This window comes from Corynebacterium sp. BD556 (assembly GCF_038452275.1).
GTDB lineage: Bacteria > Actinomycetota > Actinomycetes > Mycobacteriales > Mycobacteriaceae > Corynebacterium > Corynebacterium mayonis.
In genome coordinates this window covers 114,410-172,080 of the sequence record NZ_CP141643.1, presented here as the reverse complement: position 1 = coordinate 172,080, position 57,671 = coordinate 114,410, and the positions used below count along the sequence as shown (strand labels likewise).

51 protein-coding genes, 2 rRNA genes, 1 other RNA gene, 2 pseudogenes and 1 riboswitch (2 of these 57 running past the window's edge) are annotated in these 57,671 nt (G+C 59.3%); of the genes and pseudogenes, 35 read left to right on the top strand and 21 right to left on the bottom strand.

Going from position 1 to position 57,671, the window contains the following annotated elements:
- The 12 genes from VLL26_RS00810 to prfB form a co-directional block, all read right to left on the bottom strand.
- Window positions 1–3,062, bottom strand: a 23S ribosomal RNA gene (locus tag VLL26_RS00810) (it extends 33 nt beyond the left edge of the window).
- A gap of 364 nt (window positions 3,063–3,426) precedes the next feature.
- A 16S ribosomal RNA gene (locus VLL26_RS00805) occupies window positions 3,427–4,951 on the bottom strand.
- The 16S and 23S rRNA genes sit together here, the layout of an rRNA operon.
- A gap of 577 nt (window positions 4,952–5,528) precedes the next feature.
- Window positions 5,529–6,284, bottom strand: coding sequence for an ABC transporter ATP-binding protein (locus VLL26_RS00800; RefSeq protein ID WP_342319254.1), 756 nt, complete (start codon window positions 6,282–6,284; stop codon window positions 5,529–5,531).
- Complete coding sequence (locus tag VLL26_RS00795) at window positions 6,281–7,303, bottom strand: iron chelate uptake ABC transporter family permease subunit (protein WP_342319253.1); 1,023 nt, start codon at window positions 7,301–7,303, stop codon at window positions 6,281–6,283. Before VLL26_RS00795 ends, VLL26_RS00800 begins: the two co-directional genes overlap by 4 nt.
- Window positions 7,296–8,267 (bottom strand): ABC transporter permease, encoded by a 972-nt coding sequence (locus tag VLL26_RS00790; protein WP_425292274.1) that lies wholly within the window; start codon window positions 8,265–8,267, stop codon window positions 7,296–7,298. Before VLL26_RS00790 ends, VLL26_RS00795 begins: the two co-directional genes overlap by 8 nt.
- An 83-nt stretch (window positions 8,268–8,350) precedes the next feature.
- Window positions 8,351–9,379: a siderophore ABC transporter substrate-binding protein gene (locus tag VLL26_RS00785; RefSeq protein ID WP_342319252.1), complete on the bottom strand. Its 1,029-nt coding sequence runs from the start codon at window positions 9,377–9,379 to the stop codon at window positions 8,351–8,353.
- A 368-nt stretch (window positions 9,380–9,747) separates the two neighbouring features.
- Window positions 9,748–10,130, bottom strand: a transfer-messenger RNA (tmRNA) gene (gene ssrA / locus VLL26_RS00780).
- Between the two features lie 50 nt (window positions 10,131–10,180).
- Window positions 10,181–10,819 carry an SDR family oxidoreductase gene (locus VLL26_RS00775; protein WP_342319251.1) on the bottom strand — a complete coding sequence of 213 codons (639 nt, stop codon included), beginning with the start codon at window positions 10,817–10,819 and terminating at the stop codon, window positions 10,181–10,183.
- Complete coding sequence (smpB, locus tag VLL26_RS00770; RefSeq protein ID WP_342319250.1) at window positions 10,816–11,307, bottom strand: SsrA-binding protein SmpB; 492 nt, start codon at window positions 11,305–11,307, stop codon at window positions 10,816–10,818. Before smpB ends, VLL26_RS00775 begins: the two co-directional genes overlap by 4 nt.
- A 21-nt stretch (window positions 11,308–11,328) precedes the next feature.
- On the bottom strand, window positions 11,329–12,231 hold the full coding sequence (gene ftsX / locus VLL26_RS00765; protein WP_342319249.1) for a permease-like cell division protein FtsX: 903 nt from the start codon (window positions 12,229–12,231) through the stop codon (window positions 11,329–11,331).
- On the bottom strand, window positions 12,231–12,923 hold the full coding sequence (locus tag VLL26_RS00760; RefSeq protein ID WP_342319248.1) for a cell division ATP-binding protein FtsE: 693 nt from the start codon (window positions 12,921–12,923) through the stop codon (window positions 12,231–12,233). The genes ftsX and VLL26_RS00760 overlap by 1 nt, the downstream gene beginning before the upstream one ends.
- A gap of 36 nt (window positions 12,924–12,959) precedes the next feature.
- Window positions 12,960–14,057 (bottom strand): peptide chain release factor 2, encoded by a 1,098-nt coding sequence (prfB, locus tag VLL26_RS00755; protein WP_342319247.1) that lies wholly within the window; start codon window positions 14,055–14,057, stop codon window positions 12,960–12,962.
- Window positions 14,058–14,098: 41 nt separating this feature from the next.
- Between prfB and VLL26_RS00750 the strand changes: the two genes are divergently transcribed.
- Together VLL26_RS00750 and hisN are read left to right on the top strand one after the other, a co-directional pair.
- Complete coding sequence (locus VLL26_RS00750) at window positions 14,099–14,896, top strand: inositol monophosphatase family protein (protein ID WP_342319246.1); 798 nt, start codon at window positions 14,099–14,101, stop codon at window positions 14,894–14,896.
- Window positions 14,889–15,674 (top strand): histidinol-phosphatase, encoded by a 786-nt coding sequence (hisN, locus tag VLL26_RS00745; RefSeq protein WP_342319245.1) that lies wholly within the window; start codon window positions 14,889–14,891, stop codon window positions 15,672–15,674. Before VLL26_RS00750 ends, hisN begins: the two co-directional genes overlap by 8 nt.
- Here hisN and VLL26_RS00740 read toward each other — a convergent pair.
- Window positions 15,655–16,737: a S1 family peptidase gene (locus tag VLL26_RS00740; protein ID WP_342319244.1), complete on the bottom strand. Its 1,083-nt coding sequence runs from the start codon at window positions 16,735–16,737 to the stop codon at window positions 15,655–15,657. The genes hisN and VLL26_RS00740 overlap by 20 nt on opposite strands.
- 187 nt (window positions 16,738–16,924) lie before the next feature.
- Between VLL26_RS00740 and VLL26_RS00735 the strand changes: the two genes are divergently transcribed.
- The 8 genes from VLL26_RS00735 to VLL26_RS00700 all read left to right on the top strand — a co-directional run bounded on the left by VLL26_RS00735 (window position 16,925) and on the right by VLL26_RS00700 (window position 24,405).
- Window positions 16,925–18,166 carry a DUF418 domain-containing protein gene (locus VLL26_RS00735; RefSeq protein WP_342319243.1) on the top strand — a complete coding sequence of 414 codons (1,242 nt, stop codon included), beginning with the start codon at window positions 16,925–16,927 and terminating at the stop codon, window positions 18,164–18,166.
- A gap of 5 nt (window positions 18,167–18,171) precedes the next feature.
- A riboswitch (TPP riboswitch) is annotated at window positions 18,172–18,285 on the top strand.
- Window positions 18,285–20,069 (top strand): phosphomethylpyrimidine synthase ThiC, encoded by a 1,785-nt coding sequence (gene thiC, locus VLL26_RS00730; protein WP_342319242.1) that lies wholly within the window; start codon window positions 18,285–18,287, stop codon window positions 20,067–20,069. Its footprint overlaps the riboswitch before it by 1 nt.
- Window positions 20,066–20,710 (top strand): thiamine phosphate synthase, encoded by a 645-nt coding sequence (locus VLL26_RS00725; RefSeq protein WP_342319241.1) that lies wholly within the window; start codon window positions 20,066–20,068, stop codon window positions 20,708–20,710. Before thiC ends, VLL26_RS00725 begins: the two co-directional genes overlap by 4 nt.
- 9 nt (window positions 20,711–20,719) lie before the next feature.
- Complete coding sequence (locus VLL26_RS00720) at window positions 20,720–21,868, top strand: MFS transporter (RefSeq protein WP_342319240.1); 1,149 nt, start codon at window positions 20,720–20,722, stop codon at window positions 21,866–21,868.
- Between the two features lie 3 nt (window positions 21,869–21,871).
- Window positions 21,872–22,318 carry a GNAT family N-acetyltransferase gene (locus VLL26_RS00715; RefSeq protein WP_342319239.1) on the top strand — a complete coding sequence of 149 codons (447 nt, stop codon included), beginning with the start codon at window positions 21,872–21,874 and terminating at the stop codon, window positions 22,316–22,318.
- Between the two features lie 12 nt (window positions 22,319–22,330).
- Entirely contained in the window at window positions 22,331–23,416 is a 1,086-nt protein-coding gene (gene thiO, locus VLL26_RS00710; RefSeq protein ID WP_342319238.1) for a glycine oxidase ThiO, read from the top strand.
- Entirely contained in the window at window positions 23,413–23,616 is a 204-nt protein-coding gene (gene thiS / locus VLL26_RS00705; protein WP_342319237.1) for a sulfur carrier protein ThiS, read from the top strand. Before thiO ends, thiS begins: the two co-directional genes overlap by 4 nt.
- 6 nt (window positions 23,617–23,622) lie before the next feature.
- On the top strand, window positions 23,623–24,405 hold the full coding sequence (locus VLL26_RS00700) for a thiazole synthase (RefSeq protein WP_342319236.1): 783 nt from the start codon (window positions 23,623–23,625) through the stop codon (window positions 24,403–24,405).
- On the opposite strand, the gene VLL26_RS00695 is transcribed toward VLL26_RS00700, so the two are convergent.
- Window positions 24,380–26,128, bottom strand: a complete 1,749-nt coding sequence (locus VLL26_RS00695; RefSeq protein ID WP_342319235.1) for a BCCT family transporter — start codon at window positions 26,126–26,128, stop codon at window positions 24,380–24,382. The two genes, VLL26_RS00700 and VLL26_RS00695, sit on opposite strands and share 26 nt — an antisense overlap.
- A gap of 200 nt (window positions 26,129–26,328) precedes the next feature.
- Between VLL26_RS00695 and VLL26_RS00690 the strand changes: the two genes are divergently transcribed.
- The 9 genes from VLL26_RS00690 to VLL26_RS00650 all read left to right on the top strand — a co-directional run bounded on the left by VLL26_RS00690 (window position 26,329) and on the right by VLL26_RS00650 (window position 36,796).
- A complete protein-coding gene (locus tag VLL26_RS00690) occupies window positions 26,329–27,459 on the top strand; it encodes a ThiF family adenylyltransferase (protein WP_342319234.1) in 1,131 nt (376 codons plus the stop codon).
- The gene (locus VLL26_RS00685) at window positions 27,456–28,133 is read left to right on the top strand and encodes a type 1 glutamine amidotransferase domain-containing protein (RefSeq protein WP_342319233.1); all 678 of its coding nucleotides are present in this window, start codon (window positions 27,456–27,458) and stop codon (window positions 28,131–28,133) included. Before VLL26_RS00690 ends, VLL26_RS00685 begins: the two co-directional genes overlap by 4 nt.
- 220 nt (window positions 28,134–28,353) lie before the next feature.
- Complete coding sequence (locus VLL26_RS00680; RefSeq protein WP_342319232.1) at window positions 28,354–29,223, top strand: cation diffusion facilitator family transporter; 870 nt, start codon at window positions 28,354–28,356, stop codon at window positions 29,221–29,223.
- 611 nt (window positions 29,224–29,834) lie between these two features.
- The gene (locus VLL26_RS00675; RefSeq protein WP_342319231.1) at window positions 29,835–31,232 is read left to right on the top strand and encodes a hypothetical protein; all 1,398 of its coding nucleotides are present in this window, start codon (window positions 29,835–29,837) and stop codon (window positions 31,230–31,232) included.
- Window positions 31,229–32,737 carry an SLC13 family permease gene (locus VLL26_RS00670; protein WP_342319230.1) on the top strand — a complete coding sequence of 503 codons (1,509 nt, stop codon included), beginning with the start codon at window positions 31,229–31,231 and terminating at the stop codon, window positions 32,735–32,737. Before VLL26_RS00675 ends, VLL26_RS00670 begins: the two co-directional genes overlap by 4 nt.
- A 27-nt stretch (window positions 32,738–32,764) precedes the next feature.
- Window positions 32,765–33,982: a glycerate kinase gene (locus tag VLL26_RS00665; protein WP_342319229.1), complete on the top strand. Its 1,218-nt coding sequence runs from the start codon at window positions 32,765–32,767 to the stop codon at window positions 33,980–33,982.
- 194 nt (window positions 33,983–34,176) lie between these two features.
- Window positions 34,177–34,644, top strand: a complete 468-nt coding sequence (locus VLL26_RS00660; RefSeq protein ID WP_342319228.1) for a hypothetical protein — start codon at window positions 34,177–34,179, stop codon at window positions 34,642–34,644.
- Complete coding sequence (locus VLL26_RS00655) at window positions 34,634–36,106, top strand: sensor histidine kinase (protein WP_342319227.1); 1,473 nt, start codon at window positions 34,634–34,636, stop codon at window positions 36,104–36,106. The genes VLL26_RS00660 and VLL26_RS00655 overlap by 11 nt, the downstream gene beginning before the upstream one ends.
- Window positions 36,107–36,118: 12 nt before the next feature.
- Window positions 36,119–36,796: a response regulator transcription factor gene (locus tag VLL26_RS00650; RefSeq protein ID WP_342319226.1), complete on the top strand. Its 678-nt coding sequence runs from the start codon at window positions 36,119–36,121 to the stop codon at window positions 36,794–36,796.
- A 232-nt stretch (window positions 36,797–37,028) separates the two neighbouring features.
- On the opposite strand, the pseudogene VLL26_RS00645 reads toward VLL26_RS00650, so the two are convergent.
- Window positions 37,029–37,361, bottom strand: a pseudogene (locus VLL26_RS00645) (DDE-type integrase/transposase/recombinase); the annotation flags it as partial.
- A 192-nt stretch (window positions 37,362–37,553) separates the two neighbouring features.
- Window positions 37,554–38,783, bottom strand: a complete 1,230-nt coding sequence (locus VLL26_RS00640; protein ID WP_342319225.1) for an IS110 family transposase — start codon at window positions 38,781–38,783, stop codon at window positions 37,554–37,556.
- Window positions 38,784–39,672: 889 nt separating this feature from the next.
- Between VLL26_RS00640 and VLL26_RS00635 the strand changes: the two genes are divergently transcribed.
- The 11 genes and pseudogenes from VLL26_RS00635 (at window position 39,673) to istB (ending at window position 49,369) form a co-directional block, all read left to right on the top strand.
- Window positions 39,673–40,236, top strand: a complete 564-nt coding sequence (locus VLL26_RS00635) for a hypothetical protein (RefSeq protein ID WP_342319224.1) — start codon at window positions 39,673–39,675, stop codon at window positions 40,234–40,236.
- Window positions 40,237–40,604: 368 nt separating this feature from the next.
- Window positions 40,605–41,795, top strand: coding sequence for an IS1249 family transposase (locus VLL26_RS00630; protein WP_425292265.1), 1,191 nt, complete (start codon window positions 40,605–40,607; stop codon window positions 41,793–41,795).
- Window positions 41,796–42,172: 377 nt separating this feature from the next.
- The gene (locus tag VLL26_RS11115) at window positions 42,173–42,985 is read left to right on the top strand and encodes a tyrosine-type recombinase/integrase (protein ID WP_425292273.1); all 813 of its coding nucleotides are present in this window, start codon (window positions 42,173–42,175) and stop codon (window positions 42,983–42,985) included.
- Window positions 42,948–44,188, top strand: a protein-coding gene (locus VLL26_RS00625; protein WP_342318167.1) for an IS3 family transposase whose coding sequence is annotated in 2 segments (ribosomal slippage) — window positions 42,948–43,275 and window positions 43,275–44,188 — 1,242 coding nt in all. Because the reading frame shifts where the segments join, the coding sequence is not laid out codon by codon here. The genes VLL26_RS11115 and VLL26_RS00625 overlap by 38 nt, the downstream gene beginning before the upstream one ends.
- A gap of 14 nt (window positions 44,189–44,202) precedes the next feature.
- Window positions 44,203–44,364, top strand: a pseudogene (locus VLL26_RS00620) (tyrosine-type recombinase/integrase); the annotation flags it as partial.
- Window positions 44,365–44,374: 10 nt separating this feature from the next.
- Window positions 44,375–44,959, top strand: a complete 585-nt coding sequence (locus VLL26_RS00615) for a ParA family protein (protein WP_342319223.1) — start codon at window positions 44,375–44,377, stop codon at window positions 44,957–44,959.
- Window positions 44,959–45,186: a hypothetical protein gene (locus tag VLL26_RS00610; RefSeq protein ID WP_342319222.1), complete on the top strand. Its 228-nt coding sequence runs from the start codon at window positions 44,959–44,961 to the stop codon at window positions 45,184–45,186. Before VLL26_RS00615 ends, VLL26_RS00610 begins: the two co-directional genes overlap by 1 nt.
- 51 nt (window positions 45,187–45,237) lie before the next feature.
- Complete coding sequence (locus tag VLL26_RS00605) at window positions 45,238–45,489, top strand: hypothetical protein (RefSeq protein ID WP_342319221.1); 252 nt, start codon at window positions 45,238–45,240, stop codon at window positions 45,487–45,489.
- Window positions 45,490–45,528: 39 nt separating this feature from the next.
- Window positions 45,529–46,769 (top strand): IS3 family transposase gene (locus VLL26_RS00600; RefSeq protein ID WP_342318167.1). Its coding sequence is split into 2 segments (ribosomal slippage): window positions 45,529–45,856 and window positions 45,856–46,769, totalling 1,242 coding nucleotides; the frame shifts between segments, so codons are not numbered across the junction.
- A 556-nt stretch (window positions 46,770–47,325) separates the two neighbouring features.
- Complete coding sequence (gene istA, locus VLL26_RS00595) at window positions 47,326–48,528, top strand: IS21 family transposase (RefSeq protein WP_342319220.1); 1,203 nt, start codon at window positions 47,326–47,328, stop codon at window positions 48,526–48,528.
- Window positions 48,529–48,571: 43 nt separating this feature from the next.
- Complete coding sequence (gene istB / locus VLL26_RS00590; protein ID WP_342318488.1) at window positions 48,572–49,369, top strand: IS21-like element helper ATPase IstB; 798 nt, start codon at window positions 48,572–48,574, stop codon at window positions 49,367–49,369.
- Between the two features lie 150 nt (window positions 49,370–49,519).
- Here the strand turns inward: istB and VLL26_RS00585 are convergent, their stop codons facing one another.
- From VLL26_RS00585 to VLL26_RS00575, 3 genes are all read right to left on the bottom strand, one after another.
- Window positions 49,520–49,669 (bottom strand): hypothetical protein, encoded by a 150-nt coding sequence (locus VLL26_RS00585; RefSeq protein WP_342319219.1) that lies wholly within the window; start codon window positions 49,667–49,669, stop codon window positions 49,520–49,522.
- 160 nt (window positions 49,670–49,829) lie between these two features.
- Window positions 49,830–50,408, bottom strand: coding sequence for a hypothetical protein (locus tag VLL26_RS00580; protein ID WP_342319218.1), 579 nt, complete (start codon window positions 50,406–50,408; stop codon window positions 49,830–49,832).
- A 170-nt stretch (window positions 50,409–50,578) separates the two neighbouring features.
- Window positions 50,579–51,397 carry a YfbU family protein gene (locus VLL26_RS00575; protein ID WP_342319217.1) on the bottom strand — a complete coding sequence of 273 codons (819 nt, stop codon included), beginning with the start codon at window positions 51,395–51,397 and terminating at the stop codon, window positions 50,579–50,581.
- 161 nt (window positions 51,398–51,558) lie between these two features.
- On the opposite strand from VLL26_RS00575, the gene VLL26_RS00570 reads away from it, so the two are divergent.
- Genes VLL26_RS00570 through VLL26_RS00555 form a run of 4 tightly spaced genes read left to right on the top strand, consistent with a single transcriptional unit; the run spans window position 51,559 to window position 53,558 of the window.
- Complete coding sequence (locus VLL26_RS00570) at window positions 51,559–52,128, top strand: recombinase family protein (RefSeq protein ID WP_342319216.1); 570 nt, start codon at window positions 51,559–51,561, stop codon at window positions 52,126–52,128.
- Window positions 52,125–52,586 (top strand): hypothetical protein, encoded by a 462-nt coding sequence (locus VLL26_RS00565; RefSeq protein ID WP_342319215.1) that lies wholly within the window; start codon window positions 52,125–52,127, stop codon window positions 52,584–52,586. Before VLL26_RS00570 ends, VLL26_RS00565 begins: the two co-directional genes overlap by 4 nt.
- A 31-nt stretch (window positions 52,587–52,617) precedes the next feature.
- Window positions 52,618–52,914, top strand: a complete 297-nt coding sequence (locus tag VLL26_RS00560; RefSeq protein ID WP_342319214.1) for a hypothetical protein — start codon at window positions 52,618–52,620, stop codon at window positions 52,912–52,914.
- Window positions 52,911–53,558, top strand: coding sequence for a DnaB-like helicase N-terminal domain-containing protein (locus tag VLL26_RS00555; protein WP_342319213.1), 648 nt, complete (start codon window positions 52,911–52,913; stop codon window positions 53,556–53,558). Before VLL26_RS00560 ends, VLL26_RS00555 begins: the two co-directional genes overlap by 4 nt.
- 183 nt (window positions 53,559–53,741) lie before the next feature.
- On the opposite strand, the gene VLL26_RS00550 is transcribed toward VLL26_RS00555, so the two are convergent.
- Window positions 53,742–54,278: a hypothetical protein gene (locus VLL26_RS00550; protein ID WP_342319212.1), complete on the bottom strand. Its 537-nt coding sequence runs from the start codon at window positions 54,276–54,278 to the stop codon at window positions 53,742–53,744.
- A gap of 35 nt (window positions 54,279–54,313) precedes the next feature.
- Window positions 54,314–54,664 carry a hypothetical protein gene (locus VLL26_RS00545; protein WP_342319211.1) on the bottom strand — a complete coding sequence of 117 codons (351 nt, stop codon included), beginning with the start codon at window positions 54,662–54,664 and terminating at the stop codon, window positions 54,314–54,316.
- Between the two features lie 128 nt (window positions 54,665–54,792).
- Between VLL26_RS00545 and mobF the strand changes: the two genes are divergently transcribed.
- Window positions 54,793–57,671, top strand: partial view of a MobF family relaxase gene (gene mobF, locus VLL26_RS00540; RefSeq protein WP_342319210.1) — the 5' portion only. The gene runs 1,093 nt beyond the window's last position; 2,879 of the gene's 3,972 nt are visible here — the first part of the coding sequence; its start codon is at window positions 54,793–54,795; its stop codon lies beyond the right edge, outside the window.

The following is a 57,671-nucleotide window of genomic DNA, read 5'->3' as shown; positions in this document are numbered from 1 at the left end:
CCTCATGCACATTGCTGTGTGTCCAGATCTGGCCTATCAACCCACTGATCTCGTGGGAACCTCAAAAGAAACCTCATCTTGAAACGGGCTTCCCGCTTAGATGCTTTCAGCGGTTATCCCTTCCGTACGTAGCCAACCAGCCGTGCTCCTGGCGGAACAACTGGCACACCAGAGGTACGTCCGTCCCGGTCCTCTCGTACTAGGGACAGCCTTTCTCAAGTTTCTGCGCGCGCGGCGGATAGAGACCGAACTGTCTCACGACGTTCTGAACCCAGCTCGCGTGCCGCTTTAATGGGCGAACAGCCCAACCCTTGGGACCTACTCCAGCCCCAGGATGCGACGAGCCGACATCGAGGTGCCAAACCATCCCGTCGATATGGACTCTTGGGGAAGATCAGCCTGTTATCCCCGGGGTACCTTTTATCCGTTGAGCGACACCACATCCACAAGTAGGTGCCGGATCACTAGTCCCGACTTTCGTCCCTGCTCGACTTGTAGGTCTCGCAGTCAAGCTCCCTTGTGCACTTACACTCGCCACCTGATTGCCAACCAGGCTGAGGGAACCTTTGGGCGCCTCCGTTACTCTTTAGGAGGCAACCGCCCCAGTTAAACTACCCACCAGGCACTGTCCCCAACCCAGATCATGGGCCAAGGTTAAGGTATCCACTACGGTCAGAGTGGTATTTCAACAACGACTCCACAACCACTAGCGTGGCCGCTTCACAGTCTCCCACCTATCCTACACAAACCGCACCGAACACCAATACCAAGCTATAGTGAAGGTCCCGGGGTCTTTTCGTCCTGCCGCGCGAAACGAGCATCTTTACTCGTACTGCAATTTCACCGGGCCTGTGGTTGAGACAGCAGGGGAGTCGTTACGCCATTCGTGCAGGTCGGAACTTACCCGACAAGGAATTTCGCTACCTTAGGATGGTTATAGTTACCACCGCCGTTTACTGGGGCTTAAATTCTCCGCTTCGAACACAAAAGTGATCTAACAGGTCCTCTTAACCTTCCAGCACCGGGCAGGCGTCAGTCCGTATACATCAACGTAAAAGTCTTCGCACGGACCTGTGTTTTTGATAAACAGTCGCTCCCCTCTATTCTCTGCGCCCCACACCAGCTCACACACGTAAAGCATGATCACCAGCACAGGTCCCCCTTCTCCCGAAGTTACGGGGGCAATTTGCCGAGTTCCTTAACCACAGTTCACCCGACCGCCTTAGTATTCTCTACCTGACTACCTGTGTCGGTTTCGGGTACGGGCCATTGCCACACATCGCTAGAGGCTTTTCTCGACAGTCCAGGATCACCACCATCACCCCACCAAAGGGGCTACGCATCACGCCTCACACACAATGAACCCCGCATTTAACAAAGGTTCGTGCCACACGCTTGCACCGCAATCCAATAAACGGCGTGGCTACCTCACTGCGTCACCCCATCACTGACCTACTAAGCATCAGGCCCCACGCATCACCATCACCACACACTCAAAGAGCATGACAGCAACAGATCAGGGTGGTTAGTATCAACCATTCAGTCTTGGTCGCGTGACAACGGGTACGGGAATATCAACCCGTTAACCATCGACTACGCCTGTCGGCCTCGCCTTAGGACCCGACTCACCCTGGGAAGACGAACTTGACCCAGGAACCCTTAGTCATCCGGCGGATAAGATTCTCACTTATCACTCGTTACTCATGCCTGCATTCTCACTCGCGTGCAGTCCACAGCCCCTTACGATACTGCTTCACCCCACACACGACGCTCCCCTACCCAAACACACAAAAAGCATGCTTGCCGCGGCTTCGGCGGTGTACTTGAGCCCCACTACATTGTCGGCGCGAAACCACTCGACCAGTGAGCTATTACGCACTCTTTCAAGGATGGCTGCTTCTAAGCCAACCTCCTGGCTGTCTTCGCGATCCCACATCCTTTTCCACTTAGTACACCCTTAGGGGCCTTAACCGGCGATCTGGGCTGTTTCCCTCTCGACTATGAAGCTTATCCCCCACAGTCTCACTGCCATGCATCACTTACACCGGCATTCGGAGTTTGGCTGATGTTGCTAAGATGATAGTCCCGCTCAACCAACCAGTAGCTCTACCTCCGGCAAGCTAACATAACGCTGCACCTAAATGCATTTCGGGGAGAACCAGCTATCACGGAGTTTGATTGGCCTTTCACCCCTACCCACAGCTCATCCCCTCAGTTTTCAACCTAAGTGGGTTCGCGCCTCCACAACCTCTTACAGCTGCTTCACACTGGCCATGGGTAGATCACCCCGCTTCGGGTCCAGGACATGCCACTACAACACCCCATGAGGATTCGCTTTCGCTACGACTACCCCTTCACAAACGGGTTAACCTCGCGACATGCCGCTGACTCGCAGGCTCATTCTTCAAAAGGCACGCCATCACACACAAGAAGTGCTCTGACGGATTGTAAGCGCACGGTTTCAGGAACTATTTCACTCCCCTCCCGGGGTACTTTTCACCATTCCCTCACGGTACTACATCCACTATCGGTCACACTGAGTATTTAGGCTTACCGGGTGGTCCCGGCAGATTCACAGCAGATTCCACGAGCCCGCTGCTACTCGGGGCAACATGTCAACACAACAGCACAACGCCTTCACGTACAGGGGCTCTCACCCACTACGGCGCACCATCCCAGGCAACTTCCGCTAACGCACACTGCCATGCGCAGGCCTGACAGAACCCACACAACACATCCCCACAACCCCACATGCGCAACCCCTGTCAGGTATCACACACACATGGTTTAGCCTCATCCACTTTCGCTCGCCACTACTCACGGAATCACAATTGTTTTCTTCTCCTACGGGTACTGAGATGTTTCACTTCCCCGCGTCAACCCCCACACAGACTATGAATTCATCTGCGGGTCACACCACATAACCGGTGCGGGGTTTCCCCATTCGGACATCCTCGGATCAACGCTCAATTGGCAACTCCCCGAGGCTTAACGCAGCCTTTCACGTCCTTCATCGGCCCAGCATACCAAGGCATCCACCGTACGCCCTTACACACACAAAACACACACCCACACAAAGCAGGCATGCACACAAACAAAGAATAAAGATGCTCGCGTCCACTATACAGTTCTCACACACCACACCCACACCCACACACACAACCACAACGACCATGCACACAGACGAAGCCACAAGGAACAACACGCATGCCATCCCAGACACCCAACAGCGCACCAACCCAAACACAAAAGCCTGCATCCACAATCACGCCCACCTAGCTGCAACCACACCCACACACACCAACATGCAGGGAATGCGCATCCACCCGGACACACGCAACCATTTACACACAACGATGGCAGCACCACACACGGACACTCAACCACCAACACCCCACAACTGCGAGGCACAAAAAAACTCCTTAGAAAGGAGGTGATCCAGCCGCACCTTCCGGTACGGCTACCTTGTTACGACTTCGTCCCAATCGCCGATCCCACCTTCGACAGCTCCCTAACAAGTTTAGGCCACTGGCTTCGGGTGTTACCAACTTTCATGACGTGACGGGCGGTGTGTACAAGGCCCGGGAACGTATTCACCGCAGCGTTGCTGATCTGCGATTACTAGCGACTCCGACTTCATGGGGTCGAGTTGCAGACCCCAATCCGAACTACGACCGGCTTTCAGCGATTAGCTCATCCTCACGAACTCGCGCACGCGCTGTACCGACCATTGTAGCATGTGTGAAGCCCTGGACATAAGGGGCATGATGATTTGACGTCGTCCCCACCTTCCTCCGAGTTAACCCCGGCAGTCTCTCATGAGTCCCCACCACAACATGCTGGCAACATAAGACAAGGGTTGCGCTCGTTGCGGGACTTAACCCAACATCTCACGACACGAGCTGACGACAACCATGCACCACCTGTACACCAGCCACAAAGGGAAAGACCATCTCTGGCCCGAACCGGTGTATGTCAAGCCCAGGTAAGGTTCTTCGCGTTGCATCGAATTAATCCACATGCTCCGCCGCTTGTGCGGGCCCCCGTCAATTCCTTTGAGTTTTAGCCTTGCGGCCGTACTCCCCAGGCGGGGCGCTTAATGCGTTAGCTACGGCACGAACCCCGTGGAAGGGACTCACACCTAGCGCCCACCGTTTACGGCATGGACTACCAGGGTATCTAATCCTGTTCGCTACCCATGCTTTCGCTCCTCAGCGTCAGTTACTGCCCAGAGACCTGCCTTCGCCATCGGTGTTCCTCCTGATATCTGCGCATTTCACCGCTACACCAGGAATTCCAGTCTCCCCTACAGCACTCAAGTTATGCCCGTATCGCCTGCAGTCCCACAGTTAAGCCATGGACTTACACAAACGACGCGACAAACCACCTACGAGCTCTTTACGCCCAGTAATTCCGGACAACGCTCGCACCCTACGTATTACCGCGGCTGCTGGCACGTAGTTAGCCGGTGCTTCTTATCCAGGTACCGTCACTTACAAAAGCTTCGTCCCTGACGAAAGGAGTTTACAACCCGAAGGCCTTCATCCCCCACGCGGCGTCGCTGCATCAGGCTTGCGCCCATTGTGCAATATTCCCCACTGCTGCCTCCCGTAGGAGTCTGGGCCGTATCTCAGTCCCAATGTGGCCGTACACCCTCTCAGGCCGGCTACCCGTCGACGCCTTGGTAGGCCATTACCCCACCAACAAGCTGATAGGCCGCGAGCTCATCCCATACCGCAAAAGCTTTCCACCAACACACCTACATGCCGGTCCTATCCAGTATTAGACCCAGTTTCCCAGGCTTATCCCGAAGTACAGGGCAGATCACCCACGTGTTACTCACCCGTTCGCCACTCGAGTACCAGCGCAAGCACTGGCCTTTCCGTTCGACTTGCATGTGTTAAGCACGCCGCCAGCGTTCATCCTGAGCCAGGATCAAACTCTCCACAAAAAAGTTTCAACACAAAAGCGAAACAGGCCGTGAAAAGCCCAAAACCCAACAAAAAACAAACCAACCACCACACACAACATGCGATGAACTGGCAATCCAAAAATTACTGCAACCAACCCCCACACCCGACGGGGCACAACAGGAGATTGGCAAAAAATAGTTCACAGCGAAACATTCATCCACCATGCACCACGCAAAAACGTCACGTGAAGCAGCATCCAATCATTGGTTCAGACACCACCCACCGGCACGCACCCCCACCACCCACAAAGAGCAGCCAGGCACACACGGCACACAACCAAACAAACACAACCATGAACACAAACAAAAAATGCTTGAATTGGCACACTATCGAGTTCTCAAACAACACACGCACACCCCCACAAAACCCCAGCTACACACCAGAGCCGCAGAAGCAGCGAATAACGAAGTTACACAAACAGTAAACAAAAGTCAAAATCCAGCCAAACCAGACCAAACTCCCGCACCACTATGAACTTCACACCACCACAACAACGCCGCAGCGGCGAAACAACACATTAACCACCCCCACACAACAAAGCAAACACGCAGTTCACTAATGGTATGCGGCGAGTAGGCCATGAGGGCCCTCGATGACCTGCACTTCTGTGTTGAAGATGTCGCTGAGAAGCTTGTTTTGCATGATTTCGGCTGGGGTGCCGAAGGCCTCGATTTGACCGTCTTTGACGGCGCAGATGTAGTCCGCGTAGCGCGCGGCGTAGTTGATGTCGTGCAGCACGATGATTATTGTGCGGCCGAGGTCGTGGGCGGCGTCGTAAAGATGGCGCATCATGTCCACGGAGTGCGCGATGTCGAGGTTGTTGAGGGGTTCATCGAGCAGCACGTAGTCCGTTTCTTGGCACAGCACCATCGCCACGTAGGCGCGCTGGCGCTGCCCGCCGGAGAGCTGGTCGAGGTAGCGGTTTTCCAGGTCCTCTAAGCCAAGGAAATCGATGTACTTCGAGATAATTTCTTCGTCTTTGGCTGTCAGTCTGCCCTGGCTGTACGGGAAGCGCCCGAAGCCGACGAGCTGCCTGACAGTCAGCCTGGTGATGAAGTGGTTTTCCTGGCGCAGAATCGATATGACTTTCGCCAAGTCCTTCGATTTGCTGGAGGTGACATCCATCTGGGCGACCTCTACTGTGCCCGAGTCGACGGCGAGCAGCCGCCCAATGATCGTCAAAAGCGTGGACTTGCCGGCACCGTTGGGTCCCACGAGGGCGGTGATGCCGCCGGAGGGGATTTGTATATTGACTGGGCCGATGGCGACGTCGTCGCCGTAGTCCTTGCGGACGTCGCTAAGCGTAATCACAGCCGTCCCTTTCTGAGGATGACTACCAGGAAGGTGATGCCTCCCACGAGCTCGATGATGATGGAGACCACACCTTGTGCGTAGAAGATGTGGTTCATGATGAAGTAGGCGCCCGCTAAGACCACAAATCCGATGAGGAAGGCCAGCGGAAGAATGTAGCGGTGGTCGTAAGTGTCGGTGACAAGGTACGCGAGTGTGGCGACGAGGAACCCGAGGAAGGTCATGGGGCCGACCAGAGCCGTCGAAACTGCCATCAGCACCGACACCAGAACCAGCGTGTAGATCGCGTTGCCGCGGTGGCTCACTCCAAGGTTGATGGAGACATCGCGCCCCAATGCCAAGATGTTCAGCTTCTTCGAGTTGAGGTACATGAGCGCCACCGCGGCGACAACCAGTGGGATGGCGATGGGATAAAACTCCGGGCTGGCGTTGTTGACGGAACCGAAGAGGCGCGCTGTGAGCACATCGAATTCGCTGGGGGTGAGCATGCGTTGCATGAACGTCGACAAGCTGCCCAGTCCCCCGCCGATGACGATGCCGACCAGCAGCATCGCGTGCATATTGGAGGCCGAATCTGCGATTAGCCACGAGTACAGCACAAGTGACAGCGCGATCATTAACGCGAGTTGCCCGATGAACATGGTTGTAGTGCGGGCGTTGTTGAGGCCAGCGGCCCCAAGGAAGTACACGGTCGAAGTGTGAATCGCGATGTAGAGCGATTCAAAACCCATGATCGAAGGCGTCAAGATTCGGTTGTTCGTCACGGTCTGGAAGGCCACCGTCGCCACTGCCTGGCACATAGCGACGATCAACATGGCGATCACCGAGTTCAGGCGGCGTTGCGCGATAAGCCAGTAGCCCTTCGTGCCGAATTCTACGGGGTTGCCGTAGGACAAAAGTCCCGCGATGAAGAAGATGGAGGCCGCGACGAGGGCGCTAAAGATGATCCAGTAGCGCTTTTTGCTTGTCGACGTCTGGAAGGCGCCGACATTCCTGGAGATGTGCAATGTTTCAGCCACGGCGCGTTTGCCTCACAATCAACAGGATAAAGACGAAGGCGCCGACGATCCCCAGGATGACTGAAACCGGCATTTCAAAAGGCGCGATGATCGTGCGGCCAAGAAGGTCGCATACGGTAACGGTGCCGATGCCCAACACACATACCCATGGGAGGTTGGAGCGGATATCGTCGCCACGCAGCATGCTCACGAGGTTGGGCACGATAAGACCCAGAAACGGCAGGTGGCCCACCACGACGGTCACCACGCCGGCGGCGACTGCCACAAGCCCGGTACCAACGAGCACGATCCTGTTGTAATTAATCCCCACATTCGTGGCAATATCTTCGCCCAAACCGGCGACGGTGAGTTTATCGGCGTAGTAGAACACGGCGATGACCACCACGAGCACAACCCAGAGGACTTCATACTGGCCGGCGATCACGCTGGTAAAAGACCCGGCAAACCACACGCCCAGCGATTGCAGCAGGTTCGTCTGCAAGGCGAAGAATGTGGACACCGAGCTGACCACGGCCCCAAGCATGATACCTACGATCGGCACGATCAGGCTGGAGCGCAGCTTGACGCGACGCAGGAAGAGAAAAAAGACTGCGGTTCCCACGAAGGCGAAGATCACGGCGACGACCATGCGCAGCAGGATCGTCGCCTCGGGGAAGAAAACGAAGGTGGTTAGCAGGCCAAGACCGGCCCATTCGGTTGTGCCTGTGGTGGTTGGCTCGACAAAACGGTTCTGCGTGAGCATCTGCATGATCAACCCGCTCATCGCCATCGCCGCGCCCGCCAGCACAAGCGCGAGCGTGCGCGGCATGCGGGTTTGGCGAAACATGTGGAAGCCGTCGATATTTCTCCAAATGTCGTACTGGCCGACAAGCAGGGAAAGAACGAGAAGGGCGAGGACTACTCCGGCCGCTGCGATTAACTTCCAGTCGGTGGAGGAGCCATTGTTGACGGCTGTTTCGTTCACGCCAACTGGCTCCTTCCTCATCTCCGAGCAACATCGGTCCGGAGAATTACACTACACCTTTGTTTCTAAATCCAGCTCAGCGGTTACTTCGCTGCCTCGAAGATGTCAGCGAGCTCGTTGAGGATTTCGGTGTAGGTAATGATCGACTCGTTGGTGTAGGTGTCGTTTGGAGCGATGTAGACCCGATCTTGCATCACAGCGGTGACATTTTTCAGCGGAGCCGAATCGGCGATGACAGCCTTTGCTGCCGGGGAGTCACTCTGGCTGCGAATACCCGCGTCGCGGTCGAGGACAACGATCCAGTCCGGATTAGCCTGAGCGATGGACTCAACGGAAATGTCGTCGCCCTGGTGGTCGCCCGAGGCGTTGTCCACCTCCAGCGCCGGGGTGAAGCCAACGATGTCAAAGACCGGGCCCCAGACACGGCCAACGCTGGGGGCAACGTAGCCGATCTCGCCGCCGGAGACGTTGAGCCCCATCACGGTTTGCTCTGGGTTATAGGCATCCTTGGCACGCTTGAGGGCGGCGTTGAAGTCGTCGACAAGCTTTTTCGCTTCGTCCTGTTTGCCAAAGACCTCTCCGAGGTTGGTGGTCAGGCGGACGAGCTCCTCATCGAGGCTCTCGCCGTCACGCGGTTCAAAGTCGAGCACGACCGCGTTCGGAACCAGCTTTTGAATTTCCTCGTCATAGCGTTGGAAGCGCTGGCCGGAAACGACCACATCCGGGTCAGCGGCGACGATCTTTTCCAGGTTAGGCTCGCGGTGGTTTCCGATGTCGTCGATGCTCTCGTCATCTCCGATTTCCGGAATGGTGACCGGAACGAGCGTGCGGGCGGCCGCGACGGGCTTGATGCCCCATTGGGCGAGGATTTCGAAGGAGCGGTTGTCCAAAGCAACAACCCGCTTCGGCGGGCTCGGAACCTCCTTGGTTCCGGTGTTGTCCGTGACGGTCACAGTGCTGGACTCGGACCCAGCCGCAGAACTAGCTGCAGAGGCGGCGGAGGACGACGAGCCCTCCGGCGCGTCCTGTGCCGCATTGGAGCAGGAAGCAAGCCCGAGGGAAGCAACTGCGGCGAGGGCGACAACTGCCGCTTTGGGGGTTAAGCGTGACATAAACGCACTCCTTCTGTGAAAGTAAATAGGGTTGCCTCGCCTAACCTAAGGGGTTTTCTTAAGTTATCCAACCCTTACCCCCACCACTGCACAAAATTACAGCACAGAAGTGTTTCCTAATTCGCGACGGGGGTAGCACCACCGGTTCGACCCGCCACAACCGCGCCCACGCAAGCTACAACGCAGCAGTAGCAGCAGCAGCAGCATTGTTTACAACACCCGGCACTCCCCAGGCGCTGCACTGCAGACCACACCCCGATCAAACACAACACCTAAACCCGAATCTCCAAAGCGCTGCGCGAGAACCGTTTTTACAAAGGAGAAAGCCCCTTTATTTCCCGCCTTGAGGCGGGAAATAAAGGGGCCACCGGTGGAGATGCCGGGAATTGAACCCGGGTCCTCCATTACCGCACCAGGGCTTCTCCGTGCGCAGTCCGCACACAGTCTCTACTCGGCCCTCCGGATCAGGCGAACATGTCCAGATGACGGGCCCAGCCAGTGTAAAAAGTCCCTCCCAAGGCCCCACTGACAGGGCCGGAAGGCAAGTCCCCTAAGTCGATGCCAGGTACCAAGACGGGGACGAGCCCGGCCTGACAGACACGCGGTCGCTAGCTCTTAGGCAGCGAGGGCGTAGTCACGCTGAGAGTTCTTCTCTGCGTTTATTGTTCGCTGCGACGCTCACGGTGGTCTCCAGCCTGCACCGGCACGCTTCCCCTGGCTTGATCAATGGAGTCGAAACCATATCATCCCCATCGCTACGGCGGGAAGTGCATAAGCCGTAGAGGAGATTACTTTAGCCACTTACGGGGCAATGCGCAAGAACTCGACGGTCGCCTCTGCGTCCACAGCCAAGCGGGCAGCCTTTGCCACGTTCACCGGATCCATCTTCGGACGCTCGTCGTGCTCCGGGCCGTCAAGCATGTCGGTGTCGGTGCGCCCAGGATGCAAAGAGGTGATTCGCACCTGCCCTTTCTCCTCAATCTGCAGCGCGTCGGTAAAGCCCTTCAGGGCAAACTTTGTGGCGCAGTAGGCGGTGCCTTCCTCCACGCCATGAAAGCCCGCGCCGGAATTGATGGTGATGATGAGGCCGCGGGAGCGTCGTAGCGCTGGCAGCAAAAGGCGCGTCAGCTCGACGCCGGCAAAGAGGTTGACCTCGAAAGCCTCGCGCCAGGCGGCAGCGGAAAGATCTTCAAACCTGCCCTTGGGAAACAGACCGGCGGCATGCACGAACACATCAAGATCATCAATCGCGGCAGCAGCTTTCCTGATGGCGGCCGGATCACGCAAATCCACCTCGAAAGGCTCGGCAGACGGCAGTTTGTCAACGACCCCACTCGCATCCCTCGACGCACCAACATAAATGTGGTGGTCCTTGCCAAGCTCTCCGGCAATGGCACGGCCGATGCCCCGCGATGCGCCGGTAATGAGTGCCTTTTTCATGCTTTAATCCCCTTAAACTTCCGCCCGAGGTCACGCGCAATTTCTCGGTCCTCGGTGCGCTGCTTGATGGAGCGTCGCTTGTCGTAGTCCTGCTTGCCCTGGGCAAGCCCCAGCTCCACCTTAACCCTGCCCTCTTTGAGGTATAGCGCCAGCGGAACAAGGGTACGGTTGCCGTCTTTGACCTTGCCGGCGAGCGAGTCGATCTCGCGGCGGTGCAGCAAAAGCTTCCGGGTCCGGCGCGGGCTGTGGTTCGTCCACGAGCCACGCGAATACTCCGGGATGTGCAGGTTGCGCAACCAGACCTCACCGTTGTCGATGGTCGCAAAGGACTCGACCAGGCTGGCCCGGCCCTCGCGCAACGACTTTATTTCTGTGCCTACCAGGGCAATGCCAGCCTCGTACGTGTCAAGAATGTGGTAATCGTGGCGCGCCTTAGGGTTCGACGCGATGGTCGAACTGTGGGTCTGTTTCTTCTTTCTTTTGGACATAACCCCTTGCAGTCTACCCGCCTACTTGCGTACATAACTGCGCAGAGCAACCTGGGCGGCCACCCCACCCACCACAATCGCAGCGAGCGTGGCCAGCGGCATGACCGTCCACACCGCGGAATCCGGCACCCGGGCGATCAACTGGGAGGCGTAAAGGGTGTGCAGCATCGGGTCGACGAGGTAGCGCTTGGTCAACCACGCTGAAAGGGTACCCACGACACCACCAATGAAAACTGAGATGACGGCCTCAAGCACAAAAGGTGCCTGGGTAAACCACCGTGACGCACCCACCATGCGCATAATGCTGATCTGCTCGCGGCGGTTAAAGGCCGCGAGCTGGACCATGTTGACAATCAGAAACACCGCTGCAACCGCTTGCGCCGCCGCCACCAGGAAGGCGACGTTGCGGAAGGTGTCCATGGTGCCCGCAGCCTCACGCACGGTGTCGGCCTGGTCCGTCACCACAGCCACCTGCGGCATATCGCGGACCTCGTCGATGGGGGAGGTATCGGACGGATCAGTCAATCGCACGTGCAGGGCGGCCGGCAGAGCATCCGGAGTAGTCTCGCGCACCAGCTCCGGTTCCGTGTCTTGGAACAGTTCGACGAAGCGCTCGTAGCTTTGCTGGCGGTTGCGGAAGGTGACCTGTTCAACACCACTATTGGCTTGGAGCGTGTCGCGCACCTTCGCGCACTCGGGGCTGGAGCAGTCGGTGTCCGCAGCCGAGATTTCCTCGCTCAGTTCGATCATGACCTCAACGCGGTCCAGGTACAGGCCCTTCGTTTCGGCGGTGGCCTGGGAAATGAGGATTCCGGCACCGACGAGCACGAGGGACAACGCCGTGGTGATGACCAGGGCAATAGTCATGGTGATGTTGCGGCCCAGGCCCTTGAAACCTTCGCGGAAGATAAACGACCAATTCATCAGCGGGCCTCCGATCCATAAACCCCATGTTTCTCATCGCGAACTAGCCTGCCCAAGTTCAGCTCGATAACCCTTTGGCGCATATCGTCGACGGCGCGGGCATTGTGCGTAGACATGACCACCGTCGAGCCGAGCCGGTTGATTCGGGCGAGCAACCCCATGATTTCGTCTGCGGTGGTGGGGTCGAGGTTGCCTGTGGGTTCGTCGGCGAGCACCAAGGAGGGACGATCGACGAAGGCGCGCGCAATGGCGACGCGCTGCTGCTCCCCACCGGAGAGCTCGTGCGGCATGCGGTTGGCCTTGGCGTCAAGCCCGACCAACTCCAGGGCCTCCGGCACCAATTTGGCTATCTTCGCCTTAGATTTGCCGGTCACCTCCAGTGCGAAGGCCACGTTTTCGCGCACGCTCAGCTTCGGCAGCAGGCGAAAGTCCTGGAAAACGTAGCCGATGGACTGGCGCAGCCGGTTAATTTCGCTGCCTTTGAGGGCGTTGACGTGGAAGTCGTTGAAAAAGATATCTCCGCTGTCGACATTTTCCTCGCGGATCATCAGTTGCAGGAAAGTCGACTTGCCGGAGCCCGAGGGGCCGATAAGAAAGACGAACTCCCCCTTGGCAATCTCGAGGGAGATGTTATCCAGGGCAGGCCGACTCGACGTTGGGTAGCTTTTGGTGACGGCCGAAAATCTAATCACAAAACACACCCTACCTGTTACGGGTGTTGCTGAAAATTATTCCTGGGATTCGTCCATGCGCCAGCGGATACCAGCCTCCAAAAACCCGTCAAGGTCACCGTCGAGAACCTTCTGCGGATTTCCCACCTCGTAATTAGTACGCAGATCCTTAACCATCTGGTACGGGTGCAAAACATAGGAGCGCATCTGGTTGCCCCAAGAAGCGTTGCCGCCCGCACCAAGCGCCTCCATCTCCGCCTTTTCCTCTTGGCGTTTACGCTCTAACAGCTTCGACTGTAAAACATTGAGGGCCGAAGCTTTGTTCTGAATCTGAGACTTCTCATTCTGGCAAGTCACCACAATCCCGGTGGGTATATGAGTGATGCGCACAGCGGAGTCAGTCGTATTCACCGACTGCCCACCCGGGCCCGAGGAACGGTAGACATCAACGCGGATCTCCGTATCCGGAATGTCGATATGATCGGTCTGCTCCACCACGGGCAGCACCTCCACCTCCGCGAAGGAGGTCTGCCGCCGACCTTGATTATCAAAAGGTGAAATGCGCACCAGGCGGTGCGCTCCCTGTTCGACAGAAAGCTGGCCGTACATATACTCGCCATGCACAACAAAAGTTGCTGACTTAATCCCCGCCTCCTCAGCATAAGAGATGTCGTAGACGTCGACCTTATGATCGCTTTTCTCCGCCCAACGCACGTACATACGCATCAACATCTCCGCCCAGTCGGCGGCATCGACACCGCCAGCACCCGAGCGGATGTGCACAACAGCCTCCCGCTCGTCATACTCACCAGAGAGCATCGTTTGGACCTCCAAGGCAGAAACCTGCTTCTCCAAAGCGTCCAGCTCGTCGTCGACAAGCGAAGCTTCGCCCTCTTCCTCAGCAAGCTCCACCATCACCGGAAGGTCGTCGATACGAGTGCGCAACGACGCAAGCTTGCGCAGCCGCGCCTGAACATTGGCCAGCTCAGTAGTTACCTTTTGGGCATGGTCCGGGTCATCCCACAGCGAAGGATCCCCAGCTTGCTGCTCCAGCTCGCGCGCGCGGGCAGACATCCCCTCCGGATCCATCACCTTCTCAATGGTCGACAGCGTCGAATCAAGCTGCTGAATACGCGAAGAAACCTCAGGGTACATAAGGCTCCACCTTAGCGGAGATACGCGCCCATAATGGAAGCATGCCGACTCTCGAGACGTTCATAGACACACACCGCGCCTCCACCGACGCAACCCTTGCCGCAGCCCTTGTCACCCACGCCGGCACCCTCGCCCTGAGCATGAGGGACACCGGTTTGAACACCGACTACAAAACCTCTGTCTCAGACGTCGTCACCGACGCCGACCGCGCCGCCGAAGACTTCATCGCCGGCGCACTAGCCGCACTGCGGCCCAACGACGGCATTATCGGCGAAGAAGGCGCGGCTAAAGAAGCCACCAGCAAACGCACCTGGGTCATCGACCCTGTCGACGGCACCTTCAACTTCTCCCAAGGCTCCGACTACTTCTGCTCCGCCGTCGCCTTAACCGAAGGAGAAAACATCCCCGTCTCCGCCATCAACCGGCCCGCCACACACACCACATGGGTCTGCGACAACGGCACCGCCACCCGAAACGGGGTGACGTTAGGCACGCTAAGGGAGACGTCGATAAGCGAAGAAGCCCTGGTGACCTACCTGCACCCGACGTGCATGCGCGACGAGAAAGTGCTCAATGCGTGGCTCGGTGCGACCCGCGACGCCGCCACAATCCGCATGTGGGGCGCGGGATCCGTCGATCTTGCAAACATCGCCTCCGGGCAACTCGGCGCGTGGCTGCAACACAGCGTCGCCGACTGGGACTGGCTACCCGGCAAAGCACTAATCGAAGCCGTCGGCGGCAAAGCAATCAAAGTCGCCGCGGGTGGAGTGCAATGGTGCGTCGCCGGAAACGCACAAATAGTCGACGACATAGCCACTAGGCTTGAGCACCATGGCTAACTACGCAGACGACCTCGCTTTGGCACTTGAACTCGCCGACGCCGCCGATGCGATCACCCTCGAGCGCTTCGAAGCCGCGGACCTATCGGTGGAATCGAAACCGGACATGACGCCGGTGACAGACGCCGATCTTGCAGTGGAGCGAGCCCTGCGCGAAAAACTCACCCAGGCCCGCCCCTTCGACACCATCGTCGGCGAGGAATTCGGCGGCGACGCGGTCTTTCAGGGCCGCCAGTGGGTCATCGACCCCATCGACGGAACGAAGAATTTCGTGCGCGGAGTGCCTGTATGGGCGACGCTGATCGCGCTGCTTGTCGACGGCGAACCCGTCGTCGGCGTCGTCTCAGCGCCCGCGCTCGCGCGCCGCTGGTACGCCTCCCAAGGCGCTGGCGCCTGGCGTTATTTCAACGCCGGACCGCTCAAACGCCTGCACGTCTCCGGCGTTGGCACCCTTGCGGACGCCTCCTTGGCCATGTCCTCCCTCTCAGGTTGGAAGGAGCGCGGCCTCCAACACAACTTCATCGCCCTGACGGAAAAGTGCTGGCGGCTGCGCGGCTACGGCGACTTCTTCTCCTACTGTCTCGTCGCCGAAGGAGCAGTCGACATCGCCGCCGAACCCGAAGTCTCCCTCTGGGACCTTGCCCCCTTAGCGGTGCTCGTCGCCGAGGCAGGGGGCCGCTTCACGTCGCTGGCCGGCGAGGACGGCCCGCACGGTGGCGACGCAATAGCAACCAACGGCCACCTGCACGAATCTGCGCTTAGTTTTCTGGCAGGCTAAACCCGCGCCCCGGGCCCTCCGTCAACTCCAGCGCCGTGATGACAGAATCCATGCGCAAGCTGCGCGTCGGCGCGTGAACCGCGCCCTGCAGCGGCGAGTAGCACGGCAGGTTTAACTCGGGCGGCGCAATGCCGCCAGCGACCATTCCCACCAACCGGTCACCCGCCATCAGTGGAGCCCCAGAGTCGCCGGGCATGGCACACACCTGGCTAATGTTCTCGTGCTCCCAATCGTGGAAAGTTGCCCCGCAGGTGTACCCAGAAGCAACACCCGTTTTGCACACCACCTGACCGGGACGGCGCGGCTTGCCCCCGAGCGCATTGATGGTGGTGCCGTTGTAGGTACGCGAAACTTCGGCGTTTGAACCAAGCTCAATGACCGAGTAGTCAAGGTCTGAGTTGCTCGAGACAACGGTGCCGGAGGCGCCCACCCCCGGCGAATCAGCCGAAAACACGTTCGTTCCCGGCTCGCCGCAGTGCCCCGAAGTCAGAGCAATTTTGCGGCCGGCATCGTCATATCCAGCGACGGCGACGGTGCACATGTTTTGACCGACGTAAATCGGAGTGCCTGGCCCGTAGAGGGAAACATTGTCCTCGTTTTGCGCCTGCTCCGCCTCGTGCGGAATACGCGGAGCGTCATGGAAGGAGCCCGGCACGCGGTGCAGCACCTCACCTGCAAGCGGTTTCGCCGCCAGAACTTTGGAGACGGAGTCTGTGCGCCACTGGTAATTCGGGTCCTCGTAAGGTAGCGGCTCCGGGAAAACCGGCAATGTGGTGACCTCGTCCGGGCTCACGCCGCCGTAGTCCGTGACAAGCTGCGGCTGAATCTGAGTGAGGGGTTGCAGGAATGCTCCTTCGAGCTGTTCTTTGACCGCCTCTACATCGCGCAAGGCCCGCTCCACCGCGGCGGTGTTTTGGTTTAGCACCTCGGGGATGGACTGCGGGAAATTGTGCTGCACTCCACCGGGCAGCATTTGTGCGTTTGCAAGGGGAAGTCCCATCGCAACGGTGCAGGCAGTAGCAACAATGACGCCCAAACGGCGCAGGTATTTTGTGGTGGTCACGCTTCCCCTTCGAGTTTTCAGCAGGCTCAACAAGCAACTTTTAACACTTTGCCACCATTGCCCGGTATTTTCTTGCATTTCTTCACCTAGCGCCCCCGCGTGTCTCCCCCGCGTGTCTTTCCCGCGTGTCTTTCCGCACCAAGAATTGTTGCCACAGCGCCCGCTTCGTGTTGTTAGTGTGATGAGGGTGAATACCACTTCGGGACAGCGCCCCCGTCTCATCGTCGCCGACCTCGCCCGCGGCCTCGCGCTGCTTGGCATCGCCACCGCAAATGCAACACAGGCCTGGATGTTCGACTCAAACTCAGCCCCCGGTTGGTCACTGGGAGGCATCGACACCGGCAGCGCAATCGACTCAGCTACCGCAGTCTTCGCGGCGCTGTTCGTCCACGTCCGCGGACTGCCCATGTTTTCCACCTTGCTGGGATTCGGCTTCGGTATTGTCGCCGCCAACCTCCACAGCAAAAACTATCCCGCCGCCAAAGCCCGGAAGGTCCTCGCCCGGCGCTACGGCTTCTTAGCCCTATTCGGGCTCGTACATGCCTTGGTGTTTTTCTACGGCGACATCATGACCACCTACGGCTTCCTCGGGGTAGCCATGGCACTGATGCTGACGCAAAAAACCAAAACCCTGCGCATCATCGCCTACAGCGCGCTCGCCCTTTCCGCAACCTTTATGGTTTTAAACGCCGTTGTCCTCTACTTGCTCTTTGACCCCTCCGACCTGCCCTGGGCAACACCCACAGAGGAACTCGCTACACCGGCTCTCTACCTGGCGGAAAACGCCCGCGCTGCGCAAAGTGCCTTACTCAACCTCCCCATAGCACTGTTTTCCCTCGGTGGGCTAGTGCTGTTGGGCTACGTGTGGGCCCGGGAAGGGGTTTTGGTGGACGTCGACAAGCACCGCCGCACCCTGGTGACGTGGACGGTCATCGCCGCCGTCGCCATTGCTGCCAGCGGCATCCCTCTCGCGCTCGCCGCGCTGCAAATCATCGACCCCGCCTTTGAGTTGCCCTTCTACGTGAGCAACACCGGCGTCGGCCTGTTGACTGGGCCCGGCATCCTCGCCGCCCTCGCCCTCGCCAGCGCCCCGCTACAGCGCCGCATTAACGCCGGACAGCCGGCACCTGCCTGGACCTACCCCTTCCTTGCCCTAGGCAAGCGCTCCATGAGCGGCTACCTTATGCAGTCCGTCCTGTTTATCCTGTTGTGCATGCCGTTTACCTTAGGCATCGGCGTTACCGCCACGATCACTGAGCGCACCGCTGTAGCCGTCGTTGTTTGGTTGATTACCCTCATCCTCGCTTCCGTCCTCGAAGCGGCCGGCCGTCAGGGCCCCTTCGAGCAGCTTCACCGCCGTTTGTCCTACGGGCCCACGAAGCGCCTGGAGCCTTATGTCAGCGCACCGCACAACAAAGCGTTAACCTAAGGGGCACGTCCGAACACGGGAGCCCCACAGCAAGGGGCTGAGACTGCGCTGATGCTTGCGCGGGCACCGTCTGAACCTGTCTGGTTAGTACCAGCGAAGGAAGTTGAAGGAGACTGCCTTGGATATCTATGCGTCTGAAATTCACCCCAAGCACCGCTACGATCCACTGCGAGCCCACGGCCTCGAAGTTCCAGAAACAGCGATCGACCTGGATGATTCACCCACGGGAGCGAACAAGCCACTGAAAATTTACCGCACGCGCGGGCCCTACGCGCAGCCGGAGGAGGGCCTGCCCAACCTGCGAGGTGAGTGGATCGTTGGCCGCGGCGACGTCGAGGAGTATCAAGGCCGCAAACACAGTTTGCTTGACGACGGCCCCCGCGCCGCCAAGCGCGGCGCCCCCAGCGAAAAATGGCGCGGCACTACCCGCGCTCCCCTGCGTGCCCGCCCCGGCACGCGCGTTACCCAAATGCACTACGCCCGCAACGGTGTCGTGACCCGGGAGATGGAGTTTGTGGCCCTTCGCGAGCACTGCGATGTGGAGAAAGTCCGCGAAGCCCTCGCCTCCGGCCGCGCTATTATCCCGAACAACGTCAACCATCCTGAGAGCGAGCCGATGATCATCGGCAATCAGTTTCTCACCAAAATCAACGCCAACATTGGCAACTCGGCGGTGACCTCGTCGATCCGTGAGGAAGTGGACAAACTGCGCTGGGCCACCCGGTGGGGCGCCGATACAGTCATGGATCTGTCCACCGGTAACGACATTCACACCACCCGTGAGTGGATCCTGCGTAACTCGCCGGTTCCCATCGGCACCGTACCTATCTACCAGGCGCTGGAGAAAGTCAATGGTGTGGCCGAGGAATTAACCTGGGAGATTTTCCGCGACACGGTCATCGAGCAGGCCGAGCAGGGAGTCGACTACATGACGGTCCACGCCGGTGTGCGCCTGCCTTTCGTGCCGCTGACTTCTCAACGTGTCACCGGCATCGTCTCCCGCGGCGGCTCCATCATGGCCGGCTGGTGCCTGGCGCACCACAAGGAGTCCTTCCTTTACGAAAACTTCGATGAGCTATGTGAGATCTTCGCCGCCTATGATGTCGCCTTCTCACTGGGCGACGGCCTGCGCCCCGGATCCATCGCCGACGCCAACGACACCGCCCAATTTGCTGAGCTTAAAACCATTGGTGAACTGTGCAAGCGTGCCTGGGACTACGACGTCCAAGTCATGATTGAGGGCCCAGGGCATGTGCCTTTGGACAAGATCCAGCTAAACAACGACAAGGAAAACGAGTGGTGCGGCGGCGCCCCCTTCTACACGCTCGGCCCTTTAGTTACTGACATCGCTCCCGGCTACGACCACATCACCTCCGCCATCGGCGCGGCCAACATCGCCGCCGGGGGCACCGCCATGCTGTGTTATGTCACCCCGAAGGAACACCTCGGTTTGCCTAACAAGGACGACGTGAAAACCGGCGTGATTACCTACAAACTCGCTGCGCACGCCGCCGACGTGGCGAAGGGCCACCCGGGCGCCCAACAGTGGGATGACGCGATGAGCAAGGCCCGCTTCGAGTTCCGCTGGCACGACCAGTTTGCCTTGTCGCTTGACCCGGACACCGCGCAGGCTTACCACGACGAGACGCTGCCAGCCGAGCCAGCCAAAACAGCGCACTTTTGTTCCATGTGCGGGCCGAAGTTTTGCTCTATGCGCATCAGCCAGGACATCCGTGACGAGTTCGGCGACCACCTTGACCAAGCGCTCGCCGAAGACCAGTCGGACCTCGTCGCCGCTTTGGGAATCCCTGCTGTGCAGCGCGCGCAGGGGGAACAGCAGATGGCGGATCAGTTCCGCAACCTCGGCTCGAAGGTCTACCTGGCAAAGGATCCCAGCAAGTGACCCTCGATTTGCGCTGCTACTTCGTCACCGGGGCAGGTCCTGATGTTGTTGAGCGTGCCCGTCTCGCCTCGCTCGGCGGCGCCGGGGTGATCCAGGTGCGCAGCAAACCGATCGAGGCGCGTGAGCTTTATGCCCTCGGCCGCACAATCGCCCTCGCTGTGGGCGAGGCCAACCCATCCACGCGGGTGCTTATCGACGACCGCGTCGACGTCGCCCTCGCTTTGCGCGACTATGGGGTGGCAGGCGTACACCTGGGCCAAAACGACTTGGATGTGCGCGTGGCACGCGAGTTGCTCGGCGGCGACGCCGTGATCGGTTTGACCACTGGCACCCTCGATCTGGTGCAAAAGGCCAATGACGTTGCAGATCTCGTCGATTACATAGGCGCTGGACCATTCCGCGCCACCCCGACGAAGGATTCGGGTCGGCCACCAATCGGCCTGGCGGGATACCCCGCGCTGGTCGAAGCCTCCAAAGTGCCAGTTGTTGCCATCGGTGACGTGACCGTCGACGACGCCTATGAGCTGGCACGCGTGGGGGTTGACGGGCTCGCCATCGTGCGCGGGATCATGCACGCCGCTGACCCTCGCACCTACGTCGAAATGGTGGTTTCCGAGTTCGACCGCGGCGCACACGGTTAAATAGAGCCCATGAAAAACAAGGTGTTCGCAAGCGTTGTCGCCTTCCTGTTCACCGCGGGGTGGGCGGCGAATCACTTCGCCTCCGTCCTTGTGGTGCTGCGCGAAAAGCTGCATTTGTCGGCTCTTTTAGTCAACGGCGCCTACGGCATCTACGCGGTGGGGCTGCTTCCTTGTCTGCTGGCCGGAGGCGCTCTCGCAGACCGCTACGGCGGACGCCCGGTGGCTATGACAGGCAGCGCAATCGCTGTGGTTGGAAACCTCGTCCTCATGCTCGACCACGGCACCCTTGGACTTTTGGCTGGCCGCCTCGTCGTCGGCCTGGGCGTAGGCCTCGTCGTCAGCGCCGGAACCGCTTGGGCAACACGCCTGCGTGGGGCGGCCGGAGCCACCGTCGCTGGCATCGTGCTCACTGCCGGTTTCGCCTCTGGGCCGGTGATCTCTGGTGTGGCGGAGATGGTCTTCGCCCCGCTGTGGACACCTTTCGTGCTCACCATCGCCGCCTCTTTGGCCGCGATGGGGTTTTCTCTTCACGCCGGGGATGAGCCCCGCATCATCGACAACGCTAACCCCGGCCCGAGTGTTGACACCACCGCCTCGCCAGCAAAGGCCCTGGCCACTTCAGTCCCGGTGGCGATGTGGGTCTTTGCCGCCATCACTACCTCGCTGATCGGGCTGTCTGCCCGTGTTGCGCACTATTTTTCCACCGGGGTGTTTTTGCCTGGTGTGGCGGCCGTGCTCGGTTTCGGTGCGGGCCTGATCGTGCAGGCCCTCGGGCGCCGCTTCGCCTGGGGCCCGCGCGCCGGGGTGGTGGGTATCTGCTTCGCCGCCGCCGGCTTTCTGCTGGTGGCGGTGGCAGGCGCTGCCCCGCCGTTGCCCGCCTTCGTGGTGGCAACGCTGATGTTGGGCACCGCCTACGGCCTGTGTCTGCGTGACGGGCTGCTTGACGTCAACGCCTACTCCCCACCTTCACACCGCGGCCGTATCCTGGGTGCGTACTACTGCGCCACATATATTGGCTTTGGGCTGCCGCCGCTAATGCAGTGGCTGGAGCCGCGCGTTGGCCCTTCCCTTCCTTTCTTCGTACTTTCCGGTGTGGCTATAGCCGCAGCCCTGCTGCGCCACAGCCAGATCCGCGCCGGCTACCTAAACCGCACATAAGACATGATTGATTTCCTCCACTTAGACGAGATGACCTCCCGCGAAGCCTTCGAGCTTTTCCGCCTCCGCGTCGACGTCTTCGTTGCCGAGCAGCAATGCCCCTACAACGAGCTGGATGACATTGACATCCAGCCGGACACTTTCCACGTGCTCGCCCGCGACACCAATGGCCGACTGCTTGGCTGCGCGCGGGTGTTTCCCACTTCCACCGGCTCCCGTTTCGGCCGTTTCGTTGTCGCGGCCCAGGCGCGCGGCACGGGCCTGGGCCGCGAGATTGTTCTTGGTTGCATAGACTTCACCCGGCGCTGGGACGGCGACTTGCTTATCGACGCTCAGTCTGGTCTAGTCGGCTACTACAACAAATACGGCTTCGTCGCGGAAGGCGAGGAGTTCCTCGACGCCGGTGTTGCGCACCGCCGCATGAGGCTGCGGCGCCCTGTCCAGAAATAGGCTGGAAACGAGATGACTAAACGCAGCGTTGCCGTCATCGGCGCCGGCATCATTGGGCTAGCTACGGCTTTGACCTTGGCGCACCGCGGCCACAACGTGAAGGTTTTTGACTTCGCCCCACTGTCCGGTGCCTCCCACCACGCGGGCGGGATGCTGGCGCCCACAGCGGAGGTGGTTTATAAACAAGAGCCTCTGTTTCCGCTGATGGCCCAGGCCGCCGCCTGGTATCCGGAGCTGATCCGGTTAACAGAAAAGTACACACACGCGCCTACCGGCTACCGCACCGAGGGAACCTTGGTTGTTGCCCGCGACCGCGCCGACCGCACGCACCTAGAACAGTTGCGCGCCTACCAGCACGCCCATGGAATGCAGGTTGAACAGCTCACCACCCGCGCGGCCCGAAAGCTGGAGCCGGCGTTGTCCCCAGCGCTGGCCGGGGCTGTGCGCATTGAAGGTGACCACCAAGTCCAGCCGCGCCTGTTCACCCGCGCGCTTTACCGCGCCTGCGAAAGCGCCGGTGTGGACTTCATCGAAGAAAGGGTCACTGACCTCGACGCGGTCGACGCCGACCAGGTCATTGTGTGCGCTGGCCTCGGTGCGCGCGAGTTAACTGGCGGGTTGCTGGATCTGCGGCCGGTCTACGGCGATGTTGTGCAACTGTGGGTGCCGCAGCACCAGTACCCGCTCATCAACCACGTGGTGCGTGGCTTCGTGGAAAACCGGCCGATTTATTTGATCCCCCGCGCAGACCGCACTCTCACGTTGGGGGCGACAAGCCGCGAGGACGACCGCCCAGATCCGCAGGTCAGCGGAGTACATCAACTGCTGCGCGACGCCATTGAGATTGTTCCCGGCGTGGAAGACTGCGACTTTGTGGAGGCCACCGCCGGCGCCCGCCCCGGCACCCCGGACGATCTGCCCTATTTGGGGCGGATCAGCGAGCGGGTGGTCGTCTCCAGCGGCTACTTCCGCCACGGCATCCTTCTTGCCTCGCTGGCCGCGCGCTGCGGCGCGGAGCTGGTGGAAAACCGCACCCCGTCCATCGACCTTTCGGCGTGCGCCCCCGAACGCCACGCCACCGACAGGAGAACGCAATGAACATTTTTGTCAACGCCGCTGCGCGCACCATTGAGGCGCGCACCGTGGAAGAACTCACCGTGGAGGTGTTGGGTGAAGCGCCTGGCGCTGGCACTGCTGTTGCCGTCGACGGAGAGGTGGTTCCCCGCTCAGCGTGGGGCACCACCGAGCTTGCCGAGGGCGCTCACGTGGACATCCTCACTGCGGTGCAGGGAGGTTAGAGGGCTATGCTGCGCATCGCAAATAAAGAGTTCAGCTCACGTCTGATCATGGGCACTGGCGGCGCCAGTTCGCAGGACATGCTGGAAAAGGCGTTGGTGGCCTCCGGCACCGAACTGACCACGGTGGCGATGCGTCGCCATGCGGCCACGACCGGTGCCGGCGAATCCATCTTTGAGCTGTTGCAGCGCTTGGGGGTGGCGCCGTTGCCTAACACGGCAGGCTGCCGCACGGCACGCGACGCGGTAATTACCGCGAAGCTGGCGCGTGAGGCGCTGGGCACGAACTGGGTCAAATTGGAGGTCATTGCGGATGACCGTACCCTTTTGCCCGATGTGGTCGAAACTCTTGATGCGGTGGAGATGCTTGTCGACGACAACTTCACCGTTATGGCCTACACTTCCGACGACCCAGTAGCTGCGAAGCGTCTGGAGGATGCCGGGGCGGCAGCCGTGATGCCTTTGGGCGCTCCCATCGGCACCGGTTTGGGTATTCTCAACCCGCACAACATCGAGCTGATCTGTGCGCGGGCCGAAGTGCCAATTCTGATCGACGCCGGAGTGGGCACCGCCTCCGACGCGGCCCTAGCCATGGAACTTGGCTGCGACGGGGTTTTATTGGCCAGCGCGGTCAACCGCTCCCAGGATCCGGTGGCGATGGCCCAGGCTATGCGTTTGGCTGTCGAGGCCGGGGCGTTGGCAGCCGGGGCGGGCCGGATTCCGCGGCGGGAGCACGCGGTGGCCTCGTCAAGCTTTGACGGCCTAGTCAGTTGGGCCGATCAGGTTTTGTAGAGACGTCGGAAAGCAAAGGCTCACTCAGACGCCAGCCACCGACCTCATCGTCGTAGATCAACTCGGGGCGCTGAACCTCGTTGCCCTCAGCGTCATAACCCGGCGCGGGGCGGTTTTCTGCCTCCTCAAGCTTCTCGGCGCTGTCGGTTTTTTCCCACTGCCGGGTCCGCACCGGCGGGCGCGCCGCCGAATCATCGTTCATCGCCTTGATCAGCGAGTACATCATAATGAAGTAGGTGAAGAAAAACGGCAACGCAATAATGATGACCACTTGCTGCAATGCCTCAATGCCCGTGTCGTTGATGAACAGCAACGCTGCCGTGACCACACCGATGGCCACGACCCAACCAACCCGGTAAACCGCCGGGGTTTTGCTTTCCTCACCGGAGGCGAACATATCCATCACCATCGCGGCAGAATCCATGGAGGTAACGAAGTAGAAGGTGATCACCACCAAAGCCAAGGTGCCCATCGCCGCGTACAGCGGGTACTGCGACAGCAAAGTAAACAGGGCCTGCGGAGTGTCACCGTCTTCAACAACCGGCCCCGTCAGCACTCCCGGGTTCTGCGCCTCTATCTCGGTGGCGGCGCGCCCGAAAATGGAAAACCAGATCAGGTCGAAAACTGTCGGCAATAAAATGGTGCCGCCGATGAAAGCGCGCACACTGCGCCCTTTGGAAATACGAGCGAAAAACATGCCGACGAACGGCGCCCAACAAATTGTCCACGCCCAGTAGAAGGCGGTCCAGGTGGCGTGCCAGCCTGGGTTATCGTTGTAAGAGTCCACCCAAAACATCAGCTCGGGCAGTGAGTTGGCATAAATGCCGAAGGACTCGGTGATCTGCCCAACGAGGGCCAACGTGGGCCCGGCCACGAGGATAAAGACCATCAGCACCACCGTGGCACCAATGTTGAAGTTGGACAAAATCTTGATGCCCTTGTCCAAACCGGTTGCTACTGACAGGCAGGCTGCGACCGTGATGAAGCAGATGATGGCCACCTGCACCGGCGCGATCAGAGGCACGCCCCACATAATGTTCATGCCCGCCGAAATCTGCAAAACGCCCAGGCCGACGGAAACGCCGATGCCGAAGATGGTGCCGATGATGCCGAGGGCGTCGAGAAGCTTGCCCGGCCATTCGTAGACATACTTGCCTAGAAGGGGTGAAAACAGAGAGGACATCCGCGCCGGCATCTTGCGTTTATAACTGAAGTAGCCCATGACCAGCCCCGGCAGGGTAAAAATTACCCACATGTGTACACCGAAGTGATAGTAGGTGAACTCGAAAGCCTGCGTAACCGCGTCGCGGCTCATCGGCTCGAAATCACCGCGCGGCGGGCTAAAGGCGTGGTGCAAAGGCTCAGCCGCACCCCAAAACAACAAGGTGGCTCCCATGCCTGCAGCAAAAAGCATGGCGAACCACACCCACAGCGAGTATTCGGGCTCGGCGTCGTCCTCCCCAAGCTTTAAATTTCCGTACTTGGACACAAAAATGATGACAAGGAAAACAAAAATCGTGGAAACCCCGCCGATGTAGAGCCAAGACAAATTGTCCATCAGCACAGCGGAAACCGCGGCGTAAGCGCGGCGGGCGCGATCCCCGAAGGCGACCGTCACCGCAACGAACAGTGCGATGAAGCCGACGGAGGTAAAAAAGATCAACGGGTCGGTCTGCAATCCGTTCCTCGTGCCTGTCTTATTTTCTGATTCATTGGAAGGCATGTGGCCCTACCCTACGTGGGTCAGCGCCCAGATTCACAAGTTCCTGCATATGCAAAACATCAGCGGTTCGCCTGATCCAAACCGGCACACGGTCTTTGAAAAGCACGTGACAGGTCTTTGTGGGGAGATCGCAGCGGCATCACAGAAATCTCAGTTTCACGCCGGTCCTTCACTTTGCGGAGGTGACCTAATGTGGAGCCATGAGCCCGCAGCGCACCCTTTTGCCTCACGATGAGCTTCGTCGCACCGCCCGCCACATGAACCTGCCTGGCTTTGGCCTAAAACAGCAGGAGAAATTGTACGGCGCTCATGTGTTCGTCATCGGGGCTGGCGGCCTCGGGTGCCCGGTGATGCAATCCCTGGCGGCGATGGGGGTCGGCACGATCACAGTGATCGATGACGATGTTGTCTCCTTGACTAACATTCACCGCCAGATCCTGTTCACCGCCGCCGATGTCGGCCGCCCCAAAGTTGACGTCACAGCCGAAAGGCTGGCGGGCTTACAGCCAGGCATCACCATCAATGCCCTGCGCGCCCGGCTGACGGCCGACAACGCCCTAGCAATGCTGCGCGGCGTGGACGTGCTGGTCGACGGCTCCGATACTTTCTCCACCAAATATCTCGCCGCCGACGCCGCCGAGATCACCGGCACCCCCCTTGTTTGGGGTTCGGTTCTGCGCTACCGGGGCGATGTCGCCTTATGGTGGTCCGGGCCCGGCGCGCCCGTAGATGGTGCCGGGATGCGCGATCTCTACCCCGACCAGCCCGCGGCGGACGCGGTGCCGGACTGCGCCACCGCCGGAGTTTTGGGGGTGACCACTTCCGTTGTCGGCGGACTGATGGCCACCGAGGTGGTCAAACACCTCACCGGTCTAGGTGATTCGCAGCCGGGCAAGCTGCACATCTATGACGCTTTAACCACCCGGATCTCCCATTTCACGGTCACACCCGACCCGGCGCGCCCGCCAGTGACTTCCTTGGGTTTTTACGGCACGCCGGCGTGCCGCGGAAAGACTTGGGGCAGGCAGCTTATCGACACCGCCGACGCTTTAATCGACGTGCGCGAGATCCACGAGAAAGCATTGCAGGACCTGCACCGCCCGGGCGAGCTTTTGCCCACCTCCCAGTGGGAGCAACAGCCGGGGAGCGGGGAGAGGCTCCTGCGCGACCTGCGCGACAAACCAGCGCAAAATGTGCTGGTCTACTGCGCCTCCGGGGTGCGCTCCGAACGCTTCGTGGAGAGGTTTTCCGGTGCAGCCGCAAAGCTTGGCCTGACATTGAGCAGTCTGCCCGGCGGCACCAACGAGCACGGCGTAGATTTGGAACGATGAAGTTTCTCGCCGTAGCAACATCCACACACCGCTACCACGTCTCCGGGCACCGCACCGGCATGTGGTTTGGCGAATACACCAGCTTTTACAACGTTGTCACCCGCGCCGGTCACGAGGTTGATTTAGCCAGTATCGTCGGCGGTGTGGTGCCGCTGGACCCGATGAGTCTGTCCGCGCCGTTCATTTTCGCTGGCGGCGCGAACAAGCGTTACGAGGATGCGGGCTTCATGGACACCCTCGATACCACCCCGGCGCTAGCCACGGTGCCGCTGCAGGACTACGGCGGGATCTACCTCGTCGGCGGGCACGGCACCATGTTCGACTTTGAGGATGAAGCGCTCAAGGCGGCCCTTGCCCACTTCGCCACCGCAGGCAAGATCATCTCTGCGGTCTGCCACGGCCCCGCCGGGCTTCTCGACGTCCCACTGGCCGACGGCACCCACCTCCTCGACGGGCGCAGCGTCACCGGCTACACGTGGGCGGAAGAAAAGCTGGCCCGCCGCAGTTTAGAGGTGCCCTTTAGCCTGGAAGAAAAACTCACCCAGCAGGCTGGAAAGTTCAGCGCAGCACGGATGCCCATGTCTAAGCACGTCATTGTCGATGACTTCCTGGTCACCGGCCAGAACCCGATGAGTGCGGCGGGCGTGGCCGAAGCTGTACTTGAGCTGCTTTAACTGCGGATGCCTGTAAGCGCCATCAGCTCTTTTCCATCTTTTCTCTCACAGCGCCCGCACTGGTGATGATTCAACGGCCTTGCAGAAAATCCCCTTAGTATTGTTGTCGCTTTGTGATGCTGCTTCCTTCGGCGAAAGGTTGATGATGCCTACTTTAGGATCGGTCCCGATACCGACCCCTCCCCATGTGGAGCGCGAGCAGAAGCTGCTCGAAAGATTCATGTGGCTGGCCATTGTCGTATCCCTTGCGACAATCTCTTTGAAGCTCGTCGCCGCTGCCATCACCGGCTCAGTTGGTCTGCTTTCCGACGCCATCGAGTCCGTCATCAACCTCGTCGCCGCCGCTGTGGGACTGTGGGCCTTGAAAGTCGCTGCGAAACCCGCCGACGACAACCACCACTTCGGCCACGCCAAAGCCGAGTACTTTTCCGCCCAGGTTGAAGGAACCATGATCCTGGTCGCCGCCATCGCGATCATCTACACAGCGATTGATCGCCTTATCCACCCGCAACCTATCGAGCAAGTCTCCATTGGCCTCGCGCTGTCCGTTGTTGCGACGCTGCTTAATTTGCTTGTTGGCATGGTGCTGATCCGCGCAGGCCAACGCTACCGCTCCGCTGCCCTCGACGCGGACGGGCGGCACCTGCTTACCGACGTATGGACCACCGTGGGGGTGCTTGCTGGCATTGCGTTAGTCACTGCAACCGGCTGGGAAATCCTCGACCCGATCATCGCCCTAGCAGTGGGAATCAACATCATTTTCACTGGCTACCGTCTGCTTAGAAAGTCCATTCAGGGCCTTCTATCCCAAGCGCTTCCCGACGACGAACTGTCCGCCATCGACACCTTCCTCACCGATTTCGCCGCCGCCAAAGGCGTCGACTTTACTTCCGTGCGCACCGTTGCTTTCGGACGCGACCGCCTAGTCAATATCGTCATGCAGGTACCCGGCGAGTGGAGTGTTGACCACTCCCACGACTACGCCGACCTGGTTGAAGAAGGCATCGCCCGCACACTCGGCGCCGCCGAAACAGTCGTCCACATCGAACCCATGGGCATCACCACCCGCGTCGGCCCACAGTGGATGTAGTAGCCGTGTGCAAAGCGGAGAAAACCCAGACCACCTACAGACATATAACCGCGATGCACAGACCTCAACGACGTTGAAAAACGAAACGCCCAGCTCATGCGGCTGCCCAGCCATCTCTGTCCAGGCGGCAAGGCAAGCACCTCTCACGACCCGCACACCGCAAGGGGTCACAACCTGGTAAGTGGTGTATCTGTCCCTTCGACTGTGCGGGAGGTCTGGCGGTCTTGGGCGCCAGCTCGTCGCTGGTGCCTGAGCGGGTGTATGAAACCTCCAGGTGTGGCGAGTCGGCCGCGATAATCCCGGTTGAGCCTTTCGGGGCGTGGGGTCAATGCGGATGTCAAAAGGTGAGGGCCAAGACCGCTGCGGTGTTGAGTTTCCTCGACCAGCGCCGCTTTTAGGCGGGCGGCGCTAGGTAGCTCAAGCAGTTGAGTGTAGTCAACCACCATCGAGCTGCGATCTTTTTTCCGGGATAGTCTCCGGGCATAAAACCCGAGGTAGCGGTTGCTTTTTGCCGGCGCTTTTTCCAGGGGTGCGCTGGATATTTTCGTGCATGAAAAGTCCCTCATCTCTGTCTCATGTGGGCTTCACTGTCGGCTTTGATGATGGATGGCATGGTTCAAGAAATTGTATCTTCCCCGGGCCGGCATACGGCTTTCGGTTCCTTCCGCAAACGCATAGTTACGTGGTTTCTCGCGTTGGTGGCGCTGACGCTTGTGGTGCTCATCCTGACTACGCGCACCGTGCTGCTCACGGGTGTTATCGAGCACGCTAATGAGGACGTCGTTCAGGAGACGGAGGAGTTTGCCACGTTCGCCGCTGAGGGACGTGACCCGGAAACATCGGCCCCGTTCGAGTCTCCACAACGTTTGCTGGAGGTGTATCTGGCCCGCCAAATTCCTGGGCCCGACGAGGCGCTCGTCGGTGTCGTAGGGGGCCAGTTGATTCAGATGGCGAACAGCCCGCGGCCCTTGCAAGCGGGTGAACCGCTGGTCACCACCGCTTTGGAAAGCCGCTCCCCGTCTGGAGTTTTCGAACATCCGGATCTGGGTCCGGTGCACTGGGCGACGGTGACAGTGGAAGGCACAGACACGGCGCTGCTGGCAGCTCGGTTTACCGATACGGGCCGGGATGGGGTAGCGGCTAATCTGCGCGTAATCTCCATCATCAGCGTGGGTGCGCTGCTGTTGGCTGCGGGGTTGGCCTGGTTCGTGGCCGGCAGCTTGTTGGACCCGGTGCGCCAGGTGCGCACGGCAGCCGCGGGCTTAAACTCGCGGCATCGCGGCCAACGGGTGCCGGTGCCGGAGCACGGGGACGCCGATACCGCCGACCTGGCGCGGACGTTTAACACGTTGCTGGAGCGTATCGACGTCGCTGATGACGCCTACCAGGGTATCCTTGCCCGCCTTGAATCTCAGACCCGTGCTTGGCTCGACCGGGTCCGTCAAAGCGCTGCCGAAACAGGCGATGCTGCACTGCACGCCGAGGCTGAGGAAGGCGCCAGGATACTGGCGACGGTAACGACGCTGTCTTCGCTGACCGTAGGTTCGCGTCCCTCGGACACGGCGGTGACGGTGCCTGCGGAGTCGGTGGGACGTGACGTCGAAAAGCAGCTGCGTGCCAACGGCCTGCCGGTGGCTTTGGTCAGCAACACCAACGACACAACCCCGGTGACGTTGAACCTGGACTCCGTCATCTTGGCGATGAGCGAGGCGGCGCGGTTTTGCGCGCAACTATCGACGCCCGTGGAGCTCGGCGCCGAGTTAAATGACGGTGTTTTGTCGCTGTGGGTACGCGAAAGTGGTGTCGGCTGTGAATCCGCGCGGCTCGATCAGCTTTTGGATTGGCATCCGAATACCGCCTACCCAGAAGGCAACCAGGCTGGTTTAGCGCTGCTGCGGGCAGTTGCCGACGCCCACGGCGGCAAAGCTTGGGCGCAGTCAACCCGCGGTTTAGGCACCATTACCGGCCTTGACCTGCCGGTTTCCGTGGATGGGGAGGTGCAGTCATGAGTCAGCTCATGTACGGCCCGGCCTACCGGGTTGCCACTACCCCTCCCCCGTCGCTGCATGTGCCTCCGCCGCCGCGAGCCAGCCTGCCGGATTTGCGCACCCTCACGATCACGCAGATCATTCGCAGCATTTTGGCAGCACTCATCGTGGTGTTGTGGCTGGTTCCCCTGCCAGAGCAGGTCACCCCAGATGCCCGCGCCACCCTCGTGGTGTTCGCGGCGGCGGTGTGGCTGTGGGTGTTTTCCAAAGTTTCAGACACCTACGTGGCCCTTGGCGCTGCCAGCGTCATTGTGCTCATCGGCGTCATCGACGTGGACGACTTGTTCGCCCCGCTTGGCGACGAAACAGTGTGGCTTCTCATCGGCGCGTTCATCATCGCCTCTGCGGTTACCTCCTCGGGCCTCGCAGTGCGGGCGGCAGTAGCGCTCAGCGTGGGGGTTACCTCGCCGCGGGTGCTCGTGCACTTGCTCACCTTGTCTGTGGTGTGCACGGCGTTCGCTGTGCCCGCGACGAGTGGCCGGGCTGCGCTGGTTCTGCCGGTGTTTGTCGCACTTACTGCGGTCGTGCCGGCCTGGCTGTCGCGGGTTCTGGCGCTTGCGCTGCCGTCGGTCGTGCTGTTTTCGGCAGTGGCCTCACTCATCGGCGCGGGCGCGCACCTGATCACCGACCAGATCCTCACGGGGGCGGGCATGAGCGGCTTTAGCTTCACCCGCTGGATGATCCTCGGACTGCCGTTGGCTTTGGTGTCTTCCCATGTGGCGTCGGAAATCATCTTCTGCGCCCTGTCCACCTCAACCCAGCGGCGCAGCGAACTGGACATCACCCGCGAGGCGCTGACCCAAGGTGCCCCTTTGTCCGCGCGGCTGAGCTCCAGCGAATACCGCGCCGTGCTCATCCTCGGTGTGGCGGTCGTGTTGTGGTTTACCGAAAACGTCCACGGCATCCCGCCAGCGATGGTGGCTGTGCTGGGGGCGCTCTTGATCACCTCCCCCTACCTGGGCACCGAGGATCTCGGATCCACAGTGAAGAAGGTGCCGTGGTCGCTGTTGTTGTTTATGACGGCAACAATCGCGATCAGTCAGGCACTGACCAAATCAGGGGCGGCGGCCCTGCTTACCAGGTGGCTGCCCGCTGACCTGTCGGGGTGGGTATTTGTGCTGGCCGTCATCGTCCTCTCGACTGCGGCCCACCTGGTCATCCAGTCCCGGTCGGCGCGCTCGGCAGTGCTCGTGCCCATCGTCATCGCCATCGCCCCCACCGTGGGAGTCAACCCCGTGGCCGCGGCATTTATCTCCACTGCGGCGGCCGGTTTCTGTCACACACTGCCGGCTTCGGCGAAGCCGCTGGCCATCTTCCAAGGAAATGATGATCCGGATTCGCCACCGCACTACCGCACCTCCGATCTGATGCGGATGTCCGCGCTGTTGGCGCCGATGCATTTTGCGGTCACTGCCGCGTTTGCATTTTTCATCTGGCCGTTACTCGGCCTTCCCCTCTACCTCTAACCCTCTGACCTTTCAAAGGAGAACATCATGACCATGTACCTACCCGAACGCATCCTCGTTTCCCCTTCCGGTTTCAAAGAGTCGCTCTCAGCAGTCGACGTCGCCGAATCCATCGCCGCGGGTGTGCGCCGCGTCCTTCCCGGTGTACGCGTCGACCTCTACCCCGTGCCCGACGGAGGCGAAGGAACAGTGGAGATTCTGGCCCAACGCCCCGGCGCGATCACCCACACCGCCAAAGTCACCGGGCCGGTGGGCAAGAAGGTCACAGCGACGTGGCTGGAGTTTCCCGAAAGCTCCGTTGCCGTTTTGGAAATGGCCTCGGCCGCAGGGTTAAGCCTGGTGCCGCGTGATCTGCGAGACCCTACCGCCACGACCACCCGCGGGGTCGGTGAGCTCATCGCCGCCATCCTTGACCGCGGAGTGGAGCGCATTATCGTCGGCTGTGGCGACTCAGGTACCTCCGATGGCGGCTCCGGCGCCCTGGCGGCGCTCGGTGCCCGGATCCTGGACGACCAAGGTGCCGAAATCGGTGCGGGCGGGGCTGAACTGGCCCGGGCGGCACGCATCGATACGTCGGGCCTTCACCCTCGGCTGGCCGAGGTTGAGATCACCCTGGCGTGCAACATCCACAACGTGCTCACTGGATCTGCGGGTGTAGCGCAGGTTTTTGGCCCACAGAAGGGCGCAACGAGAAAGCAGGTCAAAACTTTGGCCAAGGCGTTGGAGCATTGGGCGGATCTCTTGGATGAGACTTTCTCGCCCGCCGCTGACCTGCACCTCGGGGCCGGATCAGGCGCCAGCGGCGGGTTGGGGGCTGGCCTTATGGCCTTGGGCGCGACGGCGCGTGATCGTTTCGATGTCCTCCTCGGTGATCTGCCCTGCCCCGCCGACCTCGACGACCTGGTTGCCAGCGCGGATTTGATCATCACTGCCGAAGGGGCGATCGATTTCCAAACCCCGCGCGGCAAAGTCCCCGCCGAAATCGCCCGGCGTGCCCAAGCAAATGGGGTGCCCGTCCTCGCCTTGGCCGGTTCCCTGGGCAAGGGCGCCCCGCAGGTTCACGAGGTGGGCATCGGCGCCATCGCTTCCATCATGACGGTTCCCATGGCGCTCGAGGATGCCGTCCGTGACGGCCGGCAGCTGCTTATCGACGCCGCCGAGCGCACCATCCGCCTTCTCATGCTGGGCTGCGCCGTCTCCGGCCGGCGGGAGGACACTGTGCGCAACCAGTTCAAGACCGCCTAAGACGCACTGCGTGCCGGAACCATAGTCAATAACGCCTGCAGCAGCCTGAAAATGCTGCGATACTAGGCATTCAACCGGGGAAACAACGACCGAGACTGAGAGTTAGATGAAGACTTCCTCATTTCCACTTCACGGCAGCTTCACCTCGCGGACTCAGACTAGTTGGTGACACCCCAACCGCAGAAAGGTAAAAAATGTCACAGCTTGTGTCCAATGGCCGTCGATTCGCTCCTTTGCTGGCAGTCCTTGCCCTCTTGGGCCTGGTCGTCATCGCCGGGGTCGCGCTGGCCAGCAACATCCAGTCCCCGAACATCAGCCCGGCCAATGCCACTGTCACCGTCGGGGATCCCTCGGCCGAGCCGTCTGCTGGTGCCGGAACTAGCACCGAAACCAGCTCAGCAACCGGCCCAGCAAACAGCCCAGCAAACAACCCCGGAAATAACCCCGACAACAACACAGCAAATAACCCGGGCGCCACGGGGCCAGCTCGGGACGCGACGCGAGAACCTGCCCGTCAGCAGGCTCCAACGATTGCGCCAGTACCTGCCCCCGCACCCGCACCCGCTCCCGCTCCCGCTCCCGCCCCGGCACCGCAGCCGCAACTGAACTACCAGAACTACGACGACTGGGACGACGACGACGATGACTGGGATGACGACTAATAGACGTGCCTCCCTGCGCTGGCGCATCGTCATGTGGATCACCGCTGTGGTCCTCGTGGCGTTGACCAGCGTTGTCGTCATTTCACGCACAGTGTTGTTATCGCAAGTCACCGATGGGGCGAATGCTGCCGTCGAGCAAGAGATCGAGGAGTTTCGTCGCTTCGCTGCCGGCGGCACCGACCCGGAAACAGCCCAACCATTCACCTCCGCGAACCGGCTGATCGAGGTCTACCTTTCGCGCCAAATCCCGGAACGCACCGAATCCTTCATCGGATTTAGCAACGGCCAGCTCATCCAGATGGATCTATCGGCACTGAGCGGTTCCCACCCGGAGCCGATGAACCCGGATGATCCCCTGGTGAGGGAGATCCTCACCTCCCCGGACGTCGCCGGAGTCTTTCACGATTCCGAGCGAGGCCCGGCACACTGGGGCCGCATCGATATCACCGCCGCCCCAGAACAGGCACCGTCGCTGTTCGCCGTGGCGTTTTTCACCGCCGAAGGGCGAGCCGCCGTCGCCGCCGAAATCCGCACCCTCTCCCTGCTGGCTCTCGGTGGGCTGGCAACGTCAGTGCTTATCGCCTGGCTCATTGCGGGGCAAATCCTTGCACCGGTGCGCAAGGTGCGGGAAGTGGCGGCGTCGATAAGCAACTCTGACCTGACCCGGCGCGTGCCCGTCAGCGGCAAGGACGAAATCGCCCAGCTCGCCGCTACCTTCAACGCAATGCTCGACCGCCTCGAAACAGCCTACGAGGAACAGCGGAAATTCGTCGACGATGCCGGCCACGAGCTGCGCACCCCAATTACCGTCGTCCGGGGGCAACTCGAACTGCTGGAATGCTCCAGCCCAACCGAACGCACCCGCTCCATCGAGCTGGCCACCGCAGAACTCGACCGGATGGCGCGAATGGTCAACGATCTGCTCACCCTCGCCGTTGCCGACGCCGGCGACTTCCTCCACCCCACCGATGTCGATGTTGCCGAACTGACCATCGACATTGAGGACAAAGGCCAAACCATCAGCGACCGACTCCGGCTTGTCGACGTCGCCGAAGGCACCGTCACCCTCGACGAGCAACGCGTGACCGAAGCCATCCTCGAACTCTACGGCAACGCCCTGCGCTACAGCGACGGCCCCATCGACTTAGCATCCGAATTCGTCGGCACCGGCCCCGACCGAGTTCTGCGGATCTGGGTCCGCGACCACGGCCCCGGCATCCCCGAAGAACAACGCGCCGCCTTATTCAGCCGATTCGCCCGCGGCACCAACGCCGGCGGCACCCACCGCCCCGACGGTGCCGGCCTAGGACTGTCCATCGTCCAAGCAATCGGGGAAGCCCACGGCGGCCGAGCCTTCGTCGAATCTACCGTCGGCCTGGGATCAATCTTCGGCCTCATCATCCCAGCACCAGAGCCCGCCGAGGCCGCAGATTCGCCCAACCAGCCAGACTTAAATATGTAAGGATAACAACCCATGAGCAGGATTCTCATAGCGGAGGACGACCGCGGTATCGCCGACTTCATCAGCCGTGGCCTGATCTCCGCCGGGTACGCATGCGACGTCGTCGATTCAGGCCCCTTCGCCTTCGCCATGGCCCGCTCCGGGGATTTCGACCTCATGATCCTCGACCTGGGCTTGCCCCACATGGACGGGGCCGATGTCCTAGAACAACTACGCGCCCTGCGAGTCGGACTGCCCATTATCGTGCTCACAGCCCGCACCAAACTGGAAGATCGGATCCGCACCCTCGAAGGCGGCGCCGACGACTACATGCCCAAACCCTTCCAATTTGCCGAGCTGCTAGCCCGCGTCCGCCTGCGCCTAGCGGACAAGGTGGCCAGCAGCGAAAACTCCCCCACCGACGGCGGATTCCGCTTGGTTCGAGGCGACCTCGTCCTCGACCTGCGCACCCAACGGGTTCAAGTAGGTGAGAAGTGGAAAGACCTGTCGCGGCGCGAAGTCGGACTACTGGAGACACTCATGCGCCACCCCGGCCAGATCCTCTCCCGCGCCCAACTGCTAAGCATGGTGTGGGGGATGGATTTCGACCCCGGCTCAAACGTCGTAGACGTCTACATTCGAACCCTACGCAAAAAGATCGGCGCTGAGAAGGTGGAAACGATCCGCGGCTCCGGGTACAGGCTTGTATAAGACCACAACGGGTGACGGACCTTAATATCTGATCAACATTTGCGCCTCCGGGGTCTATAGCGGGATGAAGTGCCCCGGGTTTTGTTCCTAGGTATCTGCCTTGATTTCCATTATTCCTTGGGCCGGGTTGCTGCGCCGAAACTGTGATTCAACCTCAGCCGGTGTGCGATACCCGAGAGACTGATGAAGCCTGGACTCGATCCACCAATTGACCCATTTGATCGCGGCGACCTCATACATCAACAACGCCGCTCCACGTCCGAGTATGAATGAGTTCATTCTTGTAGGAACCGTTGACATTTTCAGCCAAGGTGTTGGCGTAGGAGTCGCCGATAGCCCCAGTAGAAGCAGCGATGTCATGTTCGGCTAGCCTGTCGTTGTAGACAATGTTGACGTACTGCGAGCCGTGATCCGAATGGTGAACAAGGCCCGTGGTCTCCTTGGCACACACTATGGCTTGATGAAGAGCCTTAAGCGGCAATGCCTCAGTGCGCATTGAGTCAGACAACGCCCATCCCACAATTCGTCGGGAGAACACGTCGGTGACAAAATCGGTATAGCCGAAACCCTTCCGGGTGCGAACTTAGGTGATGTCAGCCACCCACACGGCGGTGGGGGCCATCGTCTCTGAAAGCCCGATTGACCAGATCTGGTCGAAGATCAGGGCCTTTGGGTGTGCGGGTCGTTGTGGGAGTTGCGCCTTTGCCTTTGCCGGACAGGCCGGCGATTCGCATGGTTGTGATGCTCCTATATTGTGTCAAGCGCTTTTCAGAAATTTTTCGTAGGCCGATGCTAATTCCGTCAACGGACGTTTTCCAGTCTCGATGTCACTGATCCTCGCCGGGGCACACCCCAAATGCTTCGCTACAACCACCTGGGTGAGATGCTTCGCGATACGCAGTTCTTTCAACTCATCCCGACGAAGATCCCTGGGCTGTGGCGTACTGCGCCTGGTGCATATGACCCGGTAGATCTCCCGGACGATCGCGCGCTTCAGGCAGCGAATAATCTCCCTTTTCGACAACCCCTCCTCGGTACGCCGGGCGACGTACTCCCTGGTGCGCTGGTCACACTTCATCCTCACCATAGCGATTCGGTCCAACGCTGAGTTCGCCCGCCGGTCACCACCACGATTGAGCCGGTGCCGGTTGGTTCGCCCAGAGCTTGCCGGCAGTGGAGCCGCTCCACATAAGTGCGCCAGCGCTGCTTCGGAGTGGATGCGCTCCGGATTATCGCCGATGCTGATCAGCAGATCAGCGGAAACAAGAGCCCCACATCCCACGATGTTGCTGACATGGGGATTGATCACTGACACCAGGGCAGCGATCCGGGTTTCCAGCTCATCGCACTGCACCCGCAATGCGCGGTAGGTCGTGGCCAGAATCTTCAGGCTGGTCAGCACACCATTTCGCGGATCAGTACCATCCGACGACGGTCGGCAGTACACCAACGCGTTGACCAGAGCGTGATTGGTCATCGTGGCGTAGCGGGTGCGGATGTCATCAGGGGCTGTGACCAGCAACGACTTCATCGTTGTGATGAGTTTCGCGGTGGTGGACACCAGCTGTTTCCGGGTGATCTGTAACGCTCGTAACGACTCCACCGGGCCCGTGGAATCTTTAGGCGTGCTCAGCCCTTCCCCGGTCAGGACCTGTCGCGCGGCGGCAAGGGCATCCACCGGATCTGATTTCCCGTCCCGGCGTCGAATGCTGCGGGCCGGGCGCAGGACTTCAACGACCGTGTAGCCACGGTCTATGAGGTGCCGGGTTAATCCGGCACCGAAGGAGTTGGTTCCTTCTACTCCGACGGCGCCGACACCGTGCTTGCTGAGGAACTCGGCGAGGTGTGTGTAGCCGGGCCTAGTGGTGGGGAAGGTTTCGGTGGTCAGGTGCCGGCCGGTTGGGGTCACCGCGGCGACGGTGTGGGTGTCGGTGTGGGTGTCGACCCCGGCGACGGGGCTTGCGGAGAGGTCGATGTCTGTGGTCATGGCTGTCAACGCTTTCGCATAGGGAAGTGATGAAGGTAGCCGCTGATCCGAGGGTTCGAGCAGACAGGACACTGATGGGACTACTACTATGGCACCTGCCGGGGTGCTCACGGTGAGAGGTCACGCTCCTATGAGGTCATGACCGAATCGCCGGATCGCGGTGCGGGGCGAGAACCAGCCCGGAAGACAGATCGCAACGAAGGCACACAATCAGATTGTGGCCAGTCCGTTAGTGGGTCATTCCGGATGGTTCTTGTCCCGCACTCCCATTATCAGTGTCCGTTAGCGTGGTGTATCTGTGATCCGTGGTGAGTGCTCATGTCGGCACCGATGAGGGCGACCATCGTGGATACCTTTCGAATCAACTCTCACATCTCCTCGAAAGGACTTACCACGCGGGTGGACGTTGACTCCGAAGCATATCGACCCGACCACCTACCTCGATGAGCCACTCACCCAGGCATCCCCGGATCTGATGTGTCAGATGCTAACGGACACGCCCGACCCATCGGTGGAAAATCGGAAGAAGTATACGAAAGTATACTTACATCGAATTTCTATTGTCTGTCAAATCACCTTGCTATATCGTTATTTGTGGGGGCAATTGAGATTGTGCTTAAGGTGATCGCACAGCGCCCCCGCCCTCCCCCGTAAGTAGGTTGGAACCCCGAGGGTAGGAACCATGAAAGTTCAATCACTACGTTGGCTCCGCATTGGAGTACTTGCACTCACCTTGTTTGCTGTAGTTGCCCTAATGCTCGCCAACAGTGTAGCTCATGCATCATCCCTAGGCAGTAGCACACCGCCTCCAAACGCTACAGTCGAAACCGATACATCCGCACCCAGTCGCCCAAGTGCCTGTGGAGACGCGACGGAATCAGCTACCCCGGTGCAGCTCAGTAAAGACCAAACCAACGAAGCGAAATCAATTGCGCAGGAACATATGTCTGCGATTGATGCCACCACTATTCTGGATTGGGAAAAAGCGAACGTTGCGGTTGCCTCTGAAGGAAAGGTCTGGGTTACTGCCGCTCCGGTATCGGATCCCAAGGAAACCCCTCAGAATTTTGAGTTTTACCGTATTGCCGTCGACCTCGAACTTTCCGAAGTGGTCAACGTGCAGACGTACCGAATTGGGCAATTTGACCCAGCAACCGGCCAATATGAATCATGGATGTTGAGCGACGGAGAGCTACTGTGGCATGGCCATGTCGACAAGGAAGGTAATACTACCACCGCCCCGGACAGCCCGATGGACCCGGCTTTTCAAACCCAGGGAGCCTGCGAATGGGGCGTGGGTGCACTCTGTGGGACGGGTGGAGCTGCTGGTTGCTATGGAATCTGCCTTGGACTGGGGTTTGTAAATGGCTTGGCCGGTCTTGGATGCGCGTCAGTCTGCGGACTGATCGCTACACTGGGCTGCACTGGAGCAACTAACGCCATCTGCAAGTAGGAGACCATGACACAAGAATCCTGGCTAATGATCATCGCGCTCTTTCTACTGATCTACTCTCTGACGATCACCCTGATGTATCTTCGCCTGTCAAGAAAATTGAGGGATCGGACGTAGTCCACTCCACCGACCCAGGAAAGCCCAGCGTTAACCTGGGCTTTCCTACTTACGAATATAGAATGCAAACATCCGAGAGATCTATCCAGGGTTAAGTAGCAGAAAGTGTGTCTAACTTTCAGCATTATTACTGATCAGAACGGGTAAATCGGGCGGACATAAGCATCAAGACCTTATATCCGCCCGATTAGTGTTCAATCCACCGGAATGGCACCCGCATGTGCTAAACGGGGGTTTGGTGTGCTTTCCGGGTGAGTAAAAACAGACCACGATGCCCGATATGCGCTGGGCAAATGAAGAAAAACGGAACCACTTCTAAAGGCACAACCAGGTGGCGATGCAAGGACCCGAACTGCGGCAGTTCCACGACACGAACCCGCACCGACCGCACGCAGGCCCGCGACTTTAAAGCCTTCGTCTCTTATGCCACCTCCACGGCAACGTTGTCTGAACTCGCCCAGCAACAAGGGGTAAGCCGTTGGACACTTGACCGCCGATTCAAACCGTTCTGGCTCATCGACATCCCCAACGACGGTGACCCACAGCGCGTCTACGACCAGATCTTCATCGACGGCACCTACACCGCCGCCGGATGCTTGCTCGTCGCAGCCAGCCACGACCACGTCATCGCATGGCACTGGACCAAACACGAAACCGCCCACGCCTACACGCAGCTACTCCGCAAAATCGCTGAGCCGCTCTGCGTCGTCCTCGACGGCGGACAAGGCGCACTTACTGCGATTAAAGCCTGCTGGCCGAACGCGATGATCCAACGATGCCTCGTCCATGCGCAACGCGTCATCCGCCACTACACCACATCACGACCACGCACCGACGCCGGCAAAGCCATCTACGCCCTGGCGTTGAAATTGACCCGTATCACCACCTTGGACCAAGCACGCGACTGGACACTACGCCTGCACGACTTCGGACAGGTATTCACAGCATTCCTCAATGAGAAAACGCTCGTGCCAAAAGAGCGCCGCACACTCAACAACCAGTGGGAATGGACCCATCTGCGAGTTCGCAAGGCATACAACTCCCTGCTGCACCTCTCACGGAAAGGATGGCTGTTTACCTACCTGCAGCCACCACCGAATGCGCTTGAGCTTCAACGCTGGGCTTCAACGACAAACAGTCTGGAAGGCGGCGTCAACGCCCAGCTCAAACGCATCGCCGACGCGCATCGCGGCAGGTCCGGGGAACGCCAACGCAGAATGCTCGAGTGGTACCTGCACTCGAAAACGCAACTGCCTGACGACCCATTAAAGATCGCCAGGCAGTGCAATTTCGGCCAAGATCAACTCGCCAAAGTCAACGATCTTGTCGAAGAAGACCACAACAAAGCCGACCAGGAAACAGGCCGACCAGCCTTCTACGACAACGCTATCCCAACCGAGTACGAACACTCGATAGGAATCAGAAAAGGCCCCATGAAGTAACAAACGGTGTGCCCGCCCCGCAACACGCCGAGCGGACACACTTTTTGCTACTTAACCCCTTTTTGCTACTTAACCCAGAAGGTCGATGCAATGCAAGAAACCCCCGATTCGCTTTCGCGAACCGAGGGTTCCGGATTAGTAGCGGGGGCAGGATTCGAACCTACGACCTCTGGGTTATGGGCTACTTATTGGCGTTTTGCACGCCTGCTGCACCAACTTTTTTTTGAAATCCGAGCTAGCTTGCTAAGCCGCTACCATGCTAGCCAGGTAGCACGCTACGGAGCTAGCAACGGGGCGCGCTGCAGTCGAACGAGGAATTACCCGACACGTTCAATTACGATACGCGGAGACAACAACGGGTCCTCGAGTATGAGAGAATGCTTATTTCACAGCGGCCTCACCTCAGACCGATCCCCCATGATTGGGAACCCGACCTCCTCAAGTTCGAGTTGTTCCTCAGAGCCCAGGGGCGCACGGCCACCACCATAGACACCCGGATTCGTCACCTGCGCACACTTGCTCGCCAGTGCGGGGAAAGAAACCCTGAAAGCGTAACAAGCGACACTCTAGTGACGTGGAGTGGCAGCAAGAATTGGGCACCAGAAACACGCAACTCATACCATGCTTCCGTTCGGCTGTTCTTTCAATGGAGGTCCGAGCGCTACGGGACCAAAGACCCTTCCCTTCTTCTGAAGTCCGTTCGACGTCCCGTGCCACCCCCACGGCCAGCACCAGACACCGCCATTAGAAAGGCTCTGGCAACGCGAAGCCAACGCCTTACGCTCATCTTGCGCCTAGCTGCGGAGTTGGGATTAAGAAGCGCCGAGATAGCATCGATAGCGGCGGCAGACATCCATCCTGCAGAGGATGGATGGGGAACACTTACAGTCCATGGCAAAGGCCGGAAAGCCCGAATGCTTCCCGTTCCCCCCGACCTAATGATCATGATCACTAAGCAGTCCCAAGGACAAAAGTGGCTCTTCCCCGGAAACGTTCACGGCCATCTATCCCCCAAATGGATCGGGAAACTGGCGGCGAGAAGTCTGCCTGGACAATGGACCCTTCATACGCTACGCCACCGGGGACCTGACCCCTTGGTGGTGGACACGCTGAAACCAGCATTTCGCTGGGGAAGTGAGGTACCTTTCCACCATGCCACGCAAGACCTACACCGAGCAGTTCAAGCGTGACGCAGTGACGTTGTACGAGTCGACCCCTGGAGCCACGATCAACGCGATCGCCTCCGATCTCGGGGTCAACCGCAACTCCCTGCGCACCTGGCTCGACGCCTTCGGCACCGGCACCAAAACCAACGCCAACGGTGAAAAAGTCGCCAGCCCGATCGCCGCAGCCAACAGCGAACGTACTCCTGCTCAAGGACTCTCCGATGCCGAACGCATCCGCATGCTGGAACGCGAAAACGCCACGCTACGGGAAGAACGAGAGATCCTGCGCAAGGCGGCCAAATATTTCGCGGAAGAGACGAACTGGTGAACCGCTTTCAGTTCGTTGATGACCACCGAGACTTCTACGAGGTCAAGCGGTTATGTGAGGTCCTGAAGATCAACCGGTCCTCCTACTACAAGTGGAAATCTGCTGCTCCTGCCCGCCGGCGACGCCTCGTCGCTGACGCGGCGCTGGGAGCGAGGATCAAGGCCGTGTTCACAGCTGAGAACGGCTGTTACGGGGCGAAACGCATCACAGCGGCCATCAACTCGGATCCGACCAGCGATGATCGCCTCAATCACAAGCGCACCGCCAGGCTGATGCGCCAGATGGAATTGTTCGGCTACACCAAGAAACGCCGCGTAAAGACCACGGTGTCTGCGAAACGCGCTCCGACGTTTCCGGATCTGCTCGCACGCCGTTTCACCGCGGAGAAACCAAACACGGTCTACGTCGGCGATATCACCTACCTCCCGATTGCAGATGGGTCGAATATGTACCTGGCGACGGTCATCGACTGCTACTCGCGGCAGTTGACCGGTTTCGCGATCGCCGTCCACATGCGTACGGAGTTAGTTGAAGAGGCTTTGATGATGGCTTACGGGATCCGTGGCGGGCTTGACGGAGCGATTTTCCACTCCGATCATGGCAGTGTATACACCTCTGATCGGTACCGAAGACTATGTGAACGTCTCGGTGTTACCCAATCGATGGGAGCAATTGGTACCAGCGCGGATAATTCTCTGGCGGAGTCGTTCAACGCCACGTTGAAACGGGAAGTCCTTCAAGATGCACCTGTTTTCGCCAGTCAGCTGGTGTGTCGCCGGGACGTGTTCCAATGGTGCAGTCGCTACAACACCAAACGCCTGCACTCGAGGTGCGGCTATCGTTCGCCGAACGCCTTTGAATCTTCCGAAACAGCTATACTCAAAACCGCATCTGATTAAAACTCCGTGTCCACTTTCCGGGGTTCAGACCCCGGTTCGCGACAACTGCCTATGCGCAATGTCAGGACATCATCGCGATTCAGGAAGCCCTTGGTCACGAATCCATCGAAACGACCCAACGGTATACCAAGTCGTCAAACGACATCCGCGGACTCGTTAAAGCCGCACAACTTTAAAGGAGACAAAATGCCAATCATCACCCTTTGCAACCTCAAAGGTGGGACTGGAAAAACCACCTCAGCCATATATCTCGCCACCGCCCTCGCAAACCAGGGCAAGCAGGTCCACGTCCTCGATGGAGACCCTCAGGGATCCGCCACGGAATGGGCTCAGCAAGCAGAGGATGCGAACACTCCCCTCCCCTTCGACGTCTTTCCCGCAAACGCGCGCTCACTCACCCGAATCAGGCCGGCTAACACCGAGTGGATCATCATCGATTGCCCTCCAGGTGAATCCGGAATTATCGATGCGGCTATTCAGGCCGCAGACCACGTTATCGTGCCGACCAGGCCATCCAGCATCGAGGTCAACCGCATGTGGTCCACCACCGATCTGGCCGGGACCACTCCAGTCACCGTGTTATTAACCTCAGTCATCCCCAACACGAACTCACTGCAGGAACTGCGCGAAGCCCTCAAGGAAGAGCATATCCCGACTTTCAAGATTGGAATCCCCCAGCGCGAAAGTATCAAAAAAAGCTTTGGGCAAGTGCCAACCAAACTCCATGGCTATGACACGATCCTCGCAGAACTGGTAAAGGAGCTGAGCTAATGAACTCCATGCGTCGCCCAACCAAAAGCAGGCCAATTACAAGTGCCGCACAGTCCATGCAGCGGGTGCCTAAGCAAGAGGTCCAGCTCAACATCCGTATCACCCCAGACATGAAACGCGACCTGCGCAGACTCGCCGCTGACCAGGACACGACGGTCACCGAGATCGTCACCGAGCTCATACGCAAACACTTAGCAACCTCGCAGGCGAGCAAGCTAGACAACTAGCAAGCTACCAAGCAAGCCCACACTACCGGAACACGGAAGGAAACGATCCTTGTGAACCCGCTGGCCCAAATTATCGCCCAACTCCACGATGCCCGATACATTGAAGTCGCTGACCACAACAGCTACATCAACCTTGTTGAAGACCTCGCCACAGAACTTGCCTGGCACCTGCGTACTTTAGGTGTCGAGTGGCCAGACATCGCCCGCGAGATCGAGGCTTCTCCCATTCCACAACTTGCCACCTTTGAAATGGGAGTCACCAGCGCCATCAGGGACCTGACCCCTTGGTGGTGGACACGCTGAAACCAGCATTTCGCTGGGGAAGTGAGGTACCTTTCCACCATGCCACGCAAGACCTACACCGAGCAGTTCAAGCGTGACGCAGTGACGTTGTACGAGTCGACCCCTGGAGCCACGATCAACGCGATCGCCTCCGATCTCGGGGTCAACCGCAACTCCCTGCGCACCTGGCTCGACGCCTTCGGCACCGGCACCAAAACCAACGCCAACGGTGAAAAAGTCGCCAGCCCGATCGCCGCAGCCAACAGCGAACGTACTCCTGCTCAAGGACTCTCCGATGCCGAACGCATCCGCATGCTGGAACGCGAAAACGCCACGCTACGGGAAGAACGAGAGATCCTGCGCAAGGCGGCCAAATATTTCGCGGAAGAGACGAACTGGTGAACCGCTTTCAGTTCGTTGATGACCACCGAGACTTCTACGAGGTCAAGCGGTTATGTGAGGTCCTGAAGATCAACCGGTCCTCCTACTACAAGTGGAAATCTGCTGCTCCTGCCCGCCGGCGACGCCTCGTCGCTGACGCGGCGCTGGGAGCGAGGATCAAGGCCGTGTTCACAGCTGAGAACGGCTGTTACGGGGCGAAACGCATCACAGCGGCCATCAACTCGGATCCGACCAGCGATGATCGCCTCAATCACAAGCGCACCGCCAGGCTGATGCGCCAGATGGAATTGTTCGGCTACACCAAGAAACGCCGCGTAAAGACCACGGTGTCTGCGAAACGCGCTCCGACGTTTCCGGATCTGCTCGCACGCCGTTTCACCGCGGAGAAACCAAACACGGTCTACGTCGGCGATATCACCTACCTCCCGATTGCAGATGGGTCGAATATGTACCTGGCGACGGTCATCGACTGCTACTCGCGGCAGTTGACCGGTTTCGCGATCGCCGTCCACATGCGTACGGAGTTAGTTGAAGAGGCTTTGATGATGGCTTACGGGATCCGTGGCGGGCTTGACGGAGCGATTTTCCACTCCGATCATGGCAGTGTATACACCTCTGATCGGTACCGAAGACTATGTGAACGTCTCGGTGTTACCCAATCGATGGGAGCAATTGGTACCAGCGCGGATAATTCTCTGGCGGAGTCGTTCAACGCCACGTTGAAACGGGAAGTCCTTCAAGATGCACCTGTTTTCGCCAGTCAGCTGGTGTGTCGCCGGGACGTGTTCCAATGGTGCAGTCGCTACAACACCAAACGCCTGCACTCGAGGTGCGGCTATCGTTCGCCGAACGCCTTTGAATCTTCCGAAACAGCTATACTCAAAACCGCATCTGATTAAAACTCCGTGTCCACTTTCCGGGGTTCAGACCCCAGCAAGCTTCGTGAGTGACCCCTAACGAACTGCTCCCGCCTCGCTTCGCTCGTTGTGCTAGCGCGGCCGCAAGCGGCCTTGCTCTTTAACGGTGCGGTACCGGTCTGCTTCAAACCGACAGGGTGTGCCCCTTCATACACCGAGGGCCGGTACCATCCCGCTCATATCAGACTAACTGCTATTTGGATAGCGTGCTATCTTGCTAGCTCGCTACTTTGCTGCACTTATATCAAGCTAGCCGCGGGACTCTAGAGTTCAAAGCCCTCACGCTCTGTTAGCGCGGTAACCGAATCGGCCTGATTGGTTTCTGTCATGCTCCACTCGTGCGACTGACTTTGAACCATAGAATCACCAGATTGAACGAGGTCAATCAGGTGTCGACCAGACTGAAAGGCATGATCGGTTTTGACTGGCGCATCCTGCGCCTGGGTCTTAAGGTCGAGGACGAGGGATTGTCAGCGCTCTTTGAAAAGTAGCCCAAAACGCTCCTCGAAAAGTAGCCCACCCGGAAAAGATTGGATGGGTGATTTCATTGGAGGAATGGGCGCAGATCCGATACCTGCGTGGGCAGGGTCTGTCATTGAGGAAGATCGCGGCCGAAGTGGGCTGTGCGAAGAAGACGGTGGAGAAGGCTTTGGCTTCAGATTCGCCGCCTTGTTACAAGCCACGGGATGCCAAAGGCACGAGTTTCGATCCGTTTGAACCGCAGGTCAGGGAACTTCTCACGGAAACACCGCAGCTTAATGCCAAGGTGTTGGCTCAGCGAGTGGGCTGGACAGGCTCGGATTCATGGTTTCGCAAACACGTTGCCAGGATCCGGACTGAGTATATGCCCGCCGACCCAGTCGATACCCTTACTCACGCCCCGGGGCGTGAGATCCAATGTGATCTCACTTTTGCACCGGGTGGACTACCTGATGCTGATGGGGTCTACCGCGCGTTGCCGGTGTTGGTGATGGCAGCCTCGCATTCTCGTTTCGCTGCGGCGTGTGTGCTTCCCTCGCGCACGACTGATGACTTGATCGCCGGGATGTGGCAGTTGATAACACGTGATTTCCAAGCGGTACCAGATCGGCTCGTGTGGGATCACGAGCCCGGGATTGGCAAGGCGAAGCTGTGCGAGCCTGTTGCCGCATTCGGCGGGGCGCTGTGCTGCAGAATCGTTCAGACCCCACCGCGGGACCCGGAATCTAAAGGCATCGTCGAGCGCACCAACGGGTACATGAAGCGTTCCTTCTTCCCCGGGCGCCGGTTCAGCGACCCGGTGGATGTGCAAGCCCAACTTGATGAGTGGTTCACCACAATCGCCAACGCACGCGTTCACACCACGTTGAAGGCCACACCGGCGGACTTGTTTGCAGCTGATCAGCGGGCGATGCGCCCCTTGCCACCGTATCCGCCGGTGTTCGGTGTCAGGCCCGCGGTGCGCCTGCCGCGAAACTACTACGTCACCGTTGACACCAACCAGTACAGCGTGGATCCGACATTCATTGACCGACTAGTCACTGTGCGCAGCACGCTTGATGAAATCGCCGTGACCGGGCCACACGGTGAACCCGCCGCGGTGCACCCACGCCACTGGGGCCAGCACAAGGTCATCACCGACCCCGCCCACGCCCAAACTGCCCGCGCCATGCGCCGCGACCTAGCTACGGCGGGCGAGAGATTCCAGCCAGATACCGCTGTTGACATCGCTGACCTATCCATCTACGACCACATCGCCTAACACGGCCTCAACGCCCCACAAACTTCAAGGAGAGCTCTTTCCTATGACCCGCACCAGCGCCCACGACACCGCGGCGGCAATTAGTCACCTCGCACGGGAGTTGAAAGCCCCACGCATCGACAACGTCTACTCAACCATCGCCAATCAAGCACGTAGCCAATCCTGGACATTCGAGGAGTACCTCGCCGCCGTGCTATCCGTCGAAGCGACCGCCCGCGCAGAATCCGGAGCATCATTACGCGTCAAACGCGCCGGCTTTCCGGCCGTGAAAACCATCGCCGACTTCGACTTCACCGCACAACCCAGTATTGACCGCACTGAAATCGCACGCCTTGAAACCGGGGCCTGGGTCGCCACAGCTGAAAACGTCGTCCTGCTCGGCCCACCCGGAACCGGCAAAACCCACCTCGCCACCGCACTTGGCATCACAGCAGCGCAGCAAGGCTATCGCGTCCTCTTCGACACCGCCGCCGGGTGGGTAAACACCCTCACCGAAGCCCACAACACCGGCAAACTCGAAACGCTGCTGAAACGATTAAACCGCTACCACCTGCTCATCATCGACGAACTCGGCTACATTCCCGTCGAAGCTGACGCGGCGAACCTGTTTTTTCAACTCGTCTCCAGACGCTACGAACACGGCTCCATCATCGTGACCTCAAACCTAGCGTTTTCCCAATGGGCGCAATGCTTCGGCGACATCACAGTAGCCACCGCCATGGTCGACCGCATCGTCCACCACGCCAAAATCTTTCAACACCGAGGAGTAAGCCACCGCATCAAAGGACGCGAAATACCCGCACCAACAACCCCCTCACCAACCCCACATCAGGCACAATAACAACGACCACACTGGGCTACTTTTCAAAGAGCGCCAGTGGGCTACATTTCGAAGAGCGCTCACAGGGATTCTAGAGTTAACGCAGGAGTTGTTTCTGCAGCTGTAGCTGACAGCAATTCAGATGAGTAAACCTGAACCACTTGGGCCCACTTACCCACGTCGGATGGGTCCAGCCTCGATGGCCATTCTTTGAGGAATCTCCTGCGAATCGTCGAGAAGCAGGAAGTCCGTTGGCTCTACGTCGAAGATGGCAGCAGCCAGCTTCACGAGCTGGCTGGACGTGGGCTCGACCGGGATCATCCTAACGAGGAGATCTCGCGAGTTTTCAGGGGAAGTTTGAATACAAAATCATCAACTATTATCCGCATGCAATAGATAGACGCCATATATTCCCGAATGGCTCCCTGCACTACAAAAGAATTCTTTCGGTGCCATTATCCACCCCTAAAAAGGTATCCAACTAAGGTCGTTGCGCTCGTATGGCGGGGACTTGGGAATTGGCCTTGATCCAAGTTGCAGCCTGGGGATCAATGAAGCTTGCGACCGTTTGGATGGCGTTATCTACAGAGTCGAGATGTGCGACTTCACGGGGTATATCGTGTTGTTGGACGATTGATTCGTGGTGAGAGCACCTGTTTCTCATGTTGTAAACAATGACCACCAGTTCTTCAAATTGCTTTCTGCTGTCGGGTTTTTCCTTCAACGCTTTTTCTATCTGGGGCCAGATGTTCGCATGATAGTTACTGCTTAACAGGAAGCGCCAGAAGTCAAAGCTGAGTTCAGCGATAATCTTTCCTGATGGAGCCCCTCTCCCGCCGACTCGTCTCTTTGCTTTGCGAATGCTCTTATCTGCTTCTTTACTGAAAGCTATTCGACCATTGTCAAACCATCGTTCGTCGTATCTTCTGGCTAGGGCAGTGTGGATGCAATTTCGAAGGAGCACCTCGAGATGCTCAATGTCGGCGAGATAGGTCTTTGTGAGATGAGTATTCCAAAGGTATAGCGCTTCTGGCGATGGATGATCGGCGTACCGGCTCATTCGTGCAGACGAAAACCACTGAGATAGCGGTACTGGGGCGGGTCTTGGATTATTCATTGCGGTTGTGTTACTCTTTACCTCGAAAGCCCCGAAACGATCCCTGCACTACGAAAGTAGGCGTAAATCGCCGGGGTTATTGATTTTTCCGGGCAATGAAATGCCTGTGTGCCTCAAGATCGGCTACAGGTTTCATCACGCCGTGCACCGGGGGCGGCTAGCAAAATTCTTTGCAGATCTTGAGCACTAAGGTGGGAGCGCCCACCTCCGCGTAGCGCTTCGCGCCATACCGGTTTGAAGGCTCCGAGCATGGACTGATAGGTCGGAAGCATCTGCGTGTGGGAGTTCATTCCTTCTTTTGCGAGTTCTTCTTGCTCAGTCCACCGGCCGCTCTTAACTAAGTATTCCGTGTAGCCAGCCATCTGGCTTTCGCGTTCATGTTGGTAATCGAAGCCCTTGAACTTTCCGAACCATTCGGCGTTCTCGACGCCAATAGCATCCCACCCATTTTCGCCGAGCGCTTCAACACTGAAGTGGATCACCCTAAACATGTCTAGGATGTCCCAGACCAACTCGCAGTCATACAAACTGAGAGCTTCAGTCTGACGGGGAAACAGTCGGGGGTATTCCCCCTCATAACCACGTTCCAATACTTCAATAGCCCGTTCATGCCAAGTCGAGTCATAGGACTCTTTGGGAAGATCCCCCTGGGCGGCCAGCAGAGTCTGATGCTGGAGAGCCAGACTGGCCCGCTCATAGGAAGTGAGGGTGATGTTCTTTTCGGCGGGCTGGCGATCATACTTCGGATCAACCCGGTTGACGTGTAGCTCTATAGCTTGGCGCATGTAGTCACTTTGGGACTGCCCATTTGCTTCTGCTGCATCAGCAATGAGGGCTCGAAGATCATCTGGGACGCGAATAGTTAGTACTTTCATAAATCCAACACTACTCAAACGCATCGCCGAATACAACTCCGCATACCGCAAATACATTTATTAATCCATTTAGCTCATTACCCGTTCTACATGGGTGAACCCTAAAGGAACACATCAGCCGCTGGCGTTTTCCCTGTCTCACGAAGCCCTAAAACGCATTCTGCTACAGTTCTCATTGAAGTCAAAGACTTCTTGAAACGCTGGGAGGAAAGAAAACCGTGACCGGACAAACGGTCTCCTACATCCGCGTCTCCACCATCGAGCAAAACCTCGCGCGCCAACGCGAAGCGATCGGTGACGTGGACAAAGAATTTGTCGATAAACAGTCTGCTAAGAGCCGGGCTGCCCGTCCTGGTCTCGACGCCTGCCTCGACTACTTACGCGGCGGTGACACGCTTAAAGTCGCTTCCATCGACCGACTCGCCAGGTCACTGGTCGACCTTCGCAATATCACTGACGACATCGTCTCCAAGGGTGCCACGGTGATGTTCTTGAAGGAAAACCTCACCTTCGCTCCAGGCCACACCGACGCCCGCGCAAACCTACTGTTAGGCATCCTCGGCAGCTTCGCCGAATTCGAACGCGCTCTCATCCGCGAACGCCAAGCCGAAGGCATCGCCCTGGCAAAGAAACAAGGCAAGTACAAAGGCCGCAAGAGATCACTAACACCCGAACAAGCAAGCGAAATCCGAGCGCGCGCAGCCGCCGGAGAGAGCAAGAGTGTCCTCGCCACCGAATATCGTGTCAGCCGAGCCACCATCTACCGCACCATCGAGGAGCACCAATGAGTCTGTTCAACATCATTCTGCTACTGGGAGCTATCGGCATCATCATCCCCCGCGTCCGCAGCAACGGCCTGGTCGCCGGGATCATTTTCAGCATCTTCCCCATCATCGGCCTGGCCATCTCCATGCTGATACTCGCCGCATTCTGGGGAATGATCAAGATGGCCGCCTACAACTACGACGACGGTCCAGAAAAGGAACAAGAAGCATGGCGGCAGGAGCAGATCGCTTCCACCGGCGTGGACCCATGCACCGAATTCCATGACAGTGAACGTGAGCGTCGCGACTACCAGCAGCGAGTCGACAGCGGGGAGATCAGTCAAGGCGAGGCAATGATGAAACCTCTCTCTGACCAGAAATACAGGGACTTGACGTGGGAGGAAAGAGACGCAGCCTTGAAGCATTACCACGAGATGAGACAGAAGTGCCCACCCCTCGACTTCATCGAGCAGTTGAACTAGCCACGCAAACCGCACCGAAAGACAAACCGTGATGACAGCGACCATTGACGGCAGAATCTTCGGATCTCCAACACTCGACGACCCAGAAAACCCAACGCGAGTGACGATCCGGATCATCGCCAAGGACCCCGACAATCCTCATTGGCTACTCGACACCCAGGTTTACGCAGACGGCGCGCTCGCGCAGCGCATAGTCACCGACTGCCAGCACGGCACAATCGTCACCGCCACCGGCGAGCTGACGCGGACATCGCCCCTACCGCAAGATCACGCGGCAGGAAACACGGCCGCACGCTTGGCCCTGACGGACATCGCAATTGCATCATGACTCGCCCCGACTTCAACTCCGACCCCGAGGTCCAGGTGCTCAACGAACTACTCTGGTCACCAAATGAACCCGCCGTCGCATTCGTCCTCGACACACTCCGAGAGAAAGACTTCTACAACCCGCTATACGGACAAGTCTTCACTGCGATCAAAGACAACCACACCCGTGGCCACGGCCGCGACGCCGTCAGCGTCAACACCCACCTGCTGAACAACCACGACGAGCTTGGCATCGGCAACCCACAGGTTGTCAGTCACCTGCTCGTCAATATCGCGGTACTAGAGACACCCCATCATAACCTCCGAGATAACGCCCACGCAGTCCTTGTCAACTCCTACCGGAGAGGTTTCGACGCCGTGGCAGATTCCCTGAAGTTCGCCTCCCAAGAAGCGCCCACAGAGCAACTCTTCGGCATTCTCGTCGACCACGGCAAGCAACAGCGCGCCGCGACTGAGCGCCTCGCTGGTTTCGCTGCCACTTACGACGCCGCTGCTGGAGCGTCCCCGCGAGCGCGGCACACTGCGCCGGAAGAATCGACCCCACTCGAACGGCTTCAAGCTCAACTCCATACCCGCGGCAGCTCACAGCGCGACGTCTCCAGCACAACGAACATCTCCAGCCAAGACCACGGACTGGAGATGTAGGCGCGCCGCTGATCTAGAGTCGCTGACGCATCCACCGAGTACATCCCTGACACAAGCTAAACCCTGAATCAAAACGCCGCCCCCGCTCCGGCTCGGGAAGCGGCGGACAACCGGGAGGCGTCGTCTAAGGACACCGTCTGCTCGGGGGAGCAGGGGTGTCCCTAGGTGGGAGGATAGCGCAGTTTAATCCTCGGGGCTACGGGAGAACAGAGAAAGTTGCTCTTCTTCCGTCCCGTTGACAGCAGCACGGTATGCCTCCTCGTTCCATCCTGAGGTCAGTGCGCTTCTAATCCTGAGTGATCGCGCGGCCCGGTTATGGGATTGAACGACCAGGCGGCTGCCGTCGTGACGGCCGCGCCCAACGGCGTAACGCAGGTTCGTTGACTGCGTTGAGCGGTGAACATGATCGGCTGAGACTTTCACGCACAGCGGTTCGTTGCACGCATGTTCCGCTACACCACCCTCCGCCAGGTCGATACCTGCGGCAAGGAGTGCGAAGCGATGAGCAAGCATGGTGCGTTGCTGGTTGTCCCGTTGGAAGGTGAATCGTCCGTACCCGTCGGGAGTGGAGATGGCCCCGGTCCAAAACCAACAGTGCGGCGAGTAAACAATCTTCCGGTTGAACCGCGCGATGTCGCTCGCCGTGGGCAGTAGGTCCGGGTTGGAGGCGACCTCGCGCCCGCGCCGCGCGTGCGGTTGCTTATCGGGTGGGGTAGGCATCCCAGGAAGTGCTACGTCCCACGGCTGCGGCGTACTCACTGGTGGTAGTCGCCGCTGTCGTGTTCGCCGGTGTTCTCCTCCGCTTCTTCGGTGGCGGGTTCGCTGTCTTGTTCCTCGTCGCCAGCGTCGACGTTGAGGGCAAGCAGGGAGCGCAGTTCCGATGCTGTCAGACCAAAGGATTCGCGCATCCATGTCTGTGGCTCTCCTAGTTGCTCTAGCTCCTGGAGGGCGGAGGCGAAGCGCTGGCGGACGCCGTCGAATTCGGCCTGAGCGAGGAAGGCTTGCTGCGTGGCAGCTTTCACCTTTTCTTGCTTAGCCAGTTTTTCTGCCAGTGCCTGCATCGCTAGTTCTCGTGCCTGTTGCTTCTTGCTTGTTCTCGTACTCATGCCCATCAAACTATCGCCTGTCCTGTCTTAGCCGCCAGGCCCGATTTCTCGCCTAACGGCTCTAAACCGACACACACAGTAGGCACTTTTAGTGAGAATGGGGAGCCGATCGGCTAGACTGCGGAAGCATGATGTCGTTTCGCGCCGTTCACGCGGGCAGCGGGTACCAGTACCTGCTGCGCTCTGTGGCGACCAACGACTCCCACGACCCGATGGTTGAGGAAGGAAAGCTCGCTAACTACTACCAAGCAAAGGGCACTCCCCCAGGCCGTTGGATCGGGCGCGGGCTGGCCTCACTTCGCTCCGAATCTGCTGCCGTGGGTGTGGAGATCGAGGCCGAGCAGATGGAAGCTCTCTATGGTCTGGGGTACCACCCCGACACGCACGCCATGCTCCAAGCGGGCAAGACGTTGGAGGAATGCAAGTTGGGTGGCAAGTTCCCGATCTACACCAACGACATTCCCGTCCTCAACGAACTACGCGACGCCGAGCGCGCTCTCGTGAATGAAAACGGACGGTTGCTGACGGAAGATGAGCGCACTGAGTTGGCACTCTCGATCGGCAGGCCACACTACGTGGAGGCCACAGGTTGGGTGGACGCCCCGGATAAAGACGTTATTGATTGGGTTAATAGGCAACGCGATCAAGTCAAGCAAGCTGTCGCAGGATTTGACCTCACCTTCTCCCCCGCCAAAAGCATTTCCGTGCTCTGGGCCCTGGCCGATGAGGACACCGCAAGCAAGATTGCGGCGTGTCACCATGAGGCCGTGGCCGAAGTTTTGGCGTGGGCAGAAGACAACACTGTGCGTACACGCATGGGTGCGGGCGGGCTGGCGCAGGTAAAAACCGGTGGAATTATCGCTAGTGAGTTCACGCACTTCGACACTCGTGCTGGTGATCCAGACCTGCATTCCCACGTCCTTGTATCCAATAAAGTCCAGGGCCCCGACGGTAAGTGGCGCACCCTTGATTCCCGTGCGATGTTCAAAAACCACCAGACCCTATCGGCGCGGTACGACGCGATCGTCCAGGAGATTCTGGCCCGGAAAATGGGCCTAGCGTTCGAGGCTAGCTCTCGCGGGCAGGGTAAGGAACCGGTGTGGGAAGTCGCTGGTGTGCCGCAGGAATTGATTGATGCCTTCTCCAAGCGCCGAGCGATGGCGCGTCCTGTCTACGACACTTTGGTGAGCGACTACGTTGCTGCGCACGGCCACCAGCCGGATAAGCGGACGCAAAAGCGGCTGTGGCAGTCGGCGATTTTGGACACGAGGGACGCGAAAAAACCCGCCGAATCTCTCGCGGATCTCCGCGCATCCTGGCGCGCTGGCGTGGAGCAGATGGAGGGTGGTACCGAGCTTTTAGCCTCGGTGCACGCCGTTATCGGCGGGGCGCACAACGATGCCCGCCCGGAGTTTTTCACCCAGGGAGAAATCGACGATGACACCCTGGACGCCCATGCGCGCGGGGTGGTTGATCGGATGATCCGCAAGCGTTCCTACTTCGCCGATCACCACGTCACCGCTGCGGTTGCGAGCTATCTCAAGGCGTTTCGCTTCGCCGGCGGGGAGCAAACTCAGCGCGCTATCGCTGAGCTTTCTGAGCGTATTGTTAGCTCGCACTTGATCGAGATCACGCCCCGGGGTGCGGAAAATCTTCCCGAGAAACTGCGCAACGACAACGGGGAAGCTGTCGACCGCCACCTTGACTACCGTAAGTACACCACGCCGGAGATCCTTGCCCAGGAGGATAAAGTTCTCGCCGCTGTTGTTGAACCTGTGCCCGTGTTCGCCGAGTCCGCGGCGATCGATAAGGCGGTCGCTGCGTTTGAAACCGACAACGGTTTCTCGCTGAACGCCGGCCAGGTTGAGCTCGCGCGGCACCTGCTTTTGTCCGGCACGGTGGCTGCTTGTGGTGTCGGCCCGGCGGGCACTGGCAAGACAACATCCATGCAGATTGTCTCGCGCGTGTGGGAAGAACAAGGCCACAACGTCATCGGGTGTGCCCCGTCGGCGGCGGCCGCCTCTGTGCTTTCCGAGGAGCTCGGCATCGAGGCAAACACCATCGACTCGCTGACGTTTACCTGGCGCGGGCGCAACCCGAATAAGCCCGCCGGTGACCTGTCTGCACTGCCGATTCAGATCAACAAGGGCGACATGCTACTCGTCGACGAGTCCGGCATGGCGACTACAGACAACCTCGCCGCCCTGGTCGAAATTGCCGACGCGGCCGGGGCGATCGTGCGGTTTGTGGGGGATCCGCACCAGCTCGACGCGGTGGGAACCGGCGGGCTGTATGCGACGATGTGTCGCTACAACAACGCCGCCGAGCTGACCGACGTGATGCGTTTTTCCCACGGCAACGACACCGAACAAGCCGACGCGTCGCTTGCTGTTCGTCGCGGTGATACTGCCGCCGCCGAGTTCTACTTTGCCCGTGGTTGGGTCACCGGCGGCACACGCGAGGCGATGCTCGCCGACGCCGCCGAGGCCTATCTGGCCGACACCGCGAAGGGCCGGTCGTCTCTCGTGGTGGCGTCGACCAACGCTGATGTGGCCGTGCTTAACGAGATGATCCGTGCCCACCACATCGACACCGGAGACGTGGATACCTCCCGCGAGGTCGCACTGTCCCAGGGTGACGTGGCGGGCCTGGGAGATGTGATCATCGCCCGGCACAACCAGCGCCTCGACAACCCGGACAGGCCGAATCAGGCCGGGCGGAAGGTGATCAACGGCCAGCTTTTCCGCGTCATTGACCTTACCGACGACGGCGGTATCGTCGCCGGAGATCTCGCCACCGGAGAGGTCTACCACCTGCCCGCAGACTACGTGCGCGCCCACACCCACCTTGGGTATGCGGCGACGGTGCACCGCTCGCAAGGCGCGACGGTGGACACCACCCACCTGGTCGTTGACTCTGCCACGAGCCGCAGCGCCCTCTACGTCGGGCTGACCCGTGGCCGGCATGAGAACCGTGTCTACGCGGTCACGGACGACACCCTGGACGA

What these genes read in the sequence shown, in the direction of transcription:
- VLL26_RS00785 (WP_342319252.1), bottom strand. Translation starts at nt 9,379, where the DNA reads ATGTCACGCTTAACCCCCAAAGCGGCAGTTGTCGCCCTCGCCGCAGTT.
- VLL26_RS00775 (WP_342319251.1), bottom strand. Translation starts at nt 10,819, where the DNA reads ATGAAAAAGGCACTCATTACCGGCGCATCGCGGGGCATCGGCCGTGCC.
- smpB (WP_342319250.1), bottom strand. Translation starts at nt 11,307, where the DNA reads ATGTCCAAAAGAAAGAAGAAACAGACCCACAGTTCGACCATCGCGTCG.
- ftsX (WP_342319249.1), bottom strand. Translation starts at nt 12,231, where the DNA reads ATGAATTGGTCGTTTATCTTCCGCGAAGGTTTCAAGGGCCTGGGCCGC.
- prfB (WP_342319247.1), bottom strand. Translation starts at nt 14,057, where the DNA reads ATGTACCCTGAGGTTTCTTCGCGTATTCAGCAGCTTGATTCGACGCTG.
- VLL26_RS00750 (WP_342319246.1), top strand. Translation starts at nt 14,099, where the DNA reads ATGCCGACTCTCGAGACGTTCATAGACACACACCGCGCCTCCACCGAC.
- hisN (WP_342319245.1), top strand. Translation starts at nt 14,889, where the DNA reads ATGGCTAACTACGCAGACGACCTCGCTTTGGCACTTGAACTCGCCGAC.
- VLL26_RS00720 (WP_342319240.1), top strand. Translation starts at nt 20,720, where the DNA reads ATGAAAAACAAGGTGTTCGCAAGCGTTGTCGCCTTCCTGTTCACCGCG.
- VLL26_RS00715 (WP_342319239.1), top strand. Translation starts at nt 21,872, where the DNA reads ATGATTGATTTCCTCCACTTAGACGAGATGACCTCCCGCGAAGCCTTC.
- thiO (WP_342319238.1), top strand. Translation starts at nt 22,331, where the DNA reads ATGACTAAACGCAGCGTTGCCGTCATCGGCGCCGGCATCATTGGGCTA.
- thiS (WP_342319237.1), top strand. Translation starts at nt 23,413, where the DNA reads ATGAACATTTTTGTCAACGCCGCTGCGCGCACCATTGAGGCGCGCACC.
- VLL26_RS00700 (WP_342319236.1), top strand. Translation starts at nt 23,623, where the DNA reads ATGCTGCGCATCGCAAATAAAGAGTTCAGCTCACGTCTGATCATGGGC.
- VLL26_RS00695 (WP_342319235.1), bottom strand. Translation starts at nt 26,128, where the DNA reads ATGCCTTCCAATGAATCAGAAAATAAGACAGGCACGAGGAACGGATTG.
- VLL26_RS00690 (WP_342319234.1), top strand. Translation starts at nt 26,329, where the DNA reads ATGAGCCCGCAGCGCACCCTTTTGCCTCACGATGAGCTTCGTCGCACC.
- VLL26_RS00685 (WP_342319233.1), top strand. Translation starts at nt 27,456, where the DNA reads ATGAAGTTTCTCGCCGTAGCAACATCCACACACCGCTACCACGTCTCC.
- VLL26_RS00680 (WP_342319232.1), top strand. Translation starts at nt 28,354, where the DNA reads ATGTGGCTGGCCATTGTCGTATCCCTTGCGACAATCTCTTTGAAGCTC.
- VLL26_RS00675 (WP_342319231.1), top strand. Translation starts at nt 29,835, where the DNA reads ATGGTTCAAGAAATTGTATCTTCCCCGGGCCGGCATACGGCTTTCGGT.
- VLL26_RS00670 (WP_342319230.1), top strand. Translation starts at nt 31,229, where the DNA reads ATGAGTCAGCTCATGTACGGCCCGGCCTACCGGGTTGCCACTACCCCT.
- VLL26_RS00665 (WP_342319229.1), top strand. Translation starts at nt 32,765, where the DNA reads ATGACCATGTACCTACCCGAACGCATCCTCGTTTCCCCTTCCGGTTTC.
- VLL26_RS00660 (WP_342319228.1), top strand. Translation starts at nt 34,177, where the DNA reads ATGTCACAGCTTGTGTCCAATGGCCGTCGATTCGCTCCTTTGCTGGCA.
- VLL26_RS00655 (WP_342319227.1), top strand. Translation starts at nt 34,634, where the DNA reads ATGACGACTAATAGACGTGCCTCCCTGCGCTGGCGCATCGTCATGTGG.
- VLL26_RS00650 (WP_342319226.1), top strand. Translation starts at nt 36,119, where the DNA reads ATGAGCAGGATTCTCATAGCGGAGGACGACCGCGGTATCGCCGACTTC.
- VLL26_RS00640 (WP_342319225.1), bottom strand. Translation starts at nt 38,783, where the DNA reads ATGACCACAGACATCGACCTCTCCGCAAGCCCCGTCGCCGGGGTCGAC.
- VLL26_RS11115 (WP_425292273.1), top strand. Translation starts at nt 42,173, where the DNA reads ATGCTTATTTCACAGCGGCCTCACCTCAGACCGATCCCCCATGATTGG.
- VLL26_RS00615 (WP_342319223.1), top strand. Translation starts at nt 44,375, where the DNA reads ATGCCAATCATCACCCTTTGCAACCTCAAAGGTGGGACTGGAAAAACC.
- VLL26_RS00610 (WP_342319222.1), top strand. Translation starts at nt 44,959, where the DNA reads ATGAACTCCATGCGTCGCCCAACCAAAAGCAGGCCAATTACAAGTGCC.
- istB (WP_342318488.1), top strand. Translation starts at nt 48,572, where the DNA reads ATGACCCGCACCAGCGCCCACGACACCGCGGCGGCAATTAGTCACCTC.
- VLL26_RS00585 (WP_342319219.1), bottom strand. Translation starts at nt 49,669, where the DNA reads ATGATCCCGGTCGAGCCCACGTCCAGCCAGCTCGTGAAGCTGGCTGCT.
- VLL26_RS00580 (WP_342319218.1), bottom strand. Translation starts at nt 50,408, where the DNA reads ATGAGCCGGTACGCCGATCATCCATCGCCAGAAGCGCTATACCTTTGG.
- VLL26_RS00575 (WP_342319217.1), bottom strand. Translation starts at nt 51,397, where the DNA reads ATGTATTTGCGGTATGCGGAGTTGTATTCGGCGATGCGTTTGAGTAGT.
- VLL26_RS00565 (WP_342319215.1), top strand. Translation starts at nt 52,125, where the DNA reads ATGAGTCTGTTCAACATCATTCTGCTACTGGGAGCTATCGGCATCATC.
- VLL26_RS00560 (WP_342319214.1), top strand. Translation starts at nt 52,618, where the DNA reads ATGACAGCGACCATTGACGGCAGAATCTTCGGATCTCCAACACTCGAC.
- VLL26_RS00555 (WP_342319213.1), top strand. Translation starts at nt 52,911, where the DNA reads ATGACTCGCCCCGACTTCAACTCCGACCCCGAGGTCCAGGTGCTCAAC.
- VLL26_RS00550 (WP_342319212.1), bottom strand. Translation starts at nt 54,278, where the DNA reads ATGCCTACCCCACCCGATAAGCAACCGCACGCGCGGCGCGGGCGCGAG.
- VLL26_RS00545 (WP_342319211.1), bottom strand. Translation starts at nt 54,664, where the DNA reads ATGAGTACGAGAACAAGCAAGAAGCAACAGGCACGAGAACTAGCGATG.